The following is a 55,472-nucleotide window of genomic DNA, read 5'->3' as shown; positions in this document are numbered from 1 at the left end:
TCGAAGGTTCCTCCCCACTGGGTCCAGTAGCCGCTCGGGATCGGCACCTGCTCGCCGATCCTGCGTTGCGCGTCGGCGACGAAGCTGCCGATGTCGCGTCCCCGGACGTTGGCCGTGACCACGACGCGGCGCTTGCCATCCTCGCGGCTGATCTGGTTCGGCCCCGGCGCCGAGACGATGGTCGCGACTTCACCCAGGCGCACGAAGCCGCGCGGCACGCCCTCGGCGGCCGCGGGCAGCCGCAGCGGCAGGCGCTGGATCGCCTCGATGTCGCCGCGAACCGGATCCGGCAGGCGAACCACGATGTCGAAGCGGCGGTCGCCTTCGAACACCGCGCCGGCCTCCTGCCCGCCCAGGGCGGCGGCAACACTTTCCTGGATGTCCGCGACATCGAGGCCGAGCCTGGACGCCTTTTCCCGGTCGATCCGCAGCGTGAGCATCGGAAGACCGGTGGTCTGCTCCACCTTCACGTCAGCCGCGCCCGGGATGCCTTCCAGAACGCGCGAGATGCGCTCCGCGCTCTCGTTCATTTCCTCCATGCCGTCGCCGAACACCTTGACGGCGACGTCGCTGCGCACGCCGGAGATCAGCTCGTTGAACCGCATCTGGATGGGTTGCGTGAACTCGTAGTTGTTGCCCGGCACCTGGCCCAGGGCCTCCTGCATGGCCGACACGAGATCGTCCTTGCCGCGGCCGGGGTCGGGCCACTGGCTGCGCGGCTTGAGCATCACGAAGTTGTCGGCCACGTTGGGCGGCATCGGGTCGGTCGCGATCTCGGCGGTGCCGAGCTTGGCGAAGATGGTGTCGACCTCCGGGAATGACTTGACGACCCTCTCGAGCTGGCTCTGCATGCCGATCGCCTGGGTCAGGCTGGTGCCGGGGATGCGCAAGGCGTGCAGCGCGATGTCGCCCTCGTCGAGGCTGGGAATGAACTCGCTGCCCATGCGGGTCGTCAGCAGTCCGGACAGGAGGACGCAGGCCGCCGCCGCGACGAGCACCAGCGGCTTGCGCGCCATCGCCCAGTCGAAGGCGGGTGCGTATCCGCGCGTGGCCCAGGCCATCAGGCGGCCCTCCTTCTCGCCGACCTTGCCGGTGATGAACAACGCGACGGCCGAGGGAACGAAGGTGATCGAGAGAATCATCGCGCCCAGCAATGCGATCACCACGGTGAATGCCATCGGGTGGAACATCTTTCCTTCGACGCCGGCGAGCGCAAAGATCGGCAGGTAGACCACCATGATGATGAGCTGCCCGAACATCAGCGCGCGCCGCGACTCCCTGGATGCGGCGAAGACTTCATGGAAGCGCTCGTTGCGCGTCAGGCCGCGGCCCAGCTTCGCCTGGGCATGCGAGAGCCGGCGTATGCAGTTCTCGACGATGACGACGGCGCCGTCGATGATGATGCCGAAGTCCAGCGCGCCCAGGCTCATCAGGTTGGCGCTGACCTTGTGGCTGACCATCCCGGTGAAGGTGAACAGCATCGCCAGCGGAATCACCGTGGCGGTGATGAGGGCCGCGCGGATGTTGCCCAGGAACAGGAAGAGGATCGCGATGACCAGCAAGGCGCCTTCGAGCAGGTTCTTCTGGACGGTCGCGATGGCCTTCTCGACCAGGATGGTCCGGTCGTAGATGGTCTTGGCGACGACGCCATTGGGCAGGCTCTTGTTTATGGCCTTCAGGCGTTTGTCGACCGCCGTGGACACGTCGCGGCTGTTCTCGCCGATCAGCATGAAGACGGTGCCGAGGACGACCTCCTTGCCGTTCCGGGTCGCCGCGCCGGTGCGCAGCTCCTTGCCGAGCCCCACCTCGGCCACGTCGCGGATGCGCACGGGCACGCCCTTCACATTGGCGACCACGACGTCGGCGATGCTCTCGATGCCGCCGAGTTGCCCGGGAGACCGGATCAGGTACTGCTCGCCGCGGCTCTCGATGTAGCCGGCCCCGACGCTGGCGTTGTTGCGGTTCAGGGCGGCCACCAGATCGGAGATGGCCAGTCCATGCGCCACGAGGCGGTCGGGCAGCGGCGCGACCTGGAATTCCTTGGCATAGCCGCCGATGGTGTTGATCTCGGTCACGCCGGGCACGGTGCGCAGCTGCGGCTTGATCACCCAGTCCTGGATTTCGCGCAGGTCCATGAGGGTGTAGGCGCTGCCGTCGGCCTTGCGCGCGCCGGGCTCTGCTTCCACGGTCCACATGTAGATCTCGCCGAGACCGGTGGCGATGGGCCCGAGGCTGGGCGTCAGTCCGCCCGGCAGCTTGCCACGCGCCTCCTGGACCCGTTCGCCCACCAGCTGGCGAGCGAAATGGATGTCCGTGCCTTCCTTGAAGATCACGGTGACCTGCGACAGGCCATAGCGCGAGATCGAGCGTGTCTGCTCGAGCCTGGGCAGCCCGGCCATGGCGGTCTCGATCGGGAAGGTGACGCGCTGCTCGGCTTCGAGCGGCGAGTAGCCCGGCGCCTCGGTGTTGATCTGGACCTGGACATTGGTGATGTCGGGCACGGCGTCGATCGGCAATTGCCGATAGCTGTGGATGCCGAGGCCGGCCATGCCGAGGATGGCCAGCATGACGATCCATCGCTGGTCGATGGCGAAACGGATGATGCGTTCGAACATGGTGTGCTGCAGCGCCCGCTTCAATGGTCGTGGCTCGCGCCGGCCTTGCCGAGCTCGGCCTTGACGACGAAGCTGTTGGTTCGCGCGTAGCGCTCCCCTGCCCTGAGCCCCTCGCGCACCTCGACGCGCTTGCCGTCGCCGCGCCCGAGTTCCAGCGGCCGGGCTTCGAGCGCCGTGCCGTAGCGGCCGAACACCACTTTCCAGTCGCGCAGATCCTGCACGGCATCGGCCGCGACCGAGACCGGCACTTCCTTTTCCTCGACCAGCACGTCGATCGAGACCGGCAGCCCCGGGCGCCAGAGGCCCTTGGGGTTGGGCAGCGCGATGCGCGCGGTGGCATGGCGCGTCTGCTCGCCGACCAGCGCGCTGACGTAGTCGATCCTGGCCTCGGCTTGCGCATCGAAGGCGTCGGCCTTCACCACGACGGGCAGGCCGGCGACGATGCTGCCCAGGTGCTGCGGGGCGACGGCTGCTTCCACCCAGACCGAGGACAGGTCGGACACGGTGAAGACGGCACTGTCTTCCTTGACGCTCTCGCCCAGGGAGAGGCGCTTTTCGGTGACCACGCCGTCGATCGGGGAGCGCAGTTCGTAGCGCGTGAGGCTGCCGCCCGCGGCGGCGCCGCCGAGCGTGGCGAGCTTGTGCTGCGCGCTCTGGACGGCGATGGCGGATTCCTCCATCGCGGCGCGCGCCTGCAGCATGTCCTGCTCCGGGGAGATCTTCTCTTCCCACAGCTGGCGCTCGCGCGCGTAGGTGCCGCGGGCCAGCGCGAGGCGGCGCTGCGCCGCGAGCAGGCCGGCGCGTTGATCGGAAAGCGCCTGGCTGCTCAGCACGGCCAGCACCTGGCCCTTGCGGACGCTGTCCCCGGCGCTGGTCTTGACCTCTTCGACCAGCCCGGCCAGGCGCGGCACCACCTGGACCGTGCGATCGCTGTTGTACCTGACCTCGCCCAGCAGCCGCAGGGTGGTGCCGATCATGGCGGGCCCCGCGACGTCCAGTTCGACACCGGCCGACTGGAGCTGGGCGTCGCTCATGGTCACGCGGGCTTCCACCTGTTCGTAGTCCCACTGATGGGTCTTGCCCGCATGCGCGGCGCTCAGGTTCAGCTTGAAGGAGTGCGGCTCGGCGACGACGGCGTCGCCCACGAGGTAGTCGGCCTCCTTGCGAAAGGCAAAGGACTGCGGCGCCTGGCCAAGGCGTTCGAGCGTCAGCTGGATGCGGCTCTGCGCGGGGTCTGCCGGCTGGCCGTCGACGTAGGTGTAGAGCCTGAACCGGGGTTCGACCCCCGTCTCGAAGATCGTCACCTCGACGGCGTAGTCGCCATCCTTCAGCAGCCTGCCGCCGTGCGGGCCCCTGGCGGGTGTATCGGAAGCCTCTTGCGCGTGCCCGTGCGGGTGCTCGTCGCCGCCGGCCGCGGTCTTCGGGCTGCCGAGGATGAAGGCGCCGAGCACGACGGTGATGACGATCACGGCGGCAATGGCGAGCCATTGTTTGGGGGCTTGGGATGGGTTCATGGAAGGTGCTCCGCGCTTCATTGGGGATCGGGCATCGCTTCGATGCCGAGGATTCGGTTCAGGTCGGCAGCCGCGCGATGGGCCTCGGCGAGTGCGCGCAGGTGCTGCGTGCGGGCCTGCAACAGGGTGCGCTGGGCATCGAGCGCTTCCAGGAAGCTGAACTTGCCGAGCTCGAAGCCCCGGGTGGCCGCATCGAAGGCGCTCTGCGCGCCGGGCAGCACCTCGGCCGCGAGCACCTGCGCTTCGGCGCGCGAAGCGGACAGGCGCTCGCGCGCCTGGATGGCCTCGCTTTCGACCTGGGCTCGGGCCGCGCGCCATTCGTCGCGGGCCTTGTCCTCGCGCTTCAGGGCTTCCAGCACATGGCCCTGGTTGCGGTCGAAGAGCGGCAAGGGAATCGTCACGCCGATCACCGCTTGATTGCGACCGATTTCCTGGTCGCGCTTCGCGCCGAGGCTGACCGTGATGTCGGAGACGCGGCGCGCGTTCTCGACGGCGCTCAAGGCCTTGCGGCGCTCGACTTCGATTTCGGCGCGCCGCACGGCGGGCGCCGCTTCCAGTCGGGCGCGCACCGCGTCTTCAGGAGGCAGGCCCGGCAGGTCGGCGAGGCTTCCCTGCAGCACGACCTGGCCCAGCGGCTGGCCCATCGCCTGGCCGAGGCGCGAGCGCGCGCCCGCCTCTTCCCCGCGAAGCTGGGCCAGCTCGATGCGCACACCGGCCTCGGCGACGCGCGCCTTGGTCTCTTCGACAGGAGAGATCTTGCCGGCCTTCACGCGCTGGGCCGCCGCATCCGACGAGCGCCGCGACAGCGCGAGCGACGCTTCGGCGACGCGGGCCCGCTCCTGGATGGCGAGCAGGTCGAAGAAGGCGGTGATGACGGCGGAGCGCACCGCGTGCCGGCGCGCGTCCAGCTCGAGGCGCGCCGCATCGAGCGCGCGGTCCGCGGCGGCGATGCGGGCATCGCGCTTGCCCCCCAGCTCGATCGCCTGGTTGATCTGCACGGTGGTCGTGCGCGTGTCCCGGCGCGTGTCTTCCTGCAGATAGGACAGCTCGGGATTGGGCCTCGCCGCCGCCTGCAGCCGCGCGCCGTCGACGGCACCGAGCTCCGAGTGGGCGACGGCGAGTTCGGGGTTGCGCGCCAGCGCGGCCTCGACCGCCTGGCGCAGCGACAGCGGCGGCACGCCGCTGGCGTCAGCGCCGGCGGCCGGGAGGGGTGGGGAAAGAGGGGTTGGGGCGCCTTGGGCAAGAGCCGCGGGCACGACGAAAAATACAGTTGCCACGAGCGGCAACACAGACCTGCGCATCGAATTCTCCAGGAATCACTGAGGAAAGAGGGAATTCGGCGAGATCGGATGCGCTCGGGCTCTCTCCTGCTACTGAAGAAGCGTCACGCGCAACCGGGCTGACCTCGCCGAAGGAATTTCGGCGAGCTTCCTGGGAGGGCGTTMAAGGCCGGCAATCGACAAGCTGGAGTAACGGTCGACCTCGTGGGGCCGGACCGTTCCATCGGCCACGACAGGCGCGGCGAGCGACGGCATGGAGGGGACCGGGTTGGCACCTGGAAGATGATCGTGATCGGCGTCGGCCGCGAGGGGCCGGCTGTCACCCGATGTGTCGTCGCGCGACGCCTCGTCGTGATGCGCCTTGTGATGACCGAAATGCCGGACGGTGACTTCGGACTCGTGCGCGCAGACGCTCGCCGCCGCGCTCCAGACCGACTGGAGCGGAAGCAACATCATCAGGAAGACGAGAACGAGCCGACGCACGGGCCGAAGTCTAGCGGGCGCAGGAATGGCCCCATTCTTTCGAGCGGATTGCGGGCCGTCGCCGAAGCCTCAGGCCTGGAGAAACGCCAGCAGCAGCCGGCTCACCGCCTCCGGCTGCTCCTGCTGCACCCAATGGCCGGCGCCGTCGACGAGGTGGACGCCCGTCATGCGCGTGCAGGCGCTGGCCTGCATCGCCTCGAAGTCGCCGGGCTTCTGGTAGGTGCCCCAGTCGCTGCGGCCGGCGATGAAGCACGAGGGCACGTCGATCGTGCGGCCGGACCAGATCTGCAGCTCCGCCGTGAACTGCCCGCCGGTCGCGCAGCGATACCACTGCAGGCCGCCCTGGAAGCCGGTGCGGGCGTATTCGGACGCATACACCGCGAGCGCGTCGTCGGGCAGCCAGCGGCAGGCGGCGATCTGCGCGGCCGATGGCATCTCGGCGGCCACGGTCTGGGCCATGGTCTTGTCGGCTTCCATGACGTAGTAGGTCGGGAGCTTCGCCAGTTCGGTGGCGCTGAGCGCGCGCAGCGGGTGCGGCTGGTTCCCGGGCCAGTCGGCGCTCTTGTGGTGGTAGTAGGCGCGCAGGAAGGCATGCAGGCCCTGAGGGGCATGCCGCATGTCGGCGTCGGCCTCGCGGGTCGCGTAGTACCACTGGTAGTGCTTGCGCGGCGGCGAGAGCGCGGCGAGATCCTGCAGCACTGTGCCGATGGCCGACAGGCCCGCGGGCGTCGGCGCGGCCGCGCCCAGGGGCAGCGCGGGCGGACCGCCGAAGGGCGCGCTCATCAACGCGACCGAGGTGAACACGTCGGGTCGCAGCAGCGCGCACCACGCGGCCACCGGCGAGCCGAAGTCATGCCCGACCACCGCGGCGACCTGGCGATAGCCGAGCGCGGCCACCAGGCCGAGCGCATCGCGCACGAGGTTGAGCATGCGGAATTCGCCGAGCTCGGCGTCATAGCCGGCGTGCCAGCCGGTGGTGCGGCCATAGCCGCGTTGATCGGGCGCCACCACGTGGAAGCCCGCGGCGGCGAGTGGCAGCATGACCCGCCGCCAGCTGAAGGCCAGTTCGGGAAAGCCGTGCAGCAGCAGCACGCAGGGGCGGCCCGGGGTCTCGAAGCCGGCCTCCAGCACATGCATCGAGAGGCCGTTGACCTTGTCGACGAAGCGGGAGCGGATGCCCTCGGGCAAGGGCAGCGCGGGCAGCCCGGGCAGCATCAGGCGCCTGTCTTTCCGATGTGCGCAAGGGCCTTGCTCACTTCGAGGGTGCCTTGCGCCGAGCCGCTCTGGGGCACGGTCTCGCCGCCACGCTCGGTCACGTCGGGCAGGCGGGCGGCCAGCCGCTCGGGGGCGTCGTCGCCGAGGCCGATCCAGGCGCCCTGGGTCAGCGTGATGTGCGCCGCCTCGAAGCTGCCGGCGCCCGCGCAGAGGATGGTGCGGCTGGGCGCGTCCTGCGCGGCGAGCACCAGCATCGCGGGCACCACGGCCTCGGGCTTGAGGGCATCGAGCACTTCCTCGGGCATCAGGCCTTCGGTCATGCGCGTGGCGGCGGTGGGCGCCAGGCAGTTGACCCGGATGTCGTTCTTGGCGCCTTCGATGCTCAAGGTCTGCATCAGGCCCACCAGGGCCATCTTGGCCGCGCCGTAGTTGCTCTGGCCGAAGTTGCCGTACAGGCCCGAGGACGAGGTGGTCATGACGATGCGGCCGTACTTCTGCGCGTTCATGATCGCCCAGACGGCCTTGGTGCAATGCACGGCGCCCATGAGATGCACGTCGAGCACAAGACGGAAATCGGCCATCTCCATCTTGGCGAAGCTCTTGTCGCGCAGGATGCCGGCGTTGTTGACGAGGATGTCGACGCGGCCCCACGCCTCGGCGGCCTGGGCGACCATCGCCTGCACGGCTTCGAAATCGGTCACCGACGCGCCATTGGCGATCGCCTCGCCGCCGGCGGCCCTGATCTCGTCGACGACGGCCTGGGCGGCGCCGACCGAGGCGCCGGAGCCATCGCGCGCGCCGCCGAGGTCGTTGACGAGGACCTTGGCGCCGCGCGCGGCGAGTGCCAGTGCATGCTCGCGGCCCAGCCCGCCGCCGGCGCCGGTCACGATGGCCACGCGGCCCTTGAAGTCGATGTTGCTGATGCTCATGTCGCTGGTGCTTTCTTGAAGTCGAATAAACGGTCGATAGCGCGACGCGTTTTAACCCAGAAAGCGGGCCGTCCGACCCCGGGGCACATCCCGACTCAGTCGTCCCGGCGACTGACCTTTTCGCAGTAGTCCAGCAGGAGATCGAGTTCCGCGGACTTGTCGAAGAAGGCATCGGCGCCCAGCGCCTTGCTGCGCGCGCGCATGTCGGGCGTCGCGTAGTTGCTCAGCACCACCACCTTCTGGTGGGGTGCCCGGCGCCGGCAGGCGCTGACCACGCCCAGGCCGTTGCCCTGGTCCAGGAAGAGGTCGACGATGGCCATGTCCCAACTGTCCGCGTGATCGCGCAGCCAGGTGACGGCCTCGGTCTCACCACTGGCGTGCGCGACGACGGTGGCGTCGGCGACGTCCTCAAGGAAGCCCACCAGGTTTTCGCGAATGACATCGTTGTCTTCCACCAGGTAGGTCTTGAAGGTCATCGGGAGCTTGCGGATCTGGATGTGATGCAGCGTTGACTGCGGGTTGTCGGGGTGCTTGACGCCATCATCGCGCAGGCAGGCGCCGCCGCGGTGGGCCATGGCGGCCACTGTGGGTAGGCAAGCACCTACCCCCCGCGCATGCGGCGCCGGCCCGTGGCGGGCGGCCCCCATCCGAAGGAGTTCTTCCGACCTACAGCGCGGCGCGCTGGCTGACAGGTGACGGGGCGGACGCGGGTGTCTCCACCCAGTGGTTCTTGAAGCCCAGGCGCGAGGGCGAGACGTACTGTGCGCGGTAGATCTCGAAGGGCATGGTGTCGCTCGCCTCGGTGCGCTTCTGCGCCTCCAGCGAGGTCTGCGTCATGCGCTCGAAGTACGCCTGCTGCTCGGCGGAAAACGGCAGCGCCAGCAGCGCGTCGCGCGTCTTTGCGGACTGCGCGCGGATGAAGCCGACGAAGGAGTCGTCGTGTGCCTTCGACATCGCGGCGAGCACGCGCGCCGAAGGCAGGCTGGCGGGGTCGCGCAGCGCGGCCTGCGCGGCGGCCACTGACTCGGCATGCAGGCTTGTGCCGTGCGCGGCATCGAGCGCGGCGGCGATCGGCGCGAACTGCTCCAGCAGTTCGGCGCCCCATTCGGTGAGCGAGGCCTCGCGCCCGCCGCGCATCAGCTGGAGGCCGGGTTCGCGCCCGCGCGCGGCCGTGAGGTTCTGGTTGTGCGCGAGTTCGGCGATCTCTTCGCGCGTATCGGGCGGGCTGTCGGCCAGCAGGCAGTGCAGCAGGAAGACGTCGAGGAAGCGCATGGTCTGCGCCGTGATGCCGACGGGCTCGAAGGGGTCGAGGTCCATCAGCCGGACTTCGACGTACTCGACCCCGCGCTCGCGCAGCGCGTGCAGCGGGCGCTCGCCGGGGTAGATGACGCGCTTGGGGCGGATGGTGCCGTAGAACTCGTTCTCGATCTGCAGGAGGCTGGTGGCGAGCTGGTTGTAGTCGCCGCCGAGATTGCGGATGCCGATGGCCTCGTAGGCCGGCCAGGGGCGGGTGAGCGCGTCCTGCAGGGACGCGCCGTAGCCGTCGAGGCTGTTGTAGCTCACGGCCAGCGAGGCCTGCGCCTCGCTCTGGTAGCCCAGCCGGCCCATGCGCAGCGAGGTGCCGTGGGGCATGTGCATGCTGCCGTCGCCGATCGGCTGCAGCTCGTGCGGGCGGCCGTTGACGAAGCTCGCGCACAGCGCGGGCGAAGCGCCGAAGAGGTAGAGCAGGAGGAAGGCGTGGCGGCGGAAGTTGCGGATCAGGGCGAAATACTGCTCGCTGGACACCTCGGGCAGCGACCAGTTGTAGTGGATGCCCGAGATGGTCTGCATGCGCCGCCCGTAGCGGTGGCTCAGGCCCATGCGGTAGACGCTCTTGGCCCGGCCGACGTTGGACGAGCCATAGCGCCCGATCGGGATGGTTTCATCCGGCGGCAGGCCGCAGGGCATGCTCGACACCCAGAGGCGCTCGTCGCCGGCCTCCTTGAGCACGCGGTAGGTGAACTGGTGGACCCGGACGAGTTCGTCGAGCGTGGCCTCGACGCTCGTGTGGGCGCCGGTGATGAGTTCGAGCTGGGATTCGCTGAAATCGGTCGTGATGTGCGGATGCATGAGCGCCGACCCCAGCGCCGCCGGATGCGGGGTCAGGGCCAGGTTGCCGTCGGGTTGCGCCCGCAGGCTCTCCTTCTCGATCCCGCGCCGGACCCCCCTCAGCCGCGCGGGCGAGAGCGCGGCGAGGCGCTCCTTCAAGTTGCTCATATTCGTATAGCCCATCGTTCTTTGTGGGGCTGGAAGGTAGCACGGCCGCGAAAGCCGCGCATGCGGGATGGAAGGGAGCCCCCAGGGCGGCCCGGGCCTCGTCCCCTCAGGCCAGGACGCGCAGCAGGAAGCGGTTGAGGTCGGCGATTTCCTCCATGCAGACGGAATGTTCCATCGGGTATTCGTGCCATTCGACCTCGTGGCCGAGCGCCCGCAGCGCGTCGCGGCTCTGGGCGGCGCGGGCGATGGGGATCACCCCGTCGCGCAGGCCGTGGGCCTGGAAGATCGGCGTGCGGCGGTTGGCCTCGTGCGCTTCGGCGGCGGTGAACTCGGCCAGCGGCAGGTAGCCGGAGAGGCCGACGATGCCGGCCAGCGTCTGGGCGTGGCGCAGGCCGGTCATGAAGGCCATCGCGCAACCCTGGGAGAAGCCCGCCAGGACGATGCGGCCGGCCGGGATGCCGCGGGTGTTTTCGTGGGCGATCAGCGCCTCGATGGCCGCCTGGGAGCGGCGCAGGCCGGCCTCGTCCTCGCGCGGGGGGGAATCGGTGCCGAGGCCGTAGATGTCGTACCAGGCCGGCATGCGGTAGCCGCCGTTGAGGGTGACGGGCATGACGGGCGCGTTGGGGAAGACGAAGCGCACCGGGCCCACGCTGGAAAGATCCATTTCGTTGGCGATCGGCACGAAGTCGTTGCCGTCGGCGCCCAGGCCGTGCATGAGGATGACGCTGGCCGTCGGATGGGGGCCGGTTTCGATTTCGATGGGGGAAAGTGACATGACCCCGAAGTTACCGCAGAACGGGGCGTGGAAGCGGCCGGATGGCTGCGGTGCGGCGGCCTTGACAGATGCCGCAAGCACCTTCCGCGGCGGCAAGAGGACATCGCGTTGCGGCGCGCGCGTCTCGGCGGTGCGACAAACAAATTGTCCCCGACAAGCCCCGCGATTTGCGATTTCTTGAGGGAAAAATAGCCAGATCATCCCATTCGTGACGCGTGAGGGCTGTCAGAGTGACGTGACAGTTTTCTTCTTCTCCGGATGTTCGGACGCTCCTGGAATAGCGGTGCCACCGTCTTGCACGCTGGCTCCGAGAGCTCGTCACCTCTGTAAATCAGCAATCAATAGATCAGGAATACTTCTGGCATCGTACTTGCACCTATGCCGTCACCAGTTGCAAGAAATAGATATCACCATTTATCACGTCCCACGACGCCCACCGCCGATCAATGCGGCAGATCTTCAAGGGCCGCGAAATATCTATTCCAGATTTCATTTCTCGTCAGGTTATTCGTGTTTTTAAAGAGAGGAGTAAATCATGGCTACAGGACCGACCGTATGGACACCCTCTTCCATTGCCATGTTGCAGGGAATCAGCGAGGGGTGGATACCGATGACGCGAGCGGGCGAGCCCTCGGTCGTCGCCACCTATCAAACGAGAGATGCGTATGCGACGGCCAATTAGACCATTCAACTCGAATACGACTATGTGAGTTGGGGAGGCACTGGCRGCTCCGGGCACAGCCTCTATCTGTTCGATCCAGGCGTGCCCGGAGCGGGCACCGGCGGAGCTGCTGACGGCGCTGGCTATCGCGGTCTCGTCGGAGCGTACGTCGGGATCGTGTTCGATGTGGATGGCAGCTTCAACACCCAAGGGATTCCTACCGCCGGAGGGCCGAATTTCTACGTCATTGCGGCAGGCGAGGCAGGCGAGGCAGGCGAGGCAGACAACTATGTCATCGAGTCCTTCGATTCCATTTACGGCCCTACGCCACAGGAACTGACGTGCCCCACCGCGGCATCCCGGCAGGACGCCATCGATGCGGGTTGCGTCAAACACGTGCTCGCGGCCTTTGTTCCCGACGCGGCCATCAACCGCTATCGAGTGACCTTGTTCGTGAACAATGTGCCCCTTTTTGGGTACGTTCCGCACGGCCTCGCCTTCGCGACGCCGATACCACCCTCGGTCAAGATCGGTATTTCGGCAGCCAATGGAAGCTTGACCTCCAATCAGGAAATCCGTGGGCAATCCGTCGTACTGAGCGTAACTCCGACGCCATAGCCGAGGGCCGCATCCGCCGGGCGAGCGGCGCTGCCGACCTTTGCGCCCCTGGTAAAGGCAAATGCGGCGCCCGCCCCACCATTCATCCAGTTCCAACGACGTCTACCGCGAATCCATGCGTCGAGCTTCAATCGTCACGAAAAATCAATTCCGAATTTCATTGTTCTTGGAGTTGTTCCGGTTTTTCAAAGGAGGAGTAAATCATGGTCTGGACAGTTTCTTCCATCAAGATGCTGCAGGATATCAGTAGCGACGGCTGGGTCCCACCCCCTAGCCGCGATGTCATCCAGGAGAGTGTCAGCAGGACCTTCCGCGGCGGACGCAATGGCATGAGGCGCAACATCAAGATTCAATGCGGCGCCCGCGTCTCATCGACGCGACAGACATATTGACCCCGACAAGCCCGGCGAATTGCGATCTCTTGAAGGAGGAATTGCCAGACCATCCTATTCATTGGCGCACCGAGGGCTGTCAGAGTGACGTGACAGTTTTCTTCTTTCCCGGGTTTCGGACGCTCATGAAAATGGCGGTACTACCGGCTTTCGCGCTGGCTCCGCGAGCTCCTCTCCTCTGTAAATCGGCGATCCTGAGAACAGGAATATTTCTCGCATCGGACTTGCGGATTCACGGCCGCGATTTGCGAAAAACAAGAATAGCCATTTATCACGTTGCAACAGCCTCTACCGCCAATCCGTGCATCAGAGCTTGAATTGCCACCGACAATCCATTCCGAATTTCAGCTCTCGCGGGATCGTTCTGGTGCTTCAAAGGAGGAGCAAAGATCATGATTGCAGAACCCAAGGTGTGGACCGTATCTTCCATCGCCATGTTGCAGGGGCGCAGCAGCGACGGCTGGCTACCAATGACGCGAGCGGGCGAGACCGATGTCGTGGGTTGGTACAAGACAAGATATCCCTTTGCGAAGGCCCATCATGCCATTCGCCTCGAATACGACTACGTCAGCTGGGGAGGCACTGGCGGCTCCGGGCACAGCATCTATCTCTTCGATCCAAGCGTGCCCGGGGCGGGCACCGGCGGAGCTGCCGACGGCGCCGGATATCGCGGTCTCGTCGGAGCGTATGTCGGGATCGTCTTCGACGTGGACGGCAGCTTCAACACGCACGGAATTTCCACCTCCGGGGGGCCGAATTTCTACGTCATCGCGGCAGGGCAGGCGGATAACTATGTCATCGAGTCCTTCGACTCCATTTACGGCCCGTCGCCGCAGGACCTGACCTATCCCACCCAGACATCCCGGCAGAAGGCCATCGATGCGGGTTGCGTCAAACACGTGGTGGCGAGCTTTGTTCCCGACGCGGATCTGAGCCGCTATCGCGTCAGCCTGTCGGTCAACAATTTGCCCATCTTCGTGGACGTTCCGCACGGCCTCGCCTTCGCGACCCAGATACCGCCCGAGCTCAAGCTCGGCATTTCCGCAGCCAACGGACGCTTGACCTCCAATCAGGAACTCTGCATGCCAACCGTGGCGCTGACCGTAATGCAATTGATGCAATAGCCGCGGGGCGCGTCTGCCGGCGGAGCCGACGCTGCCGGCTCTGTTCAGCCTCTAGGAAAAGCGCGGCGCCCGCCGCTCACGCAGCGAGGCGACGCCCTCGCGCACGTCCGGCCCGGCGAAGCCCATGAACTCGAGCGCCAGCGAGGCATCGAAGGTCGGGCCGGCCTGGCGCAGCCAGTTGTTGAGCGCGTACTTGGTGAAGCGGATCGCGCTCTGGCTGCCCGCCGCCAGCCGCTCGGCGATCTCGTAGGCGCGCGGGAGCAGGTCGGCCTCGTCCACGGCCAGCGATACCAGCCCGATGCGCTCGGCTTCTTCCCCGCTCACGGGCTCGCACAGCAGCAGGTGGTACTTGGCCTTCGCCATGCCGCAGAGCAAGGGCCAGACGATCGCCGCGTGGTCGCCGGCCGCCACGCCCAGGCGCGTGTGGCCATCGACGATCTTCGCGCTCTTGCTGGCGATGGAGATGTCGGCCAGCAGCCCCGCCACCAGCCCGGCGCCGACGGCCGGCCCGTGCATCGCGCTGACGATGGGCTTGTCGCAGTTGACGATGTTGTAGACCAGGTCGCGCGCCTCCTTCCAGACGCGAAGGCGCACGGCATCGTCGGTGCTCATCTGTTCGACCAGCCCGAGGTCGCCGCCGCCCGAGAAGCCCATGCCTTCGCCGCGCAGCACGGCGCAGCGCACGCTGTCGTCGGCCGCCAGGTCGCGCCAGATCTCGGCGAGTTCGCGATGGCCGTCGGGGCCGGCCGTCGGCAGCTTGCCGTTGTTCGCGCGCATCTGGATGTCGAGCACCGCGTCGCCGGCGCCGCGGCGGGTGATGGCGAGGGTCTGGTAGCGGGCGTAGTCCATGGCGTTCTCCATTGTCCTTCGGCTAGTTGCGGGATGCGAGGTCCCGGCAGGCCTTGAGGTTGGTGTTGAAGGTCGAGATCAGCAGAGGCTGGCAGGTGTCCGCCGAGAGCTTGAAGCGGCACAGGCCGACCACCAGGAAATCGGAGACCGCCTCGGTGCACATCGGATAACGCGCGAGCGCCGGATTGGCCTGCGTCTTGAAGCCCCAGACATCGGAGAAGTCGAGCATGCGGCCCATCGCGTCCTCGAAATAGTCGCGGTCCTTCTCCGCCACGGCCGTCTCCATCGCGGGCAGTTCGGCGTCGAGGAAGCGCATGGCGGCGGCGGGAAAGTCATCGGCCTGTACCTGGGCGCCGGCGCTCGACGCGGCGAGCGCGAGCAGCAAGGGGGCGATGAGCCGCGCCGCGGCGGCGGAAGATCGATGGCGGATGGATTCCATGGTTTGCGGTCTTGCGAAGGCTGCGATGCCGCCGGCCCTCTCGGGCCGGCGCCGGAAGCTTATTTGAACCGAAACCGGGGAAGCCTCCGCCTACCAGCTCACGCGCACGCCCACCGAGCCCTGCACTGAGGACTTCACCCTCGCATCGCCCCCGGCGCTGAAGAGGCGCCCGGCCTCGCCATAGAGCGTGGTGGCGGCGCTCAGCGCGAGCGTGAAGCCGCCCGCCACCTCGGCCGAGGTGTAGCCGCTCGCGCTCGCGATCGCGGTGCTCGCGGCCGGGCCGACGAAGGTCGTGAGATCGGTGCCCGAACTCGCGCTGTACATGTTCAGGCGCGCGTAGGGCTGCAGCCGTCCGGCGCGCGTGGTGATGTCGCCCTTGATGCGCACGCCGAGACGGCCGATCCAGCCGCCCTCGGCATCCTGCCGGACGCGCGCGCCGCTGATCAGCACGTCGTCGAGGCGGGTCTGCTGGTGGACCAGCTGCGCCTGCGGCTCGATGCTCCAGCCTTCCGCAAGAGGGAAGGCCTTGCCGGTCTCGATCGACGCGGTGCTGCTTCGGCCCTTGCCGGAGGCGCTGGGGTTGCCGTCCGGGCGCAAGGTGTAGCTGTGGCTGCCGGCCTGGAGCACGGCGTCGGCGTACCAGCCGCTGCTCGTGTCCATCCAGGTGGCGTAGGCGCCGAGGTAGCGCGACTGCAGGTCGTCGCTGCCGACGGCGCCGATGGTGCCGCGCGCGTTGCCGGTGACGTCGGCGCCACCATCGAGCGAACCCACATAGAGGCCCGCGCGCCAGTTGCCGGCGGCCAGCAGGTCGGTGCCGGCCTGCACGCCACTCACGTGGCCTTGGCTTCGCGCGGCGGCGGTGCCGGCCTGACGGATGTCGATGTCGCTGTACACGGCGCGCGCCCAAGCCTGGCGGCCGTCTGTCGAGGCCTCGTCGCCGACGCGGCGGTGCAGGTTGCCGAGCATCGCGAGATCGGCCTGGCGCAGTTGCGCCGGCAGCGCGGCAAAGAGCGGCACTTCGGTGCGGTAGGTCGGCACGGTGGTGGGGGCGGGCGAGGCGTCGGCCTTGATCGGCGCGGCCAGCCCGTCCGCCGCATTCGGCGACTGGCTCGAGGCGGGCGCGCCGGCGGGCGGCGCGAGGGTCGTCTCGGAACGCAGATACCAGTTCTCGCCAGCGCCCTGCGCGTCGGCCGCGTACAGGCGGTACTCGAAGGCGCCCGCGTCCACGTGGCCGTTGGCCAGCGAGAAGGCATCGCGGGTGGTCTGGGCCGTGGTCGTCGCGCCGTTGCGCGCGCTCAGCACCTCGATGCCGTTGCCGCTGGTCTGGGCGCCGAGGCCGCCGAGGTTGGTGATGCGCACGGTGGTGTGGCCGCTGGCGCTGGCGGCGGGGCCGCTGAGCACCAGGCGGTCGCTCAGGCTCGCGCTGTTGCCGAGCACCGTGCCGAGGTTCAGGACGCCGTTGTTGCCGACGTAGGCCCCGGTCACCGTGAGCGTGCTGCCCGCGCCGGCGCTCAGCAGGTTGACGCTGCCGGCATTCTGGAGCGACGCCACCGTCTGGTTGAAACCGCCGGTGTCGAGCGTGGCGCCGGCCGCGACGGTGTGCGCCGAGAAGCCGCTGAAAGCACCGGCCGCCCCGCCCTTCAGGATGCCCGCCGCGACGGTGGTCGCGCCGCTGTAGCTGTTGGCGCCCGAGAGCAGCGTGGTGCCTCCGCCGACCTGCCGCAAGGCGCCGCTGCCGCTGATGATGCCCGTCAGGTTCAGCGTGTTCGAGCGGTTCGCGACCAGCTCGGCGTTGTTGACGATATTGCCCACGACACTGCCGGAAGCCCCGCCGTTGCCGAGTTGCAGCGTGCCGGCCGAGATGGTCGTGCCGCCCGCATAGCTGTTGTCGGCGGTGAAGATCGTCGTGCCCGAGCCGGCTTGCGTCACGCTGCCGGTGCCGCTGATGGGGGCGGCGAAGCCGAGGGTGTTCGAACGGTTGATGACCAGCGCCGCGTTGTCCACGATCGGGCCGCCGACGGCACCCGTCGTCGCGCCGTTGCCCAGCTGCAGGGTGCCGCCGCTGATCGTGGTGGTGCCGGTGACCGCCTGGTCGCGGGTCAGCGTCAGGATGCCCGCGCCGGTCTTCTCGATGCCGCCGGCGCCGGACAGCAGGCCGGCGTAGCTCGCATCGACCGGCTGCGCGAAGCGGACCAGGCCGTTGTCGGTGATCGCCGCCGGCGCGAACTGCGCCGTGGTCTGCAGGGTGCCGGCCGCGTCGACCGTCATGCTGCCCGTATAGCCGCTGGCGTCGGTGCCGAGAATGAGCGTGCCGGCGGCCACCCGCGTGCTGGTGATGCCGGAGCCGGGCAGTGCGTTGCCGAAAGTCCAGGTGCCGCTGCCGTCCTTCACCAGCGTCTGGAAATTCGAGACCGCCTTGGTGAAGGTGTCGGTGCCGCTGCCGATCAGGGCCAGGGTGTTGCTGCCGCCGCCGCCGTCGACCGTGCCGGTGATCGACGAGCCGGTGCCGATGCTCAGCTTGTCGTCGCCGTTGGCGAAGACCAGGTCGCCGATCACCTGGCCCTGGTTCGTGAAGTCGATCGCCATGGTGCCGTGCACGCCGATGACGTTGCCCGCGCCGCCCTTGTATTCGATGATGCCGGTGGCGCCGTTGACCACGGTGTTCGCGCCGCTCGACGGCTCGAACCAGATCGCCGAGCCACCCGCCTGCGAGCGGATCTCGCCGTTGTTGATGATGGTGTTGCCGGTGCCGATCGGGTTGATTGCTTCCGCGTCGAAGGCAGTGCCGTTGGACAGCACCTTGGCGCCCTGCTCGATGGTCAGCGTGTTGCCGGAGTGGAACTCGATGGTGTTGGTGCCGGTGCCGTAGTAGCCGTTGGTGCCGTCCGGCGCGCTGTTCTGCACCGTGGCGCCGCCCTGGATCAGGATGTTCGAGTTGTCGCCCAGGCTGATGGCGGGCAGGCCGCCGGTGCTGATGACGGCGTTGGGCTGGACATCGACCGAGGCGCCGGACGGCGTGGTGGGGCCGCTGCCCACGATCATGGTCTGGGTGGTGCCCGGGGCGCAGGTGAAGACGTTCGCGCTGCTCGAGCAATCGGCCATCGCGGCGCCGGCGAAGGCCAGCAGCACACCGGCGACCGCCGCCTGAAGGCCCTGCCCGCGGACAGCGACCGGAAGGTTCAGGCCCGATGCCGACCCGGGGCGCGCGGACGCGGTTGACTTGCCGGCGCCGGGCGCCAACTCCGACGCGACGGCCCAGAGGCCCTGCGAGGAATTCCAGACGACCCTGAAAACGCGGTTCATGTTTTTTCTTTCTGTGAGTTGCAACCCGCGCGAAACGGGAAATGAATACTTACGAATGTAATCAGTAGGTACTCATATTTGTAAGGAAGAACTTCACGCTTTTGGTGCGCCACATGTCGAGCCGAACCAGACACGCTACGGTTTCGATAGCAATGGAGTGATGTGGGATGAGGCATGCGCAGAGCTTCTCAGCCCGGAGCGCCAAGGCATCAGGACAGGCGCGAAGAGGTAGGCGGCCATGCGAACCGACGCACGTAAACTCGGCCGATGCCATCCAAACCCCCCAGACCGCTGCGCACGCTCGAGCGCGGCGTCATGTGCATCCTGATCGGCGCGCTCGTGCTGATAGCGCCGAACTTCCTGCAGTCGCCCATGTGGCACGACATGGTGGCGGGGGCCTATCTCGTGGGTTGGTTCGCGCTGGTGCTGGGGATCGCGCTGGTCGCGGTGGACCTGGTGCAGCGCGCCAGGAACAAGGCGCGCTGAGCGGCCGCCGCGCGGCGGCGAGGGGGCTCAGGCTTTCCCGAGAATCTTCCGGGTGAGCTCGACCGCCGCCAGCACGACGGTGCCGGCCACGATGCCGACGCCGGCATTGGCGCCCATCGAAGCCAGGCTGCCGGCCACGCCGCCCACCGCCTCGGCCCAGGCCCCGATGGCATGGCCGAGGGCCGGCACGCCGTGCACGAGGATGCCGCCGCCCACCAGGAACATGGCGACGGTGCCGGCGACGGAAAGGCCCTTCATGAGCCAGGGCGCCATCGCGAGGATGCCGCGGCCCAGGGCGCGCGCGGCCGCCGCTTCACGCCGGCTCAGATAGAGCCCCGCGTCGTCCAGCTTCACGATGCTCGCCACCAGCCCGTAGACGCCGAGGGTCATGATGATCGCGATGCCGGCCAGCACGGTGAGCTGCGTCGTGAAGGGCTGGCCCTGCACGGTGCCCAGCGTGATCGCGATGATTTCCGCCGAGAGGATGAAGTCGGTGCGCACCGCGCCCTTGATCCGGTCCTTCTCGAGCGCGACCAGATCGACATCGGCGCTGGCGACGGCTTGTTCGTGGCGCGCCGTGTCGGCCGCGTGTTCCTTCCCGTGCAGCAGCTTGTGGGCGAGCTTTTCGCAGCCCTCGAAGCAGAGGAACGCGCCACCCACCATCAGGAGCGGCGTCACCAGCCAGGGCAGCCAGGTGCCGATCGCCAGCGCGGCGGGCACGAGGATCGCCTTGTTGACGAAGGAGCCCTTGCACACCGCCCACACGACCGGCAACTCCCGCTCCGCCCTGACGCCCGAGACCTGCTGCGCGTTGAGCGCCAGGTCGTCGCCCAGCACGCCGGCGGTCTTCTTGGCCGCCACCTTCGTGAGGAGCGAGACGTCGTCGAGGATGGTCGCGATGTCGTCGAGCAGCAGCAGGAGACCGGTCGCCATGCGGGCCCGCTCCGGCTAGACCGCGCGCTTGAGGCGGATCTCTTCGATCTTCACGCTGCCGAGCTGCGTCGTCTTGGCGGTCTTCATCTCGCGCTTGAAGCCGGCGAGTTCATGGAAGCGCATCGCGCGGTCGTTGCGCAGCGGCACCCAGACGGTGACCACGGTGCAGCCCTCTTCCTCGAGGCCGTCGCGCGCGGCATCCCACAGGGCCACGCCCACGCCCTTGCCCCAGTGCTCGGGCTTCACGTAAAGGGCCCAGATCTCTCCGGTGGTGGAAGGCGTCTTGGCATCGCGCGAGCGGTCGTAGCCGACGAAGCCCACGACCTTCTCGCCCAGCACCGCGACCTGCACCTGCGGCTCGCTGAACTCGATGGCCTCGCGCCATTTGGCTTCGCGCGTGGAAGGCGCCAGCGCGCGCAACTGGTCTTCGGGCAGGATCCCCGTGTAGGCGGCCTTGGCGGCTTCGGCGTGGACTTCGGCGATGGCTTTGGCATCGCTCATGGTGGCGGGGCGAACTTCGTAATCGGACATGGCTGCGGGAGCGAACGGTAAAGGGCCGTATTGTCGCCGCGCCGCTAAACTGCCAGCTGAACTCGCATCAACAACGGAGAGCACCACCATGGCAAAAAGTCAGCAGCGCAGCACCAAGGAAGCCAAGAAACCGAAGAAGGACACGACCCCGCCGAAGCCGCCGGGCGCCGGAATCGAGCCCGTGCGCACGATCACCACGGCGGTGATCCCGCGCGGCAAGCTCAAGAACAAGTGATGTGGAGGCTGGCCCGGTGAGCACGCCCACGGCCCCGCCGCAGCCGCGCAATCCGCTGCACGGGCTCACGCTGGAAGCCATCGTGACGGCGCTGGTGGCGGCGTACGGCTGGCAGGGACTGGGCGAGCGCATCGCGCTGCGCTGCTTCACCAGCGACCCGAGCATCGCGTCGAGCCTGAAGTTCCTGCGCAAGACGCCCTGGGCGCGCGAGAAGGTCGAGAGCCTCTACCTGTTCATGCTGCGTGACCAGCGCCGGCAGCAGTCCTCGCGTTCGCCATGACGGCGCGCGTGGAGCCCGGCGGCTTCAGCTTCGAGGCCGAGGCCGGCCGCACCCTTCTCCAGTCGGCCGATGCGGCGGGCATCGAACTCCCGAGCTCGTGCCGCAACGGCACCTGCCGCACCTGCCTGTGCAAGCTCGTCAGCGGCGAGATCCGCTATCGCATCGAATGGCCGGGCGTGAGCGCGGATGAAAAGGCCGAGGGCTGGATCCTGCCCTGCGTGGCCGAACCGCTGGGCGACGTCACGCTGGACGTGCCTCTCGCCTTCTCGGCGTTCTCAGACTTCTGACTTCACGATCCGGTCGCGCTGCGCGAGCGCGGGGAAGAGCCGGAACCACGCGAGCGCCACCACGATGGTGCCGACGCCGCCCACCACCACCGAGCCCACCGGCCCGAGCAGCGCGGCGGTGGCGCCCGATTCGAATTCGCCGAGTTGGTTGCTCGCGCCGATGAAGATCGAATTGACGGCGCTCACGCGGCCCCGCATGGCATCTGGCGTCTCGAGCTGCACCAGCGTCTGCCGGATCACCACGTTCACCATGTCCGCACCGCCCGAGACGGCGAGCGCGATGAGCGACACCACGAAGCTGCGGGAGATGCCGAAGACGATCATGCACAGGCCGAAAGTCCCGACCGCCATCAACAGCACACGCCCGACACGGCGCTCGATGGGCCTGCGGGTCAGCAGGACCGACATGAATAGGGCGCCCACCGCCGGCGCCCCGCGCAACAGGCCCAGGCCCCAGGGGCCCGTGTGCAGGATGTCCTTGGCGTAGATGGGCAGCAGCGCCACCGCCCCGCCCAGCAGCACCGCGAAGAGATCGAGCGAGACCGCGCCGAGCACGGGCTTGCGCTTCCAGATGAAGTCGACCCCCGCCAGCACGGTGCGCAGGGTGACCGGCTCGCGCGGCGTGGGCGTGTAGACATAGCGCAGCCGCGCCAGCAGCGTGCTGGCGACGACGAAGAGCGTGAGGCTGGCGGCATACACCACGCCCATGCCCGCCACGAAGAGCAGGCCGCCCAGCGCCGGGCCGCCGATGATGGCGCCCTGCATGCCCGCCGAGCTGAAGGCCATGGCGCGCGGCAGCATGATCGGCGGCACCAGCAGGGGCGTGAGCGCCTGCTGCGCCGGCATCTGGAAGGCGCGGACCGCGCCGAGCACGAGCGACAGGCCCAGCAGCAGCGCGCGCGAGTCGTGCCCTGTCTGCACGGAAAGCAGCAGCAGGAGGGCCACCACGCCCTGCACCGCGAAGCAGGCGGCGACGATGCGCCCCCGGTGATGGCGGTCGACCACGTGGCCCGCCAGCAGCGCCAGCAGCAGCGCCGGCACGAACTGGTAGAGCCCGACCAGGCCGAGGTCCCACGCGCTGCCGGTGAGGTTGTACATGTGCCAGCCGAGCGCGACCAGCATCATCTGGCTGGCGGCGGTGCCGAAGAGGCGCCCCACCCACAGGCGCATGAAGGGCCGCTCGCGCGTGAGCTCGGAAAAACGGGGAGGCTCGGCGGAGGCGGCGGTCGCGGCGGAAGGAGGCATTCGTTCGAGGATAGCCGAGGCGGGGGTTCTAGACTTAGCGCCCGATGACAGCCTTGCAAGCACTCCACGAAGACCCTCACCTGCTGGTGCTCGACAAGCCCGCCGGCCTGCTGTGCGTGCCCGGGCGCGGCGCGGACAAGCAGGACTGCCTGAGCGCGCGCGCGGCGCTGCAATGGCCCGACGCGCTGGTGGTGCACCGGCTCGACATGGCGACCAGCGGCCTGCTCGTCATGGCGCGCAGCCCCGCGATGCAGCGCGCGCTGGGCGACGCTTTCGCCGAACGGCGGGTGACGAAGCGCTATGAGGCCTTGGTGGACGGACTATTGCCGGACGCCGACGACTGGTCGCTGATCGACGCGGCGCTGGCCGCCGACTGGCCGCGCCGGCCTCTGCAGAAGGTGGACGCCGCGGGCAAACCCAGCCAGACGCGATGGCGCGTGAAGGCGCGCTGGCCGCAACGCAACGCCAGCCACCTCTGGCTGGAGCCCCTGACCGGCCGCACCCATCAATTGCGCATCCACCTGCAATCCATCGGCCACCCGATCCTGGGCGATGCGCTCTATGGCAGCGAGGATGTCCGGCAGCGCGCGCCAAGGCTCATGCTGCACGCCACGGTGCTCGAATTCGCCCATCCCGCCGATGGCCGGCTCCTGCGTTTCGAGAGTCCGGCGCCCTTCCCCTGAGGCTTCTCGAGTGTCAGTGGAGATCGCCCTTCACCACCAGCACCGGCACGCGCGACTCCTGCAGCACGCGCTGGGTGACGCTGCCCAGCAGCAGCTTCTCGATGCCCGTGCGCCCGTGCGAGCCCATGACGATGAGATCGGCCCCGATGGCATTGGCGGTGTCGACGATGCCTTCATGCACCACATGGCCGTCGATCACGCGCTGGTCGCTGTGCAGGCCCTCGGCGGCGAGCGCCGCCACGCCGCGCGCCAGGGCCGCGTTGGCACTGCTGGTCGCGGCCGCGAGGTACTCGTTCTGCCCGAGCGCATAGTCCGCCCCGACGCCGATGAAGGGGTAGTTGTCGACGACGTGGATCAGCGTGATGCGACTTCCGAAAGCCAGCGCCAGTCCGCTGGCCTTGCTGACCGCCAGCATCGACGTTTCGGACCCGTCGATCGGAACCAGGATGTGATTGAACATGCGGACCTCTTTCGTTCACAGGGTTCGCGAACGAACCGGGCCTCGAATTTACATCCAAGGCGGAGCTGCGGACTGTAGGACGTCTACGGACCGCAAAGTTGCGTCAATCGCCTTGAAAAGCGTCCGCGCGGCAGGTCACGACCAAGGTGTCGCGCCAGCCCGGCTCGCCCTCGACGAGGGGCTGGATGGGCGTGGACTCGTGGATCACGCGCGCGTCGTCGAGCAGCAGGAGGCTCCAGGGCTCGGTCATGGTGAAGCGCTCGCCGCGCCGCCCCGTGGCCTCGAAGACGCGCGTCTCGCCGCCCTTGATGTTGTGACGGCCCACGAGCGCGACGGCCACCAGGTCGACACCGTCGCGGTGCGCGCCCTCGGGCGTCGGCCGGCCGATGCCGTCGGCGGTGTCGATGCGGAACTGGTGCGCCTCCACGTACCAGCGCTGCGTGCCGCGCAGGCCGCTGGCGACACCGCCCAGGCCCAGCATCAGCTTCTGCCACACGGGTTGCGCGACGGTGGCGGGCTCCATGGGCCCGAACCAGCGCTGCATGCCGCCGTGCAATGCGTTGTACTCGACCGGCTGCCAGTGCGCGCGGTGCGGCACCTGTTCGAACGCGGCGCCATCGACGATGAAGCAGGCGTGGCGCCGCGTGCGGTAGCGCCCGCCGTCCTTCAGGTATTCGTCGGGCGGCAGATGGTTCCAGTCGGCGTGCAGGGCCTCCAGCGCCGACAGCGGCGCGCCCAGCCAGTCGGCCACGCCTTGCGGACTCAGGACGGCGTAGCCGTCCTGGCGCAGGGTGGAAACGAGTCGGTCGGGGGGCGTGAAGGGCGGGCTGAACGCTCCCGTGCTCACTGCGCCACCTTCACGCCCTTCCAGAAGGCAACGTGGTCGCGGACCATCTCGGCTTCGGGCTTCGGATCCGCGTAGTACCACACGGCATCGGCATTGAGTTCGCCCTTGACCAGCAGCGAGTAGTAGCTGGCCGTGCCCTTCCAGGGGCAGGTCGTCTTGTGGTTGCTGAAGGTCACGAATTCGCGATTGAGCGTGCTCACCGGGAAATAGTGATTGCCCTCGACGAGCACGGTGTCATTGCTTTCGGCGATGGTGGCGCCGTTCCAGGTTGCTTTCATGTCGATCTCCGCAGCCCGCGAAAAAGCGGGCCGTCTGTCATTGTGCCGTGGGCGACTGCAGCCAATGGACGCTGAACAGGCGATCGGGGTCGGTCCACGCCGCCATCGGCTTGAAACCGGCCTTCACCGCGAGCGCGCGCAGCCCCTCGACGGTGAACTTGTGGGAGTTCTCGGTGTGGATGGTCTCGCCCTCGTCGAAGGCGAAACGCTGGCCCTCGATGGTCACGGTCTGGGCGCGCTTGCTGACCAGGTGCATCTCGATGCGCCGCAGCGGCGAGTTGTAGAAGGCCGCGTGCGCGAAGCCGTCGAGATCGAAGTTCGCGCCGAGTTCGGCATTGGCGCGCCGCAGCAGATTGAGATTGAAGGCCGCCGTCACGCCCTGCGCGTCGTTGTAGGCGGCGTGCAGCAGCGCCGGGTCCTTCACGAGGTCCACGCCCAGCAGCAGGCCGCCGCCGCGCAGCAGGCGCTGCGCCAGCTGCAGGAAGGCCAATGCCTCGTCGGGGCTGAAGTTGCCCAGCGTCGAGCCGGGGAAGAAGCCCACGCGCTGACCCATGCCCTCCCCGCGCGCCGGCAACACCAGCGGCATCGTGTAGTCGGCCACCACCGGCTGCACCGAGAGCCGCGGGTAGTCGTCGCGCAGGCGCGCGGCCGCGGCCTCGAGGTGCGCGCCGGAAATGTCGATCGGCACGTAGCGCTTCGGCGCCTCGAGCGCGTCCAGCAGCAGCCGCACCTTGGTGAGCGAGCCCGCGCCGAACTCGACGATCTCGGCGTGGGGTCCGATCTGCGCCGCGATCTCGGGCGCGCACTCGGTGAGGATGCGCAGCTCGGTGCGCGTCGGGTAGTACTCGGGCAGCTCGCAGATGCGGTCGAAGAGGGCCGAACCGGCGACGTCGTAGAAGAACTTCGGCGGAATGCTGCGCGCGCCGAGGCCCAGCCCGGCGAGCAGCTCGCGGGCGAAGTCGGAGAGCGTTGCCGCCCGCTGCGACGCGCGAAACGCGCGGAGGTTGCTTGCATGGTTGCTCATCAGAGGTCTTTCGCGAGCCGCAGCCCCGAGAACTGCCAGCGCGCGGCCGGCGGGAAGAAGTTGCGATAACTCGGCCGCGTGTGCCCCGCGGGCGTTGCGACGCTGCCGCCACGCAGCACGAGTTGCCCGACCATGAACTTGCCGTTGTATTCCGCGGCGATGCCGGGAAGCGGACGGAAGCCCGGATAGGGGTCGTAGGAAGAGCGCGTCCATTGCCACACGTGGCCGCTCATCTGCGAGATGCCGGGCGCGTCATGCGCGGCCTCCCACTCGAACTCGGTCGGCAGCCTGGCGCCGGCCCACTCGGCATAGGCGGCGGCCTCATAGAAGCTGAGCTGCGCCACCGGCGCCTGGGGTTCCAGCGGCCGCACGCCGTGCAGGCCGAACACCTGCCAGCCCACCGTCGCGCCCTGGTGGTGCAGGCGCGGATCGTCCGGCGCCAGCCAGTAGGCCGGGCAACGCCAGCCCTGCGCCTGCACCGCGGCCCAGCCGTCGGAGAGCCACAGGCCGGGCCGCTCGTAGCCGCCGTCGGCGATGAACTGGGCGTAGTCGCCGCAATTCACGAGCCGGTCGGCGATGGCGTGGGGCCTCAGCAGCGCCGCGTGGCGCGGCGTCTCGTTATCGAAGGCGAAGCCCTGCCCGGCGTGGCCGGTCTCGACCATGCCGCCCTCCCGCGGGAGCCAGCGCATCTCCGGCGCGCTCGAAGCCAGGCGCAGCGCGCTGGCCGGCGCCGGCCGGTAGGCGGGCAGCAACGGGTTGCACGACAAGGCGTGCAGGATGTCGGTGACGATCAGTTCCTGGTGCTGCTGCTCGTGATGCAGACCCAGCGTGACGATGGCCTCGATCGTCGGCCATTCGGTGCTGCCGGCCGAAGCCGGCGCCTCCAGCAGCGCGAGCACCGCTTCGTCGACGTGCGCGCGGTAGGCATGCACCTCTTCCAGCGAGGGCCGCGTGAGCAGTCCGCGCCGCGGCCTCGGATGGCGCGGCCCCAGGGCCTCGTAGTACGAGTTGAAGAGGTAATGAAAACGCGGATCGAAGGCGGCATAGCCCGTGGCGTGCGGCTGCAGAAGCACCGTCTCGAAGAACCAGGTGGTGTGCGCCAGATGCCACTTGGTGGGGCTCGCATCGGGCATCGACTGGATGCACTGGTCCTCCGCCGACAGCGGCGCGGCCAGGGCGAGGCTGTGCGCGCGGACGGCCTGGAAACGAGCCCGCAGATCGGCGCGCTGACCTTCCGCCGCCGGCGGGGTCGGCCGGATGAGATTCATGGGGTCTCCAGTTTGTAGTTGACGGTTTTTAGCCCATGGACAAAGGCGAATGCCGTAGGACAAATCCCCGCCAGCACGCTGGCAGGGGGTCCCCGGCACCGCCGAAGCCCGCCACTTTCGCACAACCCGGCCACGCGCGCTGGGCGCTGCGTATCATCCGGCGCATGAGCACGCCTACCGCCCCCGGCCGCCCCCGAATCGTCATCGTCGGCTGCGGCTTCGGCGGCCTCGAGGCGGCGCGCAAGCTGGAGGGCGCGGATGTCGACATCACCATCGTCGACAAGACCAACCACCACCTCTTCCAGCCGCTGCTCTACCAGGTGGCGACGGCCGGCCTGGCGGCCCCGTCCATCGCCGCGCCGACGCGGCTGCTGTTTCGCAGGCAACCCAACATCACGACGTTGCTGGGGGAGGTGACGCGCATCGACCCTGCTGCCCGCGAGGTCTGCCTGGCCGGCGGCACCCACCTCGCCTGGGACCACCTGATCGTCGCCGCCGGTTCCACCCACAGCTATTTCGGCCGCGACGAATGGGCCCCCATCGCGCCGGGCCTCAAGACCCTTGCCGACGCCTTCGAGATCCGCCGCCGCGTGCTGCTGAGCTTCGAGGCGGCCGAGGTCGAGCTCGATCCCGCGCGGCAGCGCGCGCTGCTGACCTTCGCCGTCATCGGCGCGGGGCCCACGGGTGTGGAGATGGCCGGCACGCTGGCCGAGATCGCCCGCCACACGCTGGAAGGCGAATTCCGCCGCATCGACCCGGGCAGCGCCGAGGTGCTGCTGATCGAAGGCGGTCCGCGCGTGCTGCAGGCCATGCCGGAATCGCTGAGCCTGCGAGCGCAGGAGCAGTTGCAGAAACTGGGCGTGCAGGTGCGCCTCAATGCGCGGGTCACGGCCATCGATGCGACCGGGCTGGAGGTGCAGTCGCCCTTCAGCGATGGCGGCGCGGGTGTGGGCAGCCACCGCATCGACTGCCACTGCGTGATCTGGGCCGCGGGCGTCGCCGCGTCGCCGCTGGGGCGTCTGCTGGCCGAAACCACCGGCGCCGAGACCGACCGCGCGGGACGCGTGAAGGTGCTGCCCGACCTCAGCGTGCCCGGGCACCCGGACATCAGCGTGGTGGGCGATCTGGCCGCCGCGCTGAGCTACCGGCCGGGCAAGGAGCCGACGCCGGTGCCCGGCGTGTCGCCCGGCGCCAAGCAGATGGGCCGCGCCGCGGCGGCGAACATCCTGCGCCGCATCGCGGGCAAGGAGACGCTGCCCTTTCGCTACAGCGACTATGGCAACCTCGCGACCATCGGCCGCAACTCGGCGGTGGTCGACCTCGGCACGCCCCTGGGGCCGCTGCGCTTTTCAGGGCGAATGGCCTGGTTGTTCTGGCTGTTCGCGCACGTGTACTTCCTCATCGGCTTTCGCAACCGCATCGTGGTGCTGATGGACTGGGCGAGCGCCTACTGGAGCTTCCAGCGCCATGCGCGGGTGGTGGCGGACGTGAGGGGCCGAGGGGAGTCCTGAGGCCCGTTGGTCGGCATCGGTCAACGTGCCCAGGAACGCCGTTACGTCGCGGATCTCCGCCTCGGTCAATGCCGGCTTGCCGCCCCGCTCCCGGCCGAAGGGCGGGTCGGTGTTGACGTTGTCGTGGTACTGCCGGGGCAGATCGTCGAAGACCTCGGTCTTTCCATCCTTGCCGCGCCCATACCAGCGCTGCGGCGCCGTGTCGCGCTGCGCGTAGAAGCGCAGCACCTGCGCGAGCGAATGGAACACCCCGTTGTGGAAGAAGGACTGCCTGACCGCGACGTTGCGCAAGGTCGGCGTGCGGAACAGGCCGCAGTATTCAGGCCGGTCCGAGAGGTCGGTGCGGATCGGGCCGCACAGCCCGAGGTCGTGGTACGCCGGATCGGCATTGACCGCCAGCCGGCGGTTGCGCGGCACGCCGAGCGCGATCATGCCGAAATCGGTGAAGAGCGGAAAGGCGCCGTCCGCGCTGCGCTGGCTGATGTGGCACGCGGCGCAGTTGCCCTTGTCCGGGTCCTCGAAGAGCTTCAGGCCGCGCGCCTCGGCCGCGTCGAGCTTCACCTCGCCGCGCAACACCCTGTCGTACTTGCTGGTGAAGGGATAGAAATCGGCCGGCGATTCCTGGAAGGTCTCCAGCGCCAAGCCCGCCGCGCGGAAGGCCGCCGACGCGTCGCGGAACAGCTCGTCGCCGAAGGCCGCGCGCATCTGTCCGGCGTAGGCCGCGCGCTCGAGCCTGCGGGCGACCGCCTCGACGGAGGCGTTGTCCATCTCGGCCGCTGCCAGCAAGGGCAGCCCGGCCTGCTCGTGCGCCGAACCGGCACGGCCATCCCACATGCGGCCGCCCGTCGGCCCGCCATCCACGCTGTCGTCGCCGTCGTTGTCGTGGTGGTGCTCGCTGAAGGCGCCGAGCGTCTGCAGGTAGCGCAGCGTCGGCGCGGCGCGCGCGCCCTGGGCGCGTCCGTCGGCGCCGCCCGGTTGCACGGACAGCGCGTTCGGTGGACCATAGGCATGCTTCGGGTCGTGGCAGCTCGCGCAGGACTGCCGGCCCGACGCGGACAGCGAAGGATCGAAGAAGATCAGTCGCCCCAATGCCGTCAGCTGCGCGGGACTGGGTGGTGGGCGACCAGGGACGGGTGCATAAGGCGCGCCGGCATAGGCGGGCCTTGAAGGCTCTGCCGTTGGCGCTTCCTGCGCCAGGACCGGCCGGTCGCAAACAATGAACAGCGCGCCGAGCAGCAGCGCGCCCGACGCCGACGGGCGCCGGAGACGCCGAAGAATGCGGCAAAGGAGGACAACATGTTCGATCTGCATGAAGGATGCTGCCCCGCGGGCGGCGATGACAGTCGCGCGCCGAGCGCAAGGCCCCAGGATGGCACGGAATTGACGCGACCGGAACGGCCGCGTCATCCGCAGCGCCGCCGCGTGCTTCGCGCCCTGCCGCGATACGCCGTCGCCGTCGCCTCGGCCTGTCTCGTCGCCGCCTGCGGCGGCAATGCATACGCCCCCGAGGGGGACGCGGGAGCCGTCACGCGGGGGATCGTCACCGGCAGCTACTTCCGCAATGCCAGGGTCTGCATCGACGCCAACGTCAACGGCCGCTGCGATGCCGGCGAGCCCAGCGCGATGACCGACGGCAGTGGCGTATTCACGCTCGAGGGGCGGGGCGCCGTGGTGGCCGAGATCGATGCCTCCAGCCAGCGCTTCGATCCGGCCACCGGCGCCACGAGCGCCGTCGCCCAGCCCCTGGTGTTCCGCGCTCCCGCGCGCGCCAACGGCACCGTGAGCGCCATCAGCACCGAGCTGTACGCCCTGATGGATGCCAATGGCGGCGACCTGGCCGCCGCGCGCAAGGAGCTCGCCGACCGGCTGGGCGTCACGCAGGCCCAGTTGCTCGCCAATCACAACACGCTCGCCGATCCGGCGGCCAAGGCCGCGCTGCAGACCGAGATCGACCAGTCGCTCGCGCGCATCGCCGAAGCCACCGCCGAGGCCGGCGCCACGGGCGACAGGGTCCGGGCGCTGCGCAACCGCTTCGCCCTGGGCCAGATCAGCAACGTCGTCATCATCTACGCGGAGAACCGCGCCTTCGACAATCTCTTCGGCCTCTACCCCGGCGCCAACGGCATTCCGGGCGTGAACCCCAGCTCGAGCGCGAGGGCCGACGAACCGCAGAAGGATTTCGACGGCTCGATCCTGCCCGCGCTGCCGCCCGTGTGGGGCGGCGTCACGGCCGCGGGACAGACCACCGTCATCACGCAGGCCCAGACGGTGGGCATGCCCAACAAGCCGTTCCGCATCGACGATGCGGCCGGCTTCTTCCACTCGGGCAAGGCGGTGCCGCCATCGCTGATCACGCGCGACCTGGTGCACCGCTTCTACAACAACCAGATGCAGATCAACGGCGGCAGAAACGACAAGTTCGCCGCCTACTCGGACGCCGGCGGCCTGAGCATGGGCTACTACGACGGCAGCGGGATGGCCCTGTGGAAGCTGGCGCGGCAGTACACGCTGGCCGACAACTTCTTCATGGGCGCGTTCGGCGGCTCGTTCCTGAACCACCAGTACCTCGTGTGCGCCTGCGCGCCCACCTACCCGGATGCCGATGCCGCCACCTCGCCGGCCAGGACATCGATCTCGGCCATCGACGTCGACGCCGCCGGCCGCTTCCTCAGGCTGACACCAGCGGCGAACTCGCCCGCCTCGGTGCTGAGCGGCGCAGCGATCTACAAGAACGACGGCAACCTCACGCCCAAGGATGCCGCGGGCATGTTCCATGCGGTCAACACCATGCAGCCGGCCTACCAGCCGAGCAGCAACGCGCCGGCGGCCAATGACAGCAGCAGACTCTTCGCCGACCCGGCCAGCCCCACCACGCTGCCCCCGCAGACGCAGACCACCATCGGCGACCTGCTCGACAGGAAGGGCCTGAGCTGGGCCTGGTACGCCGGCGCGTGGAACAGCACCACCGCCATCGCCAGGGGCGACCGCCACTTTCCGGCGGCCGTGCCACCGGCGGCGAGGACGCCGAACTTCCAGTACCACCACCAGCCCTTCAACTACTACGCGGCCTTCGACCCCGTCCTGCACCCGCAGGCGCGCGCGGCGCACCTGAAGGACTTCGACAGCGACTTCCTCAAGGACGCGGCCGCGGGCACCCTGCCGGCCGTGAGCTTCTACAAGCCACAGGGCAACCTGAACCAGCACGCCGGCTACGCCAGCGTGGCCGAGGGCGACGCGCACATCGCCGAGGTGATCGCCCGGCTGCAGCAGAGCCCGCAATGGAAGAACATGCTGATCGTCGTCACCTACGACGAGAACGGCGGCTTCCACGACCATGCCACCGTTCCCAAGGGCGACCGCTGGGGCCCGGGCATGCGCATTCCCGCATTGATCATCTCGCCCTTCGCGCGCAAGGGCTACGTCGACAAGACCCCGTACGACACGGGTTCCACGCTTCGATTCATCACGCACCGCTGGTCGCTGCCGCCGCTGCCCGGACTGGTCGAGCGCGACACCGCACTCGTGAAGAACGGCGGCAAGCCCATGGGCGACCTGACCGGCGCGCTGGATTTCTCCAGCCATTCCTGATGCCTTTTCTGTCGTTTCATTTGCAACGATGCTGATTCGGACTTCATCTCCCAATTCAAATCCTCGGACCGACAATTAACGAGAGCCTGCGCAATTCAACGACATCGCAAAGCCGAATTCCGGAAAGAATCGGAAGCGCCTCTTCTCCGGGGCGCGGAGGCTTGTCAACGCGACAAAACAAGGCCATCCTTGCAAGTCAACGAGATGCCGATTCGCAGTCATCGAGCGGCTGAATTAGCCGAAATCGAAGGCTCCAATCAGGGGAGAAAAAGACAAATGCCCGCGTGTCGCGCAGGAATGGCCAATGGAATTTCGAGGGCGGCAATTGCCTCATTGATCATTGGCCTCTTGCTCACCGCGACATGGCCCGGCGCCGCGCGCGCGCAGGCCATTGCCTTCTCCGGCTCACTCAGCGGCTACGGCCGCATCTATGGCCAGCCCACGCTCGATGGCGCGCGGCTCGCGGCCGAGGAAGCGGGCGAGCGCCTCGACGTTCACGACGACAAGAGCACCGAGGACGGCGCGAGGGAGGTCGCCCGGCAGATCGTCGCGTCCAACGCGCTGATGGTCGTCGGGCCGATCCTGACGCCGACATCGCTGGCCGCCGGCCCCATCTACGCGGACGGCGGCATGGCGTCGATCGTGACAACCGCGACGGGCGCCGGCGGCCTGCGGAGTTCGACCACCTTCCGCACCATGGCAACGACGCCGGAACTCGGCGCCTTCCTCATGGACTATCTGCATGGCGCGCTGGACCGATCCAGCGCGATCGTCCTGGCCCGGGACGCCGCTTTCGGCCAGCAGTTCGTCGAGGGCGCGAAAAGCAGCGCGCAACGCCTGGGCCTCGATGTCAGCTATCACCTCTTCAAGACGGCGGAGGAGGCCCAGCAGCTGGCGCTCGCGGCCGCCGCGGACCACACCCGTGCCGTGATACTCGGCACGCTGGCCGATGACTCCGTCGCAATCCTGCGAACGCTGCGGCGCCATGGAATCACGACGCCCATCCTCGGCACGACCGTCATGGCCGGCGATGCGTTCTCGGCCTTGTTCGAGAAGGAACACGAAGGGGCCGCATTCTTCATGGACGGCGTCTATGCGGAATCGCCGATCATGCTGGACAGCGCGAATGCCGAAACGGTGGAATTCGCCGATCGCTTCGAGGCCCGGTACCACCGGGAGGCCACCTGGCTGGACGTGCTCGGCTTCGATGCCACCAACCTCGCGATCGCGGCGCTCCATGCCTCTGGCGGCCATTCGCGCGAAGCGGTGCTCGCCTGGCTGCGGGGACTGAACGGGCCGCAGCATGCGCTGAAGAGCTTGGCCGGCCCGCTGTGGTTCGGGCGCCCGGAGTCCATCCGCATGGGTCGCTTCCACCGAACGCTGTTCGAATCCGCGCCGGTGCAGCTCGTGCCCGTGTCCAACCCGGACCAGGCGGAGATCGCCTCGGGCCGGCTGGTCGACCTCGGCGCGAACCGCTACGCGCACAAGCAGCAGGTCGTCTACACGGGGGTGTTCCTGAACGAGCTTCCCCGCATGGACATACCGGCATCGACGTTCACCGCCGATCTGTACCTGTGGCTTCGCTTCGCGCATGGCGACTCCGACCCGGGCGACGTCGACTTCCCGGACATGGTGCGCGGCAGCTTCGACCCCGCGCGCCCCGCGACGGAGCGCGCCATGGACGATGGAACGACCTATCGGCTGTGGCGCATCCGGGGCGATTTCAAGACCCACTTCGACCTGCATCGCTATCCCGCCGACGCGCAGACACTGACGGTGAGCCTGTTCAACGCAAGAGCCGCGCTCGGGCGCCTCGTCTATGTCCAGGACCGCCGCTCGCCGGGCGGCATCGCACCCGATGCCTTGCGCGATCTCACGCAATGGCGGCTGGTGCGCGTCGACGAACGCCGGGATGTCCAGACGACGCAGTCCGCGGTCGGAGACCCCACGCTCGAGGGCATCGAGCGCGTGCGCGAGCTCTCGGGCTACCGGGTGGAGGTCACGGTGGCGCGGCGCACGGCGGCAACGCTGGTGAAGAGCCTGCTGCCCCTGGGCATCCTGACCCTCATCATGTTCGCTTCGCTCTACTTCAGCGACGAAGGGGCCAAGATCGGCGTGGCGATCACAGGCTCGCTGTCGAGCATGGTCCTGCTCAATTCGATCAACACGCAGTTCGGGCCGGTCGGCTATACGCTGGCGATCGAGTATGTGTTCTACCAGTTCCTCGGCCTGTGCCTGCTGTGCATCGTTTCGGTGCTGGCGCGGGAGCGCCTGTGCAAGGCCGAGCTGCGTCGGGCCGCGGCCATCACGCAGCAGGGCATCCGCATCCTATTCGTGGCGGTCGTGGGGGGAACGGCGCTGGTCGCGGCGCTGGTCCTGTGAGCGGGAGCGCGGCGGACGCTAGGCCGGCTTGTTCTCCGCCTCCTGCAGCAGGCGCCACATTACCTTGCCGCTGCCGCTCTTGGGCAGCGCATCGACGAACTGCACCTTGCGCGGGATCTTGTAGACCGCCATGTTCTCGCGGCACCAGTCGATGATCTGCTGCTCGGTCGTGTCCTTGTGCGTGGCCCGCAGCACGACCACCGCCTTGACGGATTCGCCACGGTAGTCGTCCTTCATCGCGATCACGCAAGCTTCCTGGATCGCGGGGTGCCGGAACATCAGCAGCTCGACCTCGGCCGGCCAGACCTTGAAGCCGCTCGCGTTGATCATGCGCTTGAGGCGGTCCGTCATGAAGAAGTAGCCGTCCTCGTCCATGCGGCCCATGTCGCCGGTGCGGAAGAAGCGCTTGCCCTCGAACTCGATGAAGGCCGCCGCCGTGGCGTCGGGCCGCTTCCAGTAGCCCTGGAAGACCTCGGGGCCGTGGGTGATGATTTCGCCCGATTCGCCCACCGGCATCTCCCGCAGCGTGTCGGGGTCGACCACGCGCGAATCGGTACTCATGTAGGGGATGCCCAGGCATTGCTGCTTGGGGTGCTCGAAGGGATTGGCGTGCGAGGGCGCGGCGGTCTCCGTGAGACCATAGCCTTCGAGGTAGCGCAGGCCGTACTGCTCCAGCAGGCGCTGCGCCACCGCCTGCGGCATGGCGGCGCCGCCGCCGCCGATGTAGCTCAGGCTGCTCAGGTCGAAGCTCGCGAAATTCGGGCTCGCCATCAGGTCGATGACCATGGTCGGGATGTTGGTCCAGCTCGTGACCTTGCGGCGTGAGATCAGCCGCCCCGCCACCTCGCGGTCCCAGCGCGGCATGATGACCAGCGTGCCCGCGATCAGGATCGTGGTGTGCATCATGCTCACCGTGCCGGTGATGTGGAACATCGGCACCACCGCGAGCACCACGGCCTCCGAAGAGCCCAGGCCCCAGATCTGGCCGGCGAAGGCGTTGTGGTTCAGGCTGGAGTGATGATGGATGCAGCCCTTGGGCAGGCCGGTGGTGCCGCTGGTGTAGGGCAGCAGCGCCATGTCGTCGGCGCCGACCACGTGCTCGGGCGGCGCATGGCCCGCGTTGAGCGCGTCGGTCCAGGCCATGACGGCGCCGTCCGCCAGCGCGGGCAGCGGGTGACGCGTCAGCAGCCAGTCTCGCCAGGCGGGCACGGGCGCCTCGTCGCCGCTCACCCCGGCATCGAAGGTGTCGGTGAACTGGGTCACGATCATGTGCGCCAGTCGCTGACCGGGCGCCAGCGCGTCGCTGGCCTTGACCAGCTCGGGCGCCAGGTCGCCGGTGGTGATGGCCACCCTGGCATCCGGGTCGAGGATGTAGTGCTTCAGCTCCTCGGCGCGGTTCATCGGATTGACCGGGACCACGACGGCGTTGGCGCGCAGGATCGCGAAATGCGCGATCACGAGCTGCGGGCAGTTCTGCATGTCCAGGATCACCCGGTCGCCGCGCTTCACGCCCAGCGCATGCAGCGTGCCCGCCAGGCGCTCGGCCTGCGCGGCGAGTTCCCGGTAGCTGATCTCGCTGCCGAAGAAGACCAGCGCCGCCTTGTCGGGAAAGCGGGCGGCGGCGGTCGCGAGGTTGTGCCACAGCGAGGTGGCGGGAACGGTGATCGAACGGGGAAGGCGCTCGGGCCAGAACTTGTAGTGCGGGCGATCCATACAGTCTCCAAACAGCGCCCGAGCCTACGATGCCACGGCCCGCGCCCCTATCGGGGAAGCCCCGAAGCCGTCACATGGGTGACTCCACCGTGAAAGATGCTTCCTTGGCGCCCCGCCGACAGACGGCGCGCCCTTTCTGCACTAAAACGGCAGCTTCGTTCAACCCCACCGAGGAGTTCACATGGCAGCAGACAAGCACGCAAGCGTTCACTGGGAAGGCGCCGGCAAGACCGGCAAGGGCCAGATCAGCACCGAAACCGGCGCGTTGAAAAGCTACCCCTACGGCTTCGCGAGCCGCTTCGAGGACGACACGCGCGGCACGAATCCGGAGGAGATCCTGGGTGCGGCGCATGCCGGCTGCCTGACGATGGCACTGGCCTTCGCGCTCGAAGGCGCTGGCTTCACGGCGACCTCTATCGACACCAAGGCCGCCGTGCGCCTGGCGAAGGACGGCCCGGGCTTCAAGATCGACCGCATCCAGCTGGAAGTGGAAGCCAGCATTCCGGGCATCGACGAGGCCAGGTTCCAGGAACTCGCCGCCGGGGCCAAGGCGGGTTGTCCACTGTCGAAGGCCCTGGCCAGCGTGCCGGAGATCACGATGAAGGCGACGCTCAAGAAGTGAAGTGAGGCGCGGGCCGGTCCGTGGCGGGATGGGCATCATCCCAGCAGGGCCGGCACCCAATGGTTGATGAGCGCGCCGCCGATCACCAGCCAGGCGAACAGGATCAGGGCGAGCAGCAGCGGCCGGACGCCGGCCTTCCGGATCGCCGCGAGCTGCGTCGAGAGGCCGAGCGCGGCCATCGCCATGGCGAGCAGCACCGTGTCGATGTCGGTGGCGACCGCGACCACGCCGGCAGGCAGCAGCCGCAGCGAATTGAACGCGACGACGGCGATGAACCCGAAGGCGAACCACGGCACGACGAGCCCGGTCTTCGGCTGACCGGGGGCCCGCGCTTCGGCCGATGCCGTGCCGCCCGACCTGGCGGCCCCGTCTCGCGCCAGCCACGCCGACAGCATGACCAGGAAAGGTGCCAGCATCATCACGCGCACCATCTTCGCGATCACGGCGGAGTCGGCCGCATCGGCGCCGACTGACCGCGCCGCCGCCACCACCTGGGCGACCTCGTGGATCGTCGACCCCGCATATATGCCGAAGCCGCCGGTGCCGCCCGGTATCAGCCGCCAATGCTCGTTCAGCTCGAACAGGACGGGGTACAGGAAGATCGCCAGCGTGCCGAAGACCACGACGGTCGCCACGGCCACCGTGACCTGCTCCGCCCTCGCGCGCACCACCGGCTCGGTCGCCATCACGGCCGCGGCTCCGCAGATCGAGCTGCCCGCGCCGATCAGCATCGCCGTCTTGCGGTCCATGCCGAGCACCCGGGTGCCGATGAAGCAGGCCCATGCGAAGGTCGAGCCCAGCACCAGCGCGTCGATCACCACGCCGGCCACCCCGACGTGCCCGACATCCTGCATCGTGAGCCGCAGCCCGTAGAGCACCACGCCCAGGCGCAGCAGCGTCTGCTTCGCGACACCCACACCGGGCGCGCCAAGGGCGGCGAAGCGTGGGTAGACGGTGTTGCCGACCAGCATGCCGAGCACGATGGCCAGCGTCAGCGCGCTGAAGCCGTGCAGCCGGAACCAGTCGATATTCCCCAGCGCCGTGCCGGCGGCGGCAAGGGCGCCGCTGAGCGCCAGGCCGGGCAGCAGGCGGGACACGGTGCGGGCCGGGCGCTCGGCCATCGTCGCAGGCGCGGAAGGGGTCGCTATGGAAGTGGGACTCATCGGTTTCGGCTCTCTGTTCGTTCGGATTCGTTCACTGCAGGTGCGAATCTAGAGGTCTGTCACCGACCCGTCCAACAGGTTGTCTTGCTACTATTGACCCATTCAGTCGCTATAGAGAAGAACCATGCAGGTCCTGCGTCTCACGCTGCGCCAGTTGCAGATCTTTGTCGCCGTGGCGCAAGCCGGCAGCACCACGGCCGCGGCCGAGGCGATCGCGCTCTCGCAGTCGGCGACCAGTTCGGCCATCAATGAACTGGAGCGGCTGCTGTCGCTGCGACTTTTCGACCGCGCGGGCAAGCGCCTGCTGCTCAACGACAACGGGCGCGCGCTGCTGCCGCGCGCCCGCGCCCTGCTCGACGGCGCGGGCGGCATCGAACAGATGGCGCGCGAAGGAGACTCGCAGGCGCACTCGCTGCTCATCGGCGCGAGCACCACCATCGGCAACTATGTGCTTCCCCGGCTCCTCGCGCGCTTCTTCGACGAGCGTGCCGCGTCGGCCACCACCGCCTGGCACTCGAAGGTCACGATCGGCAACACGGAGGCCATCTGCGACGCGGTGGCCGCCTTCGAGCTGGACATCGGCCTGATCGAAGGCCCATGCCATCAGGCCTCCCTGGCCGTCACGCCGTGGCTGCAGGACGAAATGGTGGTGGTCGCGTCGCCCGGCAACGCCATCGCGAGCACCGCTGCGGCACAGGCCGGCGGCGGGCGAATACCGCTCAAGGCCCTGCGCGAGGCCATCTGGCTGCTGCGGGAACCGGGCTCCGGCACGCGCGAGGCGACGGACCAGCTCCTGCTGCCGCATCTGGGCTCCTTCCGCCGCAGCATCGAGCTCGGCAGCTCCGAAGCGATCAAGCGCGCGGCGGCCGAAGGCCTGGGCATGGCGTGCATGTCGCAATGGGTGGTGGGCGACGCGATCGCGGCCGGGCAACTCTGGCAGGTGCCCACCACCCTGCCGCACATGCGGCGCCAGTGCAACATGGTGATTCATCGCGACAAGCAGCCGACCCAGGCATTGATGCGTTTCATCCAGGATGTCACCGCGGCCAGGCCGCAGGGTCGTTCGCGATAGCCGAGGGCCGCCGATTCGGCGCGGCCCGGGAGGCCCGCGGCCACGCGCCCGCACACCGGGCTCCGGGTCTCCGCGCCCGTCGAGGCACGGCTCTTGCATACAAGCGCCCGCAAGGAAGAACGCAAGGCCGCCGGCGCCGCGCCTTCCACCGACGATTCACCGACTGATCCAGGAGCCCTGTCATGAAGCTTTCCAATCGCCCCTTCGCGCTCGGCCTCGCCTGCGCCTGCCTGTTCGCCGCCGGCGGCGCGCAGGCCCAGAACGCGCTCGACAACGTGATGAAGGCCAAGACCATCAAGATCGCCGTGCCCACCGACTACCCGCCCTACGGCTCGGTGGACAAGAACATGACGCCCCAGGGCCTGGACGTCGAGATGGCGCAGCTGATCGCGAGCAAGCTGGGCGTCAAGGTGGACCTGGTCCCCGTGACCAGCGCCAACCGCATTCCCTACCTGCAGACCCGCAAGGCCGACCTCGTGATCTCCACGCTCGGCAAGAACGCCGAGCGCGAGAAGGTGATCGACTTCTCCGCCGCCTATGCGCCCTTCTTCCAGGCCGTGTATGCCGCCAGGACGATCAGCATCAAGAGCTTCGCCGACATGGGCGGCAAGAGCGTGGCCGTGACGCGCGGCGCGATGGAGGACCAGGAACTCGCCAAGGTCGCGCCCTCGAACGTCGACTACAAGCGCTTCGAGGACAACAACGCCACCATCGCCGCCTTCGTCGCGGGCCAGACGCAGACCATCGCGACCAGCGCGGCCGTCGCCGGCGACATGATGCAGAAGAACCCGCAGCTCGGCGCCGAATACAAGCTGCTGCTCAAGGACAGCCCCTGCTTCGTCGGCGTCCTCAAGGGCGAGGACAAGCTGAAGGCCAAGGTCAACGAGATCATCCTGGCCGCCAAGAAGGACGGCACGCTCGACGCCATGTCGAAGAAGTGGCTCGGCCGCCCCGCCGGCGACCTGCCGCTCTGAAGCGGCGGCCATGGGCATCGAGTTCGACTTCGGGGCGGTCCTGAGCCAATGGCCCCTGCTCGCCAGGGGTGTGCTCTGGACGCTGGGCCTCACGCTCGTCGCGACCCTCATCGGCATGGGGGTGGGCGTCGCCTGCGCCTGGGCGCGCGCCAGCGGGCCGGCCTGGCTGCGCTGGATCGTGGGCAGCTACGTGGAGCTGATCCGCAACACGCCCTTCATCGTGCAGCTGTTCTTCATCTTCTTCGGCCTGCCGGCGGCGGGCTTCAAGCTCTCGCCGGAGGTCGCGTCGATCATCGCGATGGTGATGAACCTGGGCGCCTATGCGACCGAGATCATCCGCGCCGGCATCGAGGCGACGCCGCGCGGCCAGATCGAGGCGGCCATGAGCCTGGCGCTGGACAAGGTGCAGGTCTTCACGCGCGTGGTGCTGCCGCCCGCGCTGAAGAAAGTGTGGCCCGCGATGGTGAGCCAGATCATCATCGTGATGCTGGGCTCGGCCGTGTGCAGCCAGATCTCCACCGAGGAACTGAGCTACGCCGCCAACCTGATCCAGAGCCGGAACTTCCGCGCCTTCGAGGCCTTCATCGTCGCGACGCTGATCTACCTCGCGCTGTCGGTGGGCGCGCGCAAGCTGCTCAACTGGGCAGGCCCGCGCTTCTTCTTCGGAAGGTAGGCAGGCCATGTCCGACTTCTCCCTCTGGGACATCCTGCGCAACCTGCTGATGGCGCTGCGCTGGACGGTCGTGCTGTCGCTGATCGCCTTCGTCGGCGGCGGCGCGGTGGGCGGGCTGCTGCTCTTCGCGCGGCTCGCGGGCGGGCGCCTCGCCGAGCGGCTGATCGGCCTCTACGTGCAGGTGTTCCAGGGCACGCCCTTGCTGATGCAGCTCTTCCTGGCCTACTTCGGCATCGCGCTCTTCGGCATCGACGTCTCGGCATGGACCGCGGCCTCGGTCGCGCTCACCCTCTACACCAGCGCCTTCCTCACCGAGATCTGGCGCGGCTGCGTGGCCTCCATTCCCAAGGGGCAATGGGAGGCATCGGCCAGCCTGGCCCTGAGCTTCGGCGAACAGATGCGCCACGTGATCCTGCCGCAGGCCACGCGCATCGCCGTCGCGCCGACCGTTGGTTTCCTGGTGCAGGTGATCAAGGGCACCGCGCTGGCCTCGGTGATCGGCTTCGTCGAACTCACCAAGGCGGGCAGCATGATCTCGAACGCGACCTTCAGGCCCTTCGTCGTCTTCAGCTGCGTCGCCCTGCTCTACTTCGTGCTGTGCTTCCCCGTGAGCCTGTACGCCAAGAACCTCGAAAGGAAGATCCATGGCGCTCGCCGCTGAAGCTGCCGCCCCCGCCGCCCCGGCGTCCGCGGCCCCGATCGTTCGCATCACCGCGCTGCGCAAGTCCTACGGCAGCAACGAGGTGCTCAAGGGCATCGACCTCGACGTCAGGCGCGGCGAGGTGATCGCCATCATCGGCAAGAGCGGCTCGGGCAAGAGCACGCTGCTGCGCTGCGTCAACGGGCTCGAGGCCTTCCAGGACGGCTCCCTCACGGTCAACGGCAAGCCGCTGCTGCACGAGAGCGCGATGGCGATGCGCGAACTGCGCCAGCAGGTGGGCATGATCTTCCAGAGCTTCAATCTCTTCCCGCACCTCACGGTCGGGCGCAACGTGATGCTCGCGCCCACGCTGGTCAAGAAGCGCGGCGCCCTGGAGGCCGCCTCGCAGGCGCGCAAGCTGCTCACGCGGGTGGGCCTGGCGGAGAAGTTCGACGCCATGCCCGACCAGCTGTCGGGCGGCCAGCAGCAGCGCGTGGCGATCGCGCGCGCGCTGGCGATGGAGCCCGCCGTGCTGCTGTGCGACGAGATCACGTCCGCGCTCGACCCCGAACTGGTGGGCGAGGTGCTGCGCGTGGTGGAGTCGCTGGCCGTCGAGGGCATGACCCTGCTGATGGTGACGCACGAGATGAGCTTCGCGCGCAAGGTCAGCGACCGCGTGATCTTCATGCACCAGGGGCGCGTGCACGAGATGGGGCCGCCGGCGGAGATCTTCGGCCATCCGCGCACGGCGGAGCTGAAACAGTTCCTTTCATCCTTGCACGACTGACACGACGCGCCGTCCGACGGGAGGAACCTCCCGCCTGTGGCAAGCTCCGAGCGGTATGCACGACCGCTCCCGCCAGTTCTCCCGCCGTTGGCTGCTGCGCGCCCTCCTGGGCGCGGCGGCCATGCCCGCGCCCTTCGCGGCGCTGGCCGGCTTCAACTTCTTCACCAGCGAGTACACCGCGACCCGCGATGAACTCCAGGCGCAGATCGCCAGGCACTTCCCGGTGCGGCAGCGCTATGCGGAGATCTTCACCGTCGGCCTGCGCGATCCGCAGCTGGGCCTGGACGAACGCACCAACCGGGCCTCGATCACGGCCCTGCTCTCGATCGCGAGTCCGCTGCTGCGGCCGTCGAGCGTGGAAGGCATCGTCACGGTCAGCAGCGCGCTGAAATACGATGCCGCCGCACGCGCGCTGCGGCTGGACCAGCCGACCGCCGAGCGCTTCGAGCTGCAAGGCGTGACCGGCCGCGACGCGCAGCAGCTGCAGCAGATCGGCGCCGCCGTCGCGCAGGAACTGCTGCGCGACCAGCCGCTGCGCACCTTCACCGCCGAAGAGCTCACCGTGGGCCGCAAGACCTATGTGATCGGCGACATCACGGTGCAGAAGGACGGCATCACGGTGCAACTCAAGTAACGGACAACCATCCCACCGGAGACTCCATGGATTCATCGTTGCGGGCGCGCTGCGCGCCCTGGCTGCTCGCGGCCATCGTGCTCGCGGGCTGCTCGACGCCCGGCGCCCAGCCCGCGCAAGGCTTCGACCTGGAGGCCCATCGCGGCGGCCGCGCGCTCGCGCCCGAGAACACGCTGGCTTCCTTCTCGAACGGCATCGGCATCGGCGTCACCACGCTGGAACTCGACATCGGGCTCTCGGCCGACGGCGTCGTCGTGATCTCGCACGACACGGTCCTGAACCCCGACCACACGCGCGACGCGTCCGGCGCCTTTCTCAAGGCCAGAGGCCCCTCGATCCGGTCGCTGACGCTGGCGCAGCTGCAGACCTACGACGTGGGCCGCATCGACCCGGCCACCAGCTACGGCAGGCAGTTCGCCCGCCAGGTGCCGCACGACGGCGAGCGCATCCCGACCCTGGCGGCGCTCTTCGGGCGCGTGCGCGAACTCGGCGCGACCGAGGTCCGCTTCAACATCGAGACCAAGGTCGATCCCTCCCGCCCGGACGAGACGGCGGCGCCGGAACCGATGGTGCGCGCGCTGCTCGCCGAGATCGACAAGGCCGGCATGGCGCGGCGCGTGACGATCCAGAGCTTCGACTGGCGCTCGCTCGCGCTCGTCGGCCAGCTCGCGCCGCAGCTGCCGCGCGCCTACCTCACGAGCGCGCGCACGCTCAAGGACAGCCGCTGGACCGCCGGCCTTCGCATGGAAGACTTCGGCTCCGCGCCACGGCTGGTGAAGGCCGCCGCGGGCGCTGCCAGGGCGCCGGTGATCTGGTCGCCGGCCTACAACGATCTCACGCAGGCCCAGGTGCAGGAAGCGCACGCGCTCGGCCTGCAGGTGCTGCCCTGGACGGTGAACCAGCGCGCCGACCTGGCCCGGCTGATGGACTGGAAGGTGGACGGGATCATCACCGACGACCCGCTGCCGCTGCGCGAACTGATGCACGAGCGCGGCCTGGCCCCGCCCACCCCGGGCCGCTGAGCCGAGCGGGGCGCTCAGACGTGGCGCGAGGCCCTGGTGCGCCGCGCGCCCGCGGCCGGCTGCCGGTCGGCGCGCGCATGCAGCGTCTCGATGATGTGGCAGTGCGCATCGGTGCCGTCGCAGCAGTCGCGCAGCGCGAGCAGGTCCTTCTCGAGCGAGCGCAATTCGCGCAGCCGCTCCCGCACATGGCCCAGGTGCGTGTCGAGCGCCACGCAGGCCGCGTCGCAATCGGCCTTGCTGCGCAGGTCGAGCGCCATCAGCGTGCGCACCTCGTCGAGCGACATGTCCATGGCGCGGCACAGCCGGATGAAGCGCAGGCGGTGCACGTCGGCATCGCTGTAGAGCCGGTAGCTGTTGTCGCCGCGCATCTGGGGCGCGATCAGGCCTTCCTTCTCGTAGTAGCGGATGTTGGCGGCGCTCACGCCGCTGCGGGTGGCGGCGTCGCCGATGCGGTAACCCTGCTCGCCGGGCGGCAATGCGTCTGCCATGGCTTGACCTTCAAGTGACTTCAACGTTTCCAATCGTGCCAGATTCCGGAGAAACCATGTCTGCGCACTGCCATCACGACCACGATCACGACCACGAACACCTTTCGGCCGCGGACACGCCGCGCTACCGGCGCATCCTGTGGATCGCCCTGGCGCTCAACGCGGCCATGTTCGCGGTCGAGATCGGCGCGGGCCTTCAGTCGGGCTCGGTGTCGCTGCTGGCCGACGCGATCGACTTCTTCGGCGACGCCGCGAACTATGGCGTGACCCTGGCGGTTCTCTCGATGGGCCTCGCATGGCGCTCCGGGGCGGCCGCGCTCAAGGGCGCCAGCATGCTGGGCTTCGGCCTCTTCGTGGCCGGCCGGACGATCTGGGCGGTCGCGCACGGCGTGCCGCCCGAGGCGCTCACCATGGGGGTGGTCGGCACGATCGCCCTGGCGGTGAATGTGCTGGTCGCCGTGATGCTCTACGCCTTCCGCGAAGGCGACGCCAACATGCGCAGCGTGTGGCTGTGTTCGCGCAACGACGCGATCGGCAACGTGGCCGTCATGCTCGCCGCCCTGGGCGTGTTCGGCACCCACAGCGCGTGGCCCGATCTCGCGGTGGCAGCGGGAATGGCGGCGCTGGCCATCAACGGCGGCTGGTCGGTCCTGCGGCGCGCACGCGCCGAACTGGGTCACCATCACGAGCAGAAGCACGGCGCCGGCCACGCCGCCGAAAGCAAGAGCCAAGGCTAGCGATCCGTCCGGGCGCGCAGATAATGCCGCTCGATGCCTGATCTTTCTTCTGCCTCCGACCCGCGCGCGGGATCCATCACCGACGTCGCCGGCATCGAAGTCGGCCACTTCAGCGACACCCGCCGCCCCACGGGCTGCACCGTGATCATTGCCCGCGAAGGCGCGGTGGCCGGCGTGGACGTGCGCGGCGCCGCGCCCGGCACGCGGGAAACCGATCTCCTCGCCCCCGGCAACTTCGTCCAGCAGGTGCACGCCGTCATGCTCGCGGGCGGCAGCGCCTGGGGCCTGGCGGCGGCCGACGGCGCGATGCGCTGGCTGGAAGAGCAGCAGGTGGGCCTCGACGTGCGCTTCGGCACGCTGCCCATCGTGCCGGCCGCCGTGCTCTTCGACCTGCCGGTGGGCGATGCGCGCATCCGCCCCGACGCCGCGGCGGGCTACGCGGCCTGCGAAGCGGCATCGACCGACGCGCCCGCCGAGGGCAACGTCGGCGCCGGCAGCGGCGCGCTGGTGGGCAAGCTCTTCGGCGTGCATCGGGCGATGAAAGGCGGCATCGGCAGCGCGTCGGTGACGGTCAACGGCGTGACGGTCGGCGCGCTGATCGCCTGCAATGCGCTGGGCGATGTGCTGGACCCGCACACCGCGCGGGTCGTGGCCGGCGCGCGCACCGAAGACGGCCGCGCGCTGCTCGACACGCGTCGCGCCCTGCTGTGCGGCGAGTTGCCCCAGCCGCTGCTGGCGGGCACCAACACCACGCTGGGCGTGGTCGCCACCGATGCCGTGCTCACCAAGGTGCAGGCCAACCGCCTGGCCACCGTCGCGCACGACGGCCTCGCCCGCGCGATCAATCCCGTGCACACCATGAGCGATGGCGACACCCTCTTCGCGCTCGCCACCGGCCGCGTGCCGCTGCAGGGCGACGCGCCCGGCATGACGGTGCTGGGCACGATGGCGGCCGAGGTGGTGGCCCTCGCGACCCTGCGCGCCGTGCGGGCGGCGCGCACGCTGCGCATCGGCGACAGCTTCTTTCCCTGCGCCGCCGACCTGGCATAGGAGCCGCTCCATGCCGCAAGCCATCCGCCTCATCCTCCTTGCCATCCGCGACCTGATCGCCTCGGCCGGGCCGGTGGTCTTCCTCGTCATCGGGCTGCTGGTCGCGGCCTACTGGTGGCTCGACCCGCAGCCGCCCAGGCACGTGACGCTGGCGACCGGACCGGCCGGCAGCGCCTACGCCGAATTCGGCAAGCGCTACGCCACCGCCCTCAAGGCCAACGGCATCGAAGTCGAACTCAAGGCGACGGACGGCTCCGACGACAACCTGCGGCTGCTGCGCGAGGGAGGCGTCGACGTGGGCTTCGTGCGCGGCGGCAGCGCCGACCCGGTGGCGGACGAGGCCGCCGGCCTGAGTTCGCTCGGCAGCCTGTTCTATGAGCCGCTCTGGATCTTCTACCGCGTCGACGCGGCACACAGGGTCGACCGCAAGACGGACCGCCTGGTCTCGCTCACGCAATTGAAGGACTTGCGCGTCAACGTCGACAAGCCCGGCAGCGGCGTGCCCGAGATCATGGACCGGATGTTCCGCGCCAACCACATGGAGCCGCAGTCGCTGCAGCTGTCGAACCTCGAACAGACGCCCGCCACCGAGGCGCTGCAGGGCGGCCTGCTGGACGCGATCGTGCTCGCCTCGGCGCCGCAGTCGCCGCTGGTGCAGCGGCTCCTGCGCGCGCCCGACATCCGGCTGATGGACTTCGGCCAGAGCGATGCCTACTCCCGGCGCTTCGCCTTCCTGCAGGCGGTGAGCCTGCCGTGCGGCGTGGTGGATCTCGCGGCCGACCTGCCGCCGGCCGATGTGTCGATGCTGGCGGCGACGACCTCCCTGCTGGCGCGCGAACAGACGCACCCCGCCCTGCGACAGCTCTTCGCGCAGGCCGCGCAGAGCATGCACAGCGACGCGGGCTGGTTCAACCACGCGCGCGATTTTCCGAACACCCGCACCAGCGAGTTGCCGGTGAGCCCCGAAGGCGACCGCGCCATCAACGGCACGCCGCCCTTCTGGCAGCGCTACCTGCCCTTCTGGGCCAGCAACCTGGTGGAACGCATGTGGCTGGTGCTGGGCGGCTTGCTGGTGCTGATGCTGCCGCTGAGCCGGGTGGTGCCGCCGCTCTACCAGTTCCGCGTGCGGCGGCGCGTGTTCCGCTGGTACGCGCGGCTGCGCGAGGTCGAGGCCAAGGTCGACGCCGGCCAGGGCGAGCGCGATGCGCTGGTGAAGGAACTTGACGAACTCGATCGCCGGGTCAACAAGGTGGCCGTGCCGCTGTCCTACGCCGAGGAGCTGTACGCGCTGCGCAACAACATCTATGCGGTGCGCAGGCGGCTGCTGGCCGGCAGGACCGCGACGCCGCCCACGGCGGCCTGAGCCGAGCCTGCCGCGGCCGGCCCTGGGCTGAGTCGATGCGCGCCTACCCGCGGATGAAGGAGGCCGCGACCATGATCACGGCCAGCATCACCGCCGCGCGAATGACGTAGACGCCGAACTTGGCGGCCACGGGGTCCTGGGGTTGCAGCTTTGCGTGTCCTGTATCCATGGTGCCTCCTGCCTGGTTCACTGGATGAGGCAAAGCATGGCACAGGCACACACGCATCGAATCCCCCAAAAGAGTGGGAAATCGGCCGCTGTTCGGGCCATCGACGCGCCTGCAGGCAGGCGCGGGCGCGCTTACTTGAGCGCCTTGAAGCGCATCCGATGCGGCTTCGCGCCTTCTTCGCCCAGGCGCTTCTTCTTGTCGGCTTCGTACTCCTGGTAGTTGCCGTTGAAGAAGGTCCACTGGCTGTCGCCCTCGGCCGCGAGGATGTGCGTCGCGATGCGGTCGAGGAACCAGCGGTCATGGCTGATCACCAGAACGGAGCCCGCGAACTCCAGCAAGGCGTCTTCCAGCGCGCGCAGCGTCTCGACGTCCAGGTCGTTCGAGGGCTCGTCCAGCATCAGGACATTGCCGCCGGCGATCAGGGTCTTGGCCAGGTGCAGGCGACCGCGTTCGCCACCCGACAGGGTGCCGACCTTCTTCTGCTGATCGGCGCCGTTGAAGTTGAAGCGCCCGGCATAGGCCCGGCTCGCCATCTGGAACTTGCCGACATTGATGATGTCGAGGCCGTTCGAGATGTCTTCCCACACCGTCTTCTCGTTGGCGAGCGCGTCGCGGTTCTGGTCGACGAAGGCCATCTTGACCGTCGAGCCCACCACCACCTCGCCGCTGTCGGGCTGCTCCTTGCCCGCGATCAGCTTGAAGAGCGTCGACTTGCCGGCGCCGTTCGGGCCGATGATGCCGACGATCGCGCCCGCGGGCACCTCGAAGCTCAGGTTGTCGATGAGCAGGCGGTCGCCGAAGGACTTGCTGACGTTCTTGAACTCGAACACCTGATTGCCCAGGCGATCGGCCACGGGAATGAAGATTTCCTGCGTTTCATTGCGCTTCTGGTATTCGAAGTCGCTCAGCTCCTCGAAACGGGCGAGGCGAGACTTGCTCTTGGCCTGGCGCGCCTTGGGGTTCTGGCGCGACCATTCGAGTTCCTTCTTCAGGGCCTTGGCGTGGGCTTCCTCGCTCTTCTGCTCCTGCGCCAGGCGCTCGCCCTTCTGCTCCAGCCAGGTGCTGTAGTTGCCCTTCCATGGAATGCCGCGGCCGCGGTCGAGTTCGAGGATCCACTCGGCGGCGTTGTCGAGGAAGTAGCGGTCATGGGTGATGGCGACCACGGTGCCCGGGAAGCGCTGCAGGAACACTTCGAGCCATTCCACCGACTCGGCGTCCAGGTGGTTGGTCGGCTCGTCGAGCAGCAGCATGTCGGGCTTGCTCAGCAGCAGGCGGCACAGCGCGACGCGGCGCTTCTCGCCGCCGGAGAGCACGCCGATGTTGGCGTCCCACGGCGGCAGGCGCAGCGCGTCGGCGGCGATCTCGAGCTGGTGCTCGGAATCGGTGCCGGCGGTGGCGATGATGGCTTCGAGTTCGGCCTGCTCGGCGGCGAGCGCGTCGAAGTCGGCGTCTTCCGCGCCGTAGGCCACGTACACCTCTTCAAGGCGCGCCTTGGCGGCGTAGACCGCGCCCATCGCCTCTTCCACCGACTGGCGCACGGTGTGGTCGGGGTTGAGCTTGGGCTCCTGCTCCAGGTAGCCGATGGTCAGCCCGGGCATCGGCAGGGCTTCGCCTTCGATCTCCTTGTCGATGCCGGCCATGATCTTCAGCAGCGAGGATTTGCCCGAGCCGTTGAGGCCGAGCACGCCGATCTTGGCGCCCGGGAAGAATGAAAGCGAAATGTCCTTCAAGATCTGCCGTTTGGGCGGCACGGTCTTGCTGACCTTGTTCATGGTGTAGACGTACTGGGCCATGTCTATCTCGGTTCGGTGAGTGGGACTGCTAGGAATGGTCGGCATCCCCTGCCATCGACCTCGCGCAAGTCCAGGTGGAAATCTGGCCGGGCTGGCTGGCCCGGAGCGCCGCATCGACTGGGGTATCCGTCTTGCACGAAAGGCGCTTGCCGCCGAAGCACCGGTGCCGACCAGGATCCCGCAAGTCTAACGCAGGCCTTCATCGCAAGTGGATCGGACCGCCCAAGGCCTGCTATATTGCCGCCCCAAAGAGGTAGCCGCTTGCTCAAAAGCGGTCGATCGATGTGCCGACATCACGGCGCGCGAATCGCTCATCAGGGAAGAAAACATGACGTCAACAGTTTTCGCGCGGCTGCCGCGGCACGATCCAGCACACCCGTCCGATCCAGGATGCACGGCTGCGGCGCGCTTGCGGCGGCGTCCGCCCCTCCGTACATCGATGCCCCGCGTCTGAGGCGGGCGCGCCATGCGTCTTTTTCGCGCGGAGGCGCTGGACGTGGGGGTTGCCACGTCCTACGGGCCCATAGTGCTAACGAGGAACTGGCCGAGCTGGGTGTTCGCGACGGCCGGTGCGCTGGTCGCGCTGGCCGTTTGCGGCTATCTGGTGCTCGGCAGCTACACCTAGCGCACCACCGCCTTCGGCCTGCTCGTGCCCGCGCAAGGCGTCATACGCATCTTCCCCGCGACCTCGGCTGTCATCACGCAGAGGCTCGTCGATGAGGGGCAGCACGTTCGAAAAGGCGATTTGCTGTTCGTGCTCTCCGACGAACGTCACGCCGCCGGAACGCAACAGAACGTCAGACTCTCCGACGCGGCGGCAGCGTCGCTGGCGCAGCGTCGCGCGAGCCTGCTGCGAGCCATCGAAGCGATGGGGGAGCTCGGGCAGCAGACCCGACAAGGACTGCGCGACCGCCTGGAGGCCTTGCAGGAACAGCGCCACCGCAATGAACAGGAGATCGAGCTCCATACGCGCCGCATCGAGGTCGCGACGCGGATGCTGGAGCGGCATCGGGCACTGGCGCGCGAGCGCTTCATCTCCGAAGTGGCTTTACAGGACAAGGAAGACCAGGTCGAAGCGCTGCGTGCGCAACTGCTCGCCGCGCAACGCGTCTGCCGCAACTCGCTCTGCACCGAAACCACGGTGGTCTTCAGTTCGGCCTTCAGTCCAACACAGCGCTCTTCGCCTGGGACCCGCGCGACGGCTTGCTCCAGATGTTCAAGGACGGCCCGGTTCCCGCCGAACGCTACACCGAGTCCTTCCTCGACATCGCAATGCAGCGCTCGAAAATCGTCAAGGACGTCTTTTACGACCTCCTGCGCGACGGCGCGACGCTGGTCTTGAATCGGCTGGAGACGAAGTCTGAAGCCGTCCATGACATCACGATGGAGATTGCGCGTTTCGTGGGAGAGAGAGCAGTCGCCAATGGCTATGTCGCCTTTGGCGGTAGTGGCACATTCGCCAAGCATTGGGACACGCATGACGTGTTCGCCGTACAGTTGATCGGTCGAAAGCGCTGGCGCGTTTTCGCTCCGACGTTCCCGCTTCCGCTGCCTCATCAAAAAAGCAAGGAACACAAGCACGAATGTCCGGCCGACCCCGTATTCAACGGATACCTCGAGGCCGGCGATGTTCTCTACATCCCGCGCGGCTGGTGGCATGAGGCCACTCCCCTCGAATCCCAAGAGACCCTCCATCTCGCCGTCGGCATCCATCCTTCCGCACGGCGCCTTCCACCGCGCGAACGACGAGCTGCTGACCCACGAGGCCAAGGCCCAATCGCACTTCCTCGAAAGCCTGCGTGCCATCCAGGCCATCAAGATCGCGGGCATCGAAGACCAGCGCAGCGCGCGCTGGTTGAACATGGTCGTGCAGGCCACCAACCGGCGCACAAGCACGCAGAAGATGCAGCTGGCCTTCGGCGCCGGCCATGGCCTCGTCTTCGGCATCGAGAGCATCGCCGTGCTGGGCCTGGGCGCGTCGATGGCCATCGGCGGCACGCTGACGGTGGGCATGCTGATGGCCTTCATCTCGTACAAGGACGAGTTCTCCTCGCGGATGCAGCGCTTCATCGACAACCTGATGGCGGTGCGGATGCTGCGCCTGCACGTCGAGCGTCTCTCGGACATCGTGCTGTTCGAGCCTGAGCAGCTGGGGGACGCGAGGCCGTATCCGCCCGACGCATCCGTCGGCCCGCGACCGACGATCACCCTCGACAAGGTCAGCTTCCGCTACGGCAGCGGAACGCCGTGGGTGCTGCGCCACATCCACATCGAGATCGGCGCCGGCGAGCACGTCGCGATCGTGGGCGCCACGGGCTGCGGCAAGACCACGCTCGCCAAGATCATCCTCGGGCTGCTCGAACCCACCGAAGGATGCGTGCGGGTCGACGGCGTGCCGCTGCGTCAGTTCGGCTTGAGCAACTGGCGCAGGCAGGTGGCCGCCGTCATGCAGGAGGACCAGCTGTTCTCCGCGAGCCTGCAGGAGAACATCGCCGGCTTCGACGAAACGGTCGACCCGGCGCGCGTCCGGCAAGCCGCCACGCTGGCGGCCATCCACGACGACGTGCTCGCGATGCCCATGGGCTATCACACGCTGAACGGCGACATGGGCAGCAGCCTTTCGGGCGGGCAGAAGCAGCGCATCCTGCTGGCCCGGGCGCTGCACCGCAACCCTCGCGTGCTGGTGCTCGACGAGGCGACCAGCCACCTCGATGTGGGCAAGGAACGACAAGTCAACGAGGCCATTCGCGGCCTGCCCATGACACGCATCACGATCGCGCACCGGCCCGAAACGATCGCGATGGCCGATCGCGTGGTCGATCTCACGGCCTCATCGGCGCAGGCGCAAAAGGCCTGAGCAAAGGCCTTGCGCAGCCCCTGAACGCAACTCGTGCGACAATGCACCTCGTTGCCGGGTCCAGTTGCCCGCGACACCGGCTCTCTGCCGGGGACGACGAAGGCCCCTCCCACCCAAGACGGGCCTTCAGGCTCCCACTCCTGACCTTCATTCGCCTCTACTGGCCCGACGTCCACATGACGCCTGGGCGGGCGGATACCACTGCGCCGTGTAGGGCGCTTGTTGAACTCAATGAACTTTGATGAACTGAAGCTGGCCCCGGCCATCTTGAAAGCCGTGCATGAGCAAGGCTACGAAACCCCCACCCCGATCCAGGCCCAGGCCATTCCGGCGGTGCTCGAAGGGCACGACCTGCTCGGCGGCGCCCAGACCGGCACCGGCAAGACCGCGGCCTTCACCCTCCCGATGCTGCACAAGCTCACCATGGCCCGCAGCGCCACCAACAAGTTCGGCGGCACCGGCATCCGTGCCCTGGTGCTAACCCCGACGCGCGAACTCGCGGCCCAGGTCGAGGAATCGATCCGCACCTACGGCAAGTACCTGCAGCTGAGCTCCACCGTGATCTTCGGCGGCGTCGGCATGAACCCGCAGATCAGCAAGCTCAAGAGCGGCGTCGACATCCTGGTCGCCACGCCCGGGCGCCTGCTCGACCTGCAGCAGCAAGGCATGCTCGACCTCTCGACCGTGCAGATGCTCGTGCTCGACGAAGCCGACCGCATGCTCGACATGGGCTTCATCCACGACGTGAAGAAGATCCTCGCGCTGGTGCCCAAGGAGAAGCAGAGCCTGCTGTTCTCGGCCACCTTCAGCGACGAGATCCGCGATCTCGCCGCCACGCTGCTGAAGAACCCGCAGAGCATCCAGGTCACGCCGCGCAACACCACGGTGCAGCGCATCTCGCAGGTGATCCACCCGGTCGGCCGCGGCAAGAAGAAGGCCCTGCTCGCGCACATCATCAACGAGCACAAGTGGAGCCAGGTGCTGGTGTTCACCCGCACCAAGTTCGGCGCCAACAGCGTGGCCGAGTTCCTCACCAAGAACGGCATCCAGGCGATGGCGCTGCACGGCAACAAGAGCCAGAGCGCCCGCACGCAGGCGCTGGCGGGCTTCAAGAGCGGCGACATCCGGGCGCTGGTCGCCACCGACATCGCGGCGCGCGGCATCGACATCGACGAACTGCCGCATGTCGTGAACTATGAAATCCCGAACGTCAGCGAAGACTACGTTCACCGCATCGGCCGCACCGGCCGCGCGGGCGCCACCGGCGAAGCGGTCAGCCTGGTGTGCCTGGACGAAGAAGGCTTCATGCAGGAGATCGAGCGCTTCACCAAGCAGCAGATCCCGGTCAAGATCGTCGAGGGCTTCGGCCCCGAGGAAGGCGAGCGCGCCGAGCCCATCGCCATGGGCCGCCAGACCATCTGGGGCGGCGCGGGCCGTCCGCCCAGCCGTGACGTGATGCAGGCGGCCGCCAAGGCGGCGCGGCAGGAAATGATGACGCGCATTCGCGACAACAAGGCCGGACAAGGCGAACGCAGTGGCGGCGGTGGCGGCAACGGCGGTGGCCAGCGTCGCGGCGGCGGTCAAGGTGCGCCGGCCGGCCGCAACGCCAATGGCGGCGGCGGTGGCGCCCAGGGCCCTCGCGGCCAGGGCGGACGCGGGCAAGGCCCCGCGCGCGGCCCGCAGGGACCGGCACGCGCGCCTCATCACGCGCCGCATATCGCGCATGCGCCGCATCATGCGCATGACGGCCATCTGCCGCACGAAGAGCGCCAACCGCGCCATCACGGCAACAGCCACAGCCCGACGCAAGCCGACGCGGTGGCGCATCTGCGCGCCGAAGCCCTGGCGGGTGCCGTTGCGGGCCAGCCCGATCCGTTGCGCACCAGTGTCGACAGCATGGGCGGCGGTCGCGGTCGTCGCGGCGGCGGCGGTGGCGGCTACGGCGGCAACCGCTCCGGCGGCGGCGGCGGTGGCGGCCGCTCCGGCGGTGGCGGCGGCTACGGCGGTGGCGGCGGTGGCGGTCGCTCGGGCGGCGGCTACGGCGGCGGCGGCGGCGGCCGTTCCTTCGGCCGCTGACCCGCGGCGCGGAGCCTGAAGGCTCCTCATCGCTCCCAACGACACCCCTCATCGAGGGGTGTTTTTTTTTGGGAGGCCGCCCCGAGCGGCCGCCGCCTCATTCGCGAGAACGCAAGGGTCCGGGACCGGCCAGCGGCCGATTTGCGAGGTGTTCCTGCGCTTGATCGCCCCATTGGAAAGAGCGCTTGCCCGATACATTGAATCGGAGCACGGACACGTGCGCCCGTTCATTCAATCGAGCCCCCGCTCTCGTCAAAGACAGGCCAATGGAACTCAAGAACCTCGGAGCATCCCTGCGATCGACCCCCCTTGCGCGCGCCCTCCGGCCGTCGGGGATCGTGGCGCCGGGTCGCCTCCAGTCGTCCTTCATCGCCCTGGCCGGCGGCGTCGGCATCTGGGGCGCCGGCGACTGGCGCTGGGGCCCCTGGGGCGCGCTCACCGCCGCCGCCCTCCTGCTCGCCGGCGTGCAGCTCGACCGCCGCCGTCTCCGGCAGCAGGCCGTCACCCGCGACGCCACGGCCAGCTTCGTCCTCGGCACCGATCAGCTCGGCCGCGACCTGCTGCCCGTATGGAGCGCGCACATCGAAAGCTCGCGCTCGCAGATGGAAGACGCCGTCGCCGCCCTGGCGCAGCGTTTCGCGGGCATCGTGGACCGGCTCGACCAGGCGCTCAAGGCCTCGACGCAGGATGGCGACCAGGGCGTGGCCGGCGTCTTCGAACAGAGCGGCGAATCGCTGCGCGGCGTGCTCGACTCGCTGCGCGCCGCGATGGCCAGCAACGGCGCGATGCACGTCGAGGTCCAGAGCCTGAGCCGCTTCGTGGACGAGCTGCAGCAGATGGCGGCCGAAGTCGCCAGCATCGCCGCCCAGACCAACCTGCTGGCCATCAATGCCCGCATCGAGGCCGCGCATGCCGGTGACAGCGGACGCAGCTTCGGCGTGCTGGCCCAGGAGGTGCGCAAGCTCGCCGCCATGTCCGGCGAGACCGGCAAGCGCATGAGCTGATATGGCTTGATCCTGTCAAGAGGGCGAGCCGCTCTCTCCGGGTGCCGGATTTCAGAATCTTTCGCGAATGCCGGATAGGGAACGCGGCGGAGCCGGGTGCGTGAGCGACGGTTGATCATGCTGMTATGCGTGGATTGGCTACCG

Annotated in this window: 51 protein-coding genes and 2 pseudogenes (1 of these 53 running past the window's edge); 27 read left to right on the top strand and 26 right to left on the bottom strand. The window is 68.5% G+C overall.

The features are described from left to right. The 9 genes from AC1DNF_RS14555 to AC1DNF_RS14515 all read right to left on the bottom strand — a co-directional run. Positions 1-2,615, bottom strand: partial view of an efflux RND transporter permease subunit gene (locus AC1DNF_RS14555; RefSeq protein WP_478149313.1) — the 5' portion only. 511 nt of this gene lie to the left of the window's left edge; 2,615 of the gene's 3,126 nt are visible here — the first part of the coding sequence; the start codon lies at positions 2,613-2,615; its stop codon lies off the left edge, out of view. A 20-nt stretch (positions 2,616-2,635) separates the two neighbouring features. After that, positions 2,636-4,129 (bottom strand): efflux RND transporter periplasmic adaptor subunit, encoded by a 1,494-nt coding sequence (locus AC1DNF_RS14550; protein WP_478149312.1) that lies wholly within the window; start codon positions 4,127-4,129, stop codon positions 2,636-2,638. A gap of 17 nt (positions 4,130-4,146) precedes the next feature. Beyond that, positions 4,147-5,406, bottom strand: a complete 1,260-nt coding sequence (locus AC1DNF_RS14545) for a TolC family protein (protein WP_478149311.1) — start codon at positions 5,404-5,406, stop codon at positions 4,147-4,149. Between the two features lie 93 nt (positions 5,407-5,499). After that, on the bottom strand, positions 5,500-5,892 hold the full coding sequence (locus AC1DNF_RS14540; protein ID WP_478149310.1) for a hypothetical protein: 393 nt from the start codon (positions 5,890-5,892) through the stop codon (positions 5,500-5,502). A 69-nt stretch (positions 5,893-5,961) separates the two neighbouring features. Beyond that, positions 5,962-7,029, bottom strand: a complete 1,068-nt coding sequence (locus AC1DNF_RS14535; protein ID WP_478149382.1) for an alpha/beta fold hydrolase — start codon at positions 7,027-7,029, stop codon at positions 5,962-5,964. A gap of 77 nt (positions 7,030-7,106) precedes the next feature. Then, the gene (locus tag AC1DNF_RS14530) at positions 7,107-8,036 is read right to left on the bottom strand and encodes an SDR family NAD(P)-dependent oxidoreductase (RefSeq protein ID WP_478149309.1); all 930 of its coding nucleotides are present in this window, start codon (positions 8,034-8,036) and stop codon (positions 7,107-7,109) included. Positions 8,037-8,131: 95 nt separating this feature from the next. Then, the gene (locus AC1DNF_RS14525) at positions 8,132-8,512 is read right to left on the bottom strand and encodes a response regulator (RefSeq protein WP_478149381.1); all 381 of its coding nucleotides are present in this window, start codon (positions 8,510-8,512) and stop codon (positions 8,132-8,134) included. A gap of 190 nt (positions 8,513-8,702) precedes the next feature. After that, the gene (gshA, locus tag AC1DNF_RS14520) at positions 8,703-10,292 is read right to left on the bottom strand and encodes a glutamate--cysteine ligase (protein ID WP_478149308.1); all 1,590 of its coding nucleotides are present in this window, start codon (positions 10,290-10,292) and stop codon (positions 8,703-8,705) included. 106 nt (positions 10,293-10,398) lie between these two features. After that, positions 10,399-11,067, bottom strand: a complete 669-nt coding sequence (locus AC1DNF_RS14515) for an alpha/beta hydrolase (RefSeq protein WP_478149307.1) — start codon at positions 11,065-11,067, stop codon at positions 10,399-10,401. 763 nt (positions 11,068-11,830) lie between these two features. Between AC1DNF_RS14515 and AC1DNF_RS14510 the strand changes: the two genes are divergently transcribed. Both AC1DNF_RS14510 and AC1DNF_RS14505 read left to right on the top strand, forming a co-directional pair. Continuing rightward, positions 11,831-12,346 (top strand): hypothetical protein, encoded by a 516-nt coding sequence (locus tag AC1DNF_RS14510; RefSeq protein WP_478149306.1) that lies wholly within the window; start codon positions 11,831-11,833, stop codon positions 12,344-12,346. A gap of 784 nt (positions 12,347-13,130) precedes the next feature. Beyond that, the gene (locus AC1DNF_RS14505; protein ID WP_478149305.1) at positions 13,131-13,862 is read left to right on the top strand and encodes a hypothetical protein; all 732 of its coding nucleotides are present in this window, start codon (positions 13,131-13,133) and stop codon (positions 13,860-13,862) included. Between the two features lie 51 nt (positions 13,863-13,913). Here the strand turns inward: AC1DNF_RS14505 and AC1DNF_RS14500 are convergent, their stop codons facing one another. The 3 genes from AC1DNF_RS14500 to AC1DNF_RS14490 all read right to left on the bottom strand — a co-directional run bounded on the left by AC1DNF_RS14500 (position 13,914) and on the right by AC1DNF_RS14490 (position 18,453). Then, positions 13,914-14,711 (bottom strand): enoyl-CoA hydratase/isomerase family protein, encoded by a 798-nt coding sequence (locus AC1DNF_RS14500; protein ID WP_478149304.1) that lies wholly within the window; start codon positions 14,709-14,711, stop codon positions 13,914-13,916. Between the two features lie 22 nt (positions 14,712-14,733). Further along, positions 14,734-15,150, bottom strand: a complete 417-nt coding sequence (locus AC1DNF_RS14495; protein WP_478149303.1) for a hypothetical protein — start codon at positions 15,148-15,150, stop codon at positions 14,734-14,736. 90 nt (positions 15,151-15,240) lie between these two features. Beyond that, entirely contained in the window at positions 15,241-18,453 is a 3,213-nt protein-coding gene (locus tag AC1DNF_RS14490; RefSeq protein ID WP_478149302.1) for an autotransporter domain-containing protein, read from the bottom strand. A gap of 267 nt (positions 18,454-18,720) precedes the next feature. On the opposite strand from AC1DNF_RS14490, the gene AC1DNF_RS14485 reads away from it, so the two are divergent. After that, positions 18,721-18,939 carry a hypothetical protein gene (locus AC1DNF_RS14485; RefSeq protein WP_478149301.1) on the top strand — a complete coding sequence of 73 codons (219 nt, stop codon included), beginning with the start codon at positions 18,721-18,723 and terminating at the stop codon, positions 18,937-18,939. Between the two features lie 27 nt (positions 18,940-18,966). On the opposite strand, the gene AC1DNF_RS14480 is transcribed toward AC1DNF_RS14485, so the two are convergent. Both AC1DNF_RS14480 and AC1DNF_RS14475 read right to left on the bottom strand, forming a co-directional pair. Then, on the bottom strand, positions 18,967-19,872 hold the full coding sequence (locus AC1DNF_RS14480; RefSeq protein WP_478149300.1) for a DUF808 domain-containing protein: 906 nt from the start codon (positions 19,870-19,872) through the stop codon (positions 18,967-18,969). A gap of 15 nt (positions 19,873-19,887) precedes the next feature. Further along, positions 19,888-20,403, bottom strand: a complete 516-nt coding sequence (locus tag AC1DNF_RS14475) for an N-acetyltransferase family protein (protein WP_478149299.1) — start codon at positions 20,401-20,403, stop codon at positions 19,888-19,890. 88 nt (positions 20,404-20,491) lie between these two features. Between AC1DNF_RS14475 and AC1DNF_RS14470 the strand changes: the two genes are divergently transcribed. Genes AC1DNF_RS14470 through AC1DNF_RS14460 form a run of 3 tightly spaced genes read left to right on the top strand, consistent with a single transcriptional unit; the run spans position 20,492 to position 21,205 of the window. Beyond that, complete coding sequence (locus AC1DNF_RS14470) at positions 20,492-20,638, top strand: hypothetical protein (RefSeq protein ID WP_478149298.1); 147 nt, start codon at positions 20,492-20,494, stop codon at positions 20,636-20,638. A gap of 16 nt (positions 20,639-20,654) precedes the next feature. Continuing rightward, a complete protein-coding gene (locus AC1DNF_RS14465) occupies positions 20,655-20,918 on the top strand; it encodes a VF530 family protein (RefSeq protein WP_478149297.1) in 264 nt (87 codons plus the stop codon). Then, positions 20,915-21,205, top strand: coding sequence for a 2Fe-2S iron-sulfur cluster-binding protein (locus AC1DNF_RS14460; protein ID WP_478149296.1), 291 nt, complete (start codon positions 20,915-20,917; stop codon positions 21,203-21,205). Before AC1DNF_RS14465 ends, AC1DNF_RS14460 begins: the two co-directional genes overlap by 4 nt. Here the strand turns inward: AC1DNF_RS14460 and AC1DNF_RS14455 are convergent. Next, positions 21,194-22,450: an MFS transporter gene (locus AC1DNF_RS14455; RefSeq protein WP_478149295.1), complete on the bottom strand. Its 1,257-nt coding sequence runs from the start codon at positions 22,448-22,450 to the stop codon at positions 21,194-21,196. The genes AC1DNF_RS14460 and AC1DNF_RS14455 overlap by 12 nt on opposite strands. Before the next feature lie 44 nt (positions 22,451-22,494). Between AC1DNF_RS14455 and AC1DNF_RS14450 the strand changes: the two genes are divergently transcribed. Beyond that, positions 22,495-23,133, top strand: coding sequence for an RluA family pseudouridine synthase (locus tag AC1DNF_RS14450; protein WP_478149294.1), 639 nt, complete (start codon positions 22,495-22,497; stop codon positions 23,131-23,133). A 13-nt stretch (positions 23,134-23,146) separates the two neighbouring features. On the opposite strand, the gene AC1DNF_RS14445 is transcribed toward AC1DNF_RS14450, so the two are convergent. The 5 genes from AC1DNF_RS14445 to egtB form a co-directional block, all read right to left on the bottom strand. Continuing rightward, a complete protein-coding gene (locus tag AC1DNF_RS14445) occupies positions 23,147-23,593 on the bottom strand; it encodes a universal stress protein (RefSeq protein ID WP_478149293.1) in 447 nt (148 codons plus the stop codon). A gap of 103 nt (positions 23,594-23,696) precedes the next feature. Beyond that, positions 23,697-24,440: a 2OG-Fe dioxygenase family protein gene (locus AC1DNF_RS14440; protein WP_478149292.1), complete on the bottom strand. Its 744-nt coding sequence runs from the start codon at positions 24,438-24,440 to the stop codon at positions 23,697-23,699. Continuing rightward, entirely contained in the window at positions 24,437-24,718 is a 282-nt protein-coding gene (locus tag AC1DNF_RS14435; protein WP_478149291.1) for a DUF427 domain-containing protein, read from the bottom strand. The genes AC1DNF_RS14440 and AC1DNF_RS14435 overlap by 4 nt, the downstream gene beginning before the upstream one ends. A gap of 37 nt (positions 24,719-24,755) precedes the next feature. Then, complete coding sequence (gene egtD / locus AC1DNF_RS14430) at positions 24,756-25,742, bottom strand: L-histidine N(alpha)-methyltransferase (RefSeq protein ID WP_478149290.1); 987 nt, start codon at positions 25,740-25,742, stop codon at positions 24,756-24,758. Beyond that, a complete protein-coding gene (egtB, locus tag AC1DNF_RS14425) occupies positions 25,742-27,010 on the bottom strand; it encodes an ergothioneine biosynthesis protein EgtB (RefSeq protein ID WP_478149289.1) in 1,269 nt (422 codons plus the stop codon). The genes egtD and egtB overlap by 1 nt, the downstream gene beginning before the upstream one ends. Positions 27,011-27,174: 164 nt before the next feature. Between egtB and AC1DNF_RS14420 the strand changes: the two genes are divergently transcribed. After that, positions 27,175-28,521, top strand: coding sequence for an NAD(P)/FAD-dependent oxidoreductase (locus AC1DNF_RS14420; protein ID WP_478149288.1), 1,347 nt, complete (start codon positions 27,175-27,177; stop codon positions 28,519-28,521). A 618-nt stretch (positions 28,522-29,139) separates the two neighbouring features. On the opposite strand, the pseudogene AC1DNF_RS14415 reads toward AC1DNF_RS14420, so the two are convergent. Next, positions 29,140-29,832, bottom strand: a pseudogene (locus tag AC1DNF_RS14415) (cytochrome-c peroxidase); the annotation flags it as partial. On the opposite strand from AC1DNF_RS14415, the gene acpA reads away from it, so the two are divergent. After that, positions 29,818-32,109: an acid phosphatase gene (acpA, locus tag AC1DNF_RS14410; RefSeq protein ID WP_478149287.1), complete on the top strand. Its 2,292-nt coding sequence runs from the start codon at positions 29,818-29,820 to the stop codon at positions 32,107-32,109. The pseudogene AC1DNF_RS14415 and the gene acpA overlap by 15 nt on opposite strands. 348 nt (positions 32,110-32,457) lie before the next feature. Further along, entirely contained in the window at positions 32,458-34,491 is a 2,034-nt protein-coding gene (locus AC1DNF_RS14405; RefSeq protein ID WP_478149286.1) for an ABC transporter substrate-binding protein, read from the top strand. A gap of 18 nt (positions 34,492-34,509) precedes the next feature. On the opposite strand, the gene AC1DNF_RS14400 is transcribed toward AC1DNF_RS14405, so the two are convergent. Further along, complete coding sequence (locus AC1DNF_RS14400) at positions 34,510-36,204, bottom strand: long-chain fatty acid--CoA ligase (RefSeq protein WP_478149285.1); 1,695 nt, start codon at positions 36,202-36,204, stop codon at positions 34,510-34,512. A gap of 181 nt (positions 36,205-36,385) precedes the next feature. On the opposite strand from AC1DNF_RS14400, the gene AC1DNF_RS14395 reads away from it, so the two are divergent. Then, complete coding sequence (locus AC1DNF_RS14395; protein ID WP_478149284.1) at positions 36,386-36,826, top strand: OsmC family protein; 441 nt, start codon at positions 36,386-36,388, stop codon at positions 36,824-36,826. A 35-nt stretch (positions 36,827-36,861) separates the two neighbouring features. Here AC1DNF_RS14395 and AC1DNF_RS14390 read toward each other — a convergent pair whose 3' ends face one another. Next, on the bottom strand, positions 36,862-37,989 hold the full coding sequence (locus AC1DNF_RS14390; RefSeq protein ID WP_478149283.1) for a YeiH family protein: 1,128 nt from the start codon (positions 37,987-37,989) through the stop codon (positions 36,862-36,864). Positions 37,990-38,113: 124 nt separating this feature from the next. On the opposite strand from AC1DNF_RS14390, the gene AC1DNF_RS14385 reads away from it, so the two are divergent. The 7 genes from AC1DNF_RS14385 (at position 38,114) to AC1DNF_RS14355 (ending at position 43,791) form a co-directional block, all read left to right on the top strand. Further along, positions 38,114-39,061, top strand: a complete 948-nt coding sequence (locus tag AC1DNF_RS14385) for a LysR family transcriptional regulator (RefSeq protein WP_478149282.1) — start codon at positions 38,114-38,116, stop codon at positions 39,059-39,061. A gap of 182 nt (positions 39,062-39,243) precedes the next feature. Then, complete coding sequence (locus tag AC1DNF_RS14380; RefSeq protein ID WP_478149281.1) at positions 39,244-40,035, top strand: transporter substrate-binding domain-containing protein; 792 nt, start codon at positions 39,244-39,246, stop codon at positions 40,033-40,035. 10 nt (positions 40,036-40,045) lie between these two features. Then, positions 40,046-40,708, top strand: a complete 663-nt coding sequence (locus AC1DNF_RS14375; RefSeq protein ID WP_478149280.1) for an amino acid ABC transporter permease — start codon at positions 40,046-40,048, stop codon at positions 40,706-40,708. 7 nt (positions 40,709-40,715) lie between these two features. Continuing rightward, positions 40,716-41,369, top strand: a complete 654-nt coding sequence (locus tag AC1DNF_RS14370; protein ID WP_478149279.1) for an amino acid ABC transporter permease — start codon at positions 40,716-40,718, stop codon at positions 41,367-41,369. Then, positions 41,353-42,135 (top strand): amino acid ABC transporter ATP-binding protein, encoded by a 783-nt coding sequence (locus AC1DNF_RS14365; protein ID WP_478149278.1) that lies wholly within the window; start codon positions 41,353-41,355, stop codon positions 42,133-42,135. The genes AC1DNF_RS14370 and AC1DNF_RS14365 overlap by 17 nt, the downstream gene beginning before the upstream one ends. 55 nt (positions 42,136-42,190) lie before the next feature. Then, positions 42,191-42,769 (top strand): DUF1439 domain-containing protein, encoded by a 579-nt coding sequence (locus tag AC1DNF_RS14360; RefSeq protein WP_478149277.1) that lies wholly within the window; start codon positions 42,191-42,193, stop codon positions 42,767-42,769. Between the two features lie 26 nt (positions 42,770-42,795). Next, the gene (locus AC1DNF_RS14355) at positions 42,796-43,791 is read left to right on the top strand and encodes a glycerophosphodiester phosphodiesterase (protein ID WP_478149276.1); all 996 of its coding nucleotides are present in this window, start codon (positions 42,796-42,798) and stop codon (positions 43,789-43,791) included. 14 nt (positions 43,792-43,805) lie between these two features. Here the strand turns inward: AC1DNF_RS14355 and AC1DNF_RS14350 are convergent, their stop codons facing one another. Then, entirely contained in the window at positions 43,806-44,279 is a 474-nt protein-coding gene (locus AC1DNF_RS14350; protein ID WP_478149275.1) for a Cd(II)/Pb(II)-responsive transcriptional regulator, read from the bottom strand. A gap of 56 nt (positions 44,280-44,335) precedes the next feature. Here AC1DNF_RS14350 and AC1DNF_RS14345 point away from each other — a divergent pair, with 56 nt between their 5' ends. Genes AC1DNF_RS14345 through AC1DNF_RS14335 form a run of 3 tightly spaced genes read left to right on the top strand, consistent with a single transcriptional unit; the run spans position 44,336 to position 47,429 of the window. Continuing rightward, the gene (locus tag AC1DNF_RS14345) at positions 44,336-45,016 is read left to right on the top strand and encodes a cation efflux transmembrane domain-containing protein (protein ID WP_478149274.1); all 681 of its coding nucleotides are present in this window, start codon (positions 44,336-44,338) and stop codon (positions 45,014-45,016) included. A gap of 33 nt (positions 45,017-45,049) precedes the next feature. Next, on the top strand, positions 45,050-46,066 hold the full coding sequence (locus AC1DNF_RS14340; protein ID WP_478149273.1) for a P1 family peptidase: 1,017 nt from the start codon (positions 45,050-45,052) through the stop codon (positions 46,064-46,066). Between the two features lie 10 nt (positions 46,067-46,076). Continuing rightward, positions 46,077-47,429, top strand: coding sequence for a TAXI family TRAP transporter solute-binding subunit (locus tag AC1DNF_RS14335; RefSeq protein WP_478149272.1), 1,353 nt, complete (start codon positions 46,077-46,079; stop codon positions 47,427-47,429). A 43-nt stretch (positions 47,430-47,472) separates the two neighbouring features. Here the strand turns inward: AC1DNF_RS14335 and AC1DNF_RS14330 are convergent, their stop codons facing one another. Further along, entirely contained in the window at positions 47,473-47,598 is a 126-nt protein-coding gene (locus AC1DNF_RS14330) for a hypothetical protein (RefSeq protein WP_478149271.1), read from the bottom strand. A 131-nt stretch (positions 47,599-47,729) separates the two neighbouring features. Next, complete coding sequence (gene ettA, locus AC1DNF_RS14325; protein WP_478149270.1) at positions 47,730-49,391, bottom strand: energy-dependent translational throttle protein EttA; 1,662 nt, start codon at positions 49,389-49,391, stop codon at positions 47,730-47,732. A gap of 466 nt (positions 49,392-49,857) precedes the next feature. Between ettA and AC1DNF_RS14320 the strand changes: the two genes are divergently transcribed. From AC1DNF_RS14320 to AC1DNF_RS14295, 6 genes and pseudogenes are all read left to right on the top strand, one after another. Then, the gene (locus tag AC1DNF_RS14320; protein WP_478149269.1) at positions 49,858-50,016 is read left to right on the top strand and encodes a hypothetical protein; all 159 of its coding nucleotides are present in this window, start codon (positions 49,858-49,860) and stop codon (positions 50,014-50,016) included. A 24-nt stretch (positions 50,017-50,040) separates the two neighbouring features. Next, positions 50,041-50,733, top strand: coding sequence for an HlyD family secretion protein (locus AC1DNF_RS14315; protein ID WP_478149268.1), 693 nt, complete (start codon positions 50,041-50,043; stop codon positions 50,731-50,733). Then, a pseudogene (locus tag AC1DNF_RS14310) lies at positions 50,664-51,050 on the top strand (JmjC domain-containing protein); the annotation flags it as partial. The gene AC1DNF_RS14315 and the pseudogene AC1DNF_RS14310, both read left to right, overlap by 70 nt. Next, a complete protein-coding gene (locus AC1DNF_RS14305; protein ID WP_478149267.1) occupies positions 51,019-52,248 on the top strand; it encodes a peptidase domain-containing ABC transporter in 1,230 nt (409 codons plus the stop codon). The pseudogene AC1DNF_RS14310 and the gene AC1DNF_RS14305, both read left to right, overlap by 32 nt. A gap of 231 nt (positions 52,249-52,479) precedes the next feature. Then, entirely contained in the window at positions 52,480-54,324 is a 1,845-nt protein-coding gene (locus tag AC1DNF_RS14300; RefSeq protein ID WP_478149266.1) for a DEAD/DEAH box helicase, read from the top strand. 266 nt (positions 54,325-54,590) lie between these two features. Then, positions 54,591-55,328, top strand: coding sequence for a methyl-accepting chemotaxis protein (locus AC1DNF_RS14295; protein ID WP_478149265.1), 738 nt, complete (start codon positions 54,591-54,593; stop codon positions 55,326-55,328). The last annotated feature ends 144 nt before the right edge of the window (positions 55,329-55,472 follow it).

It is taken from the genome of Variovorax sp. 01T432 (genome assembly GCF_056398605.1).
The sequence above is the reverse complement of the archived record's forward strand: the minus strand, read 5'-3'. Positions and strand labels throughout refer to the sequence as shown.

Excerpts from the sequence above, each read along its gene's own strand:
- AC1DNF_RS14375 (WP_478149280.1), top strand. The coding sequence starts at position 40,046 with ATGGGCATCGAGTTCGACTTCGGGGCGGTCCTGAGCCAATGGCCCCTG.
- AC1DNF_RS14530 (WP_478149309.1), bottom strand. The coding sequence starts at position 8,036 with ATGAGCATCAGCAACATCGACTTCAAGGGCCGCGTGGCCATCGTGACC.
- AC1DNF_RS14525 (WP_478149381.1), bottom strand. The coding sequence starts at position 8,512 with ATGACCTTCAAGACCTACCTGGTGGAAGACAACGATGTCATTCGCGAA.
- AC1DNF_RS14340 (WP_478149273.1), top strand. The coding sequence starts at position 45,050 with ATGCCTGATCTTTCTTCTGCCTCCGACCCGCGCGCGGGATCCATCACC.
- AC1DNF_RS14370 (WP_478149279.1), top strand. The coding sequence starts at position 40,716 with ATGTCCGACTTCTCCCTCTGGGACATCCTGCGCAACCTGCTGATGGCG.
- AC1DNF_RS14395 (WP_478149284.1), top strand. The coding sequence starts at position 36,386 with ATGGCAGCAGACAAGCACGCAAGCGTTCACTGGGAAGGCGCCGGCAAG.
- AC1DNF_RS14535 (WP_478149382.1), bottom strand. The coding sequence starts at position 7,029 with ATGCATGTGCTGGAGGCCGGCTTCGAGACCCCGGGCCGCCCCTGCGTG.
- egtB (WP_478149289.1), bottom strand. The coding sequence starts at position 27,010 with ATGAATCTCATCCGGCCGACCCCGCCGGCGGCGGAAGGTCAGCGCGCC.
- AC1DNF_RS14320 (WP_478149269.1), top strand. The coding sequence starts at position 49,858 with ATGCGTCTTTTTCGCGCGGAGGCGCTGGACGTGGGGGTTGCCACGTCC.
- AC1DNF_RS14355 (WP_478149276.1), top strand. The coding sequence starts at position 42,796 with ATGGATTCATCGTTGCGGGCGCGCTGCGCGCCCTGGCTGCTCGCGGCC.
- AC1DNF_RS14470 (WP_478149298.1), top strand. The coding sequence starts at position 20,492 with ATGGCAAAAAGTCAGCAGCGCAGCACCAAGGAAGCCAAGAAACCGAAG.
- AC1DNF_RS14365 (WP_478149278.1), top strand. The coding sequence starts at position 41,353 with ATGGCGCTCGCCGCTGAAGCTGCCGCCCCCGCCGCCCCGGCGTCCGCG.
- AC1DNF_RS14475 (WP_478149299.1), bottom strand. The coding sequence starts at position 20,403 with ATGTCCGATTACGAAGTTCGCCCCGCCACCATGAGCGATGCCAAAGCC.
- AC1DNF_RS14485 (WP_478149301.1), top strand. The coding sequence starts at position 18,721 with ATGCCATCCAAACCCCCCAGACCGCTGCGCACGCTCGAGCGCGGCGTC.
- acpA (WP_478149287.1), top strand. The coding sequence starts at position 29,818 with ATGTTCGATCTGCATGAAGGATGCTGCCCCGCGGGCGGCGATGACAGT.
- AC1DNF_RS14435 (WP_478149291.1), bottom strand. The coding sequence starts at position 24,718 with ATGAAAGCAACCTGGAACGGCGCCACCATCGCCGAAAGCAATGACACC.
- AC1DNF_RS14505 (WP_478149305.1), top strand. The coding sequence starts at position 13,131 with ATGATTGCAGAACCCAAGGTGTGGACCGTATCTTCCATCGCCATGTTG.
- AC1DNF_RS14495 (WP_478149303.1), bottom strand. The coding sequence starts at position 15,150 with ATGGAATCCATCCGCCATCGATCTTCCGCCGCCGCGGCGCGGCTCATC.
- AC1DNF_RS14350 (WP_478149275.1), bottom strand. The coding sequence starts at position 44,279 with ATGGCAGACGCATTGCCGCCCGGCGAGCAGGGTTACCGCATCGGCGAC.
- AC1DNF_RS14345 (WP_478149274.1), top strand. The coding sequence starts at position 44,336 with ATGTCTGCGCACTGCCATCACGACCACGATCACGACCACGAACACCTT.
- egtD (WP_478149290.1), bottom strand. The coding sequence starts at position 25,742 with ATGAGCAACCATGCAAGCAACCTCCGCGCGTTTCGCGCGTCGCAGCGG.
- AC1DNF_RS14380 (WP_478149281.1), top strand. The coding sequence starts at position 39,244 with ATGAAGCTTTCCAATCGCCCCTTCGCGCTCGGCCTCGCCTGCGCCTGC.
- AC1DNF_RS14420 (WP_478149288.1), top strand. The coding sequence starts at position 27,175 with ATGAGCACGCCTACCGCCCCCGGCCGCCCCCGAATCGTCATCGTCGGC.
- AC1DNF_RS14295 (WP_478149265.1), top strand. The coding sequence starts at position 54,591 with ATGGAACTCAAGAACCTCGGAGCATCCCTGCGATCGACCCCCCTTGCG.
- AC1DNF_RS14330 (WP_478149271.1), bottom strand. The coding sequence starts at position 47,598 with ATGGATACAGGACACGCAAAGCTGCAACCCCAGGACCCCGTGGCCGCC.
- AC1DNF_RS14390 (WP_478149283.1), bottom strand. The coding sequence starts at position 37,989 with ATGAGTCCCACTTCCATAGCGACCCCTTCCGCGCCTGCGACGATGGCC.
- AC1DNF_RS14335 (WP_478149272.1), top strand. The coding sequence starts at position 46,077 with ATGCCGCAAGCCATCCGCCTCATCCTCCTTGCCATCCGCGACCTGATC.
- AC1DNF_RS14450 (WP_478149294.1), top strand. The coding sequence starts at position 22,495 with ATGACAGCCTTGCAAGCACTCCACGAAGACCCTCACCTGCTGGTGCTC.
- AC1DNF_RS14480 (WP_478149300.1), bottom strand. The coding sequence starts at position 19,872 with ATGGCGACCGGTCTCCTGCTGCTGCTCGACGACATCGCGACCATCCTC.
- AC1DNF_RS14385 (WP_478149282.1), top strand. The coding sequence starts at position 38,114 with ATGCAGGTCCTGCGTCTCACGCTGCGCCAGTTGCAGATCTTTGTCGCC.
- AC1DNF_RS14305 (WP_478149267.1), top strand. The coding sequence starts at position 51,019 with ATGTTCTCTACATCCCGCGCGGCTGGTGGCATGAGGCCACTCCCCTCG.
- AC1DNF_RS14455 (WP_478149295.1), bottom strand. The coding sequence starts at position 22,450 with ATGCCTCCTTCCGCCGCGACCGCCGCCTCCGCCGAGCCTCCCCGTTTT.
- gshA (WP_478149308.1), bottom strand. The coding sequence starts at position 10,292 with ATGAGCAACTTGAAGGAGCGCCTCGCCGCGCTCTCGCCCGCGCGGCTG.
- AC1DNF_RS14490 (WP_478149302.1), bottom strand. The coding sequence starts at position 18,453 with ATGAACCGCGTTTTCAGGGTCGTCTGGAATTCCTCGCAGGGCCTCTGG.
- AC1DNF_RS14500 (WP_478149304.1), bottom strand. The coding sequence starts at position 14,711 with ATGGACTACGCCCGCTACCAGACCCTCGCCATCACCCGCCGCGGCGCC.
- AC1DNF_RS14515 (WP_478149307.1), bottom strand. The coding sequence starts at position 11,067 with ATGTCACTTTCCCCCATCGAAATCGAAACCGGCCCCCATCCGACGGCC.
- AC1DNF_RS14460 (WP_478149296.1), top strand. The coding sequence starts at position 20,915 with ATGACGGCGCGCGTGGAGCCCGGCGGCTTCAGCTTCGAGGCCGAGGCC.
- AC1DNF_RS14400 (WP_478149285.1), bottom strand. The coding sequence starts at position 36,204 with ATGGATCGCCCGCACTACAAGTTCTGGCCCGAGCGCCTTCCCCGTTCG.
- AC1DNF_RS14300 (WP_478149266.1), top strand. The coding sequence starts at position 52,480 with ATGAACTTTGATGAACTGAAGCTGGCCCCGGCCATCTTGAAAGCCGTG.
- AC1DNF_RS14360 (WP_478149277.1), top strand. The coding sequence starts at position 42,191 with ATGCACGACCGCTCCCGCCAGTTCTCCCGCCGTTGGCTGCTGCGCGCC.
- AC1DNF_RS14550 (WP_478149312.1), bottom strand. The coding sequence starts at position 4,129 with ATGAACCCATCCCAAGCCCCCAAACAATGGCTCGCCATTGCCGCCGTG.
- AC1DNF_RS14445 (WP_478149293.1), bottom strand. The coding sequence starts at position 23,593 with ATGTTCAATCACATCCTGGTTCCGATCGACGGGTCCGAAACGTCGATG.
- ettA (WP_478149270.1), bottom strand. The coding sequence starts at position 49,391 with ATGGCCCAGTACGTCTACACCATGAACAAGGTCAGCAAGACCGTGCCG.